General features: G+C 57.2%; 50 protein-coding genes (2 of these 50 running past the window's edge). 20 read left to right on the top strand and 30 right to left on the bottom strand.

The features are described from left to right. On the top strand, window positions 1-812 hold the 3' portion of the coding sequence (locus AC22LX_RS20155) for an ABC transporter substrate-binding protein (protein WP_047063867.1). It extends 499 nt beyond the left edge of the window; 812 of the gene's 1,311 nt are visible here — the last part of the coding sequence; its start codon lies off the left edge, out of view; its stop codon occupies window positions 810-812. 101 nt (window positions 813-913) lie between these two features. Here the strand turns inward: AC22LX_RS20155 and AC22LX_RS20150 are convergent, their stop codons facing one another. The 5 genes from AC22LX_RS20150 to iolD all read right to left on the bottom strand — a co-directional run bounded on the left by AC22LX_RS20150 (window position 914) and on the right by iolD (window position 7,414). After that, window positions 914-2,410 (bottom strand): sugar porter family MFS transporter, encoded by a 1,497-nt coding sequence (locus tag AC22LX_RS20150; RefSeq protein ID WP_015368530.1) that lies wholly within the window; start codon window positions 2,408-2,410, stop codon window positions 914-916. Window positions 2,411-2,563: 153 nt separating this feature from the next. Beyond that, window positions 2,564-3,463 (bottom strand): myo-inosose-2 dehydratase, encoded by a 900-nt coding sequence (gene iolE / locus AC22LX_RS20145; RefSeq protein ID WP_045394725.1) that lies wholly within the window; start codon window positions 3,461-3,463, stop codon window positions 2,564-2,566. Between the two features lie 23 nt (window positions 3,464-3,486). Then, window positions 3,487-4,371, bottom strand: coding sequence for a sugar phosphate isomerase/epimerase family protein (locus AC22LX_RS20140; RefSeq protein WP_315712410.1), 885 nt, complete (start codon window positions 4,369-4,371; stop codon window positions 3,487-3,489). Window positions 4,372-4,412: 41 nt separating this feature from the next. Further along, window positions 4,413-5,426 (bottom strand): bifunctional inositol 2-dehydrogenase/D-chiro-inositol 1-dehydrogenase, encoded by a 1,014-nt coding sequence (gene iolG / locus AC22LX_RS20135; protein ID WP_049060389.1) that lies wholly within the window; start codon window positions 5,424-5,426, stop codon window positions 4,413-4,415. 47 nt (window positions 5,427-5,473) lie between these two features. Next, entirely contained in the window at window positions 5,474-7,414 is a 1,941-nt protein-coding gene (gene iolD / locus AC22LX_RS20130) for a 3D-(3,5/4)-trihydroxycyclohexane-1,2-dione acylhydrolase (decyclizing) (protein ID WP_487334168.1), read from the bottom strand. 527 nt (window positions 7,415-7,941) lie between these two features. Between iolD and AC22LX_RS20125 the strand changes: the two genes are divergently transcribed. Both AC22LX_RS20125 and AC22LX_RS20120 read left to right on the top strand, forming a co-directional pair. Continuing rightward, window positions 7,942-9,855 carry a bifunctional 5-dehydro-2-deoxygluconokinase/5-dehydro-2-deoxyphosphogluconate aldolase gene (locus AC22LX_RS20125; RefSeq protein WP_045394717.1) on the top strand — a complete coding sequence of 638 codons (1,914 nt, stop codon included), beginning with the start codon at window positions 7,942-7,944 and terminating at the stop codon, window positions 9,853-9,855. Between the two features lie 148 nt (window positions 9,856-10,003). Continuing rightward, a complete protein-coding gene (locus AC22LX_RS20120; RefSeq protein ID WP_015368536.1) occupies window positions 10,004-10,858 on the top strand; it encodes a MurR/RpiR family transcriptional regulator in 855 nt (284 codons plus the stop codon). 85 nt (window positions 10,859-10,943) lie between these two features. Here AC22LX_RS20120 and iolB read toward each other — a convergent pair whose 3' ends face one another. Together iolB and AC22LX_RS20110 are read right to left on the bottom strand one after the other, a co-directional pair. Further along, window positions 10,944-11,744, bottom strand: a complete 801-nt coding sequence (gene iolB, locus AC22LX_RS20115) for a 5-deoxy-glucuronate isomerase (protein ID WP_015368537.1) — start codon at window positions 11,742-11,744, stop codon at window positions 10,944-10,946. 18 nt (window positions 11,745-11,762) lie between these two features. Next, window positions 11,763-13,268, bottom strand: a complete 1,506-nt coding sequence (locus AC22LX_RS20110) for a CoA-acylating methylmalonate-semialdehyde dehydrogenase (protein ID WP_015368538.1) — start codon at window positions 13,266-13,268, stop codon at window positions 11,763-11,765. A 355-nt stretch (window positions 13,269-13,623) separates the two neighbouring features. Here AC22LX_RS20110 and AC22LX_RS20105 point away from each other — a divergent pair, with 355 nt between their 5' ends. Together AC22LX_RS20105 and AC22LX_RS20100 are read left to right on the top strand one after the other, a co-directional pair. After that, a complete protein-coding gene (locus tag AC22LX_RS20105; RefSeq protein WP_487334167.1) occupies window positions 13,624-14,445 on the top strand; it encodes a TIM barrel protein in 822 nt (273 codons plus the stop codon). Window positions 14,446-14,532: 87 nt separating this feature from the next. After that, window positions 14,533-16,035, top strand: coding sequence for a helicase HerA-like C-terminal domain-containing protein (locus tag AC22LX_RS20100; protein ID WP_487334166.1), 1,503 nt, complete (start codon window positions 14,533-14,535; stop codon window positions 16,033-16,035). 142 nt (window positions 16,036-16,177) lie between these two features. On the opposite strand, the gene lptG is transcribed toward AC22LX_RS20100, so the two are convergent. After that, window positions 16,178-17,260 (bottom strand): LPS export ABC transporter permease LptG, encoded by a 1,083-nt coding sequence (gene lptG / locus AC22LX_RS20095; protein WP_045394714.1) that lies wholly within the window; start codon window positions 17,258-17,260, stop codon window positions 16,178-16,180. Then, a complete protein-coding gene (lptF, locus tag AC22LX_RS20090) occupies window positions 17,260-18,357 on the bottom strand; it encodes an LPS export ABC transporter permease LptF (protein WP_045394713.1) in 1,098 nt (365 codons plus the stop codon). The genes lptG and lptF overlap by 1 nt, the downstream gene beginning before the upstream one ends. A 390-nt stretch (window positions 18,358-18,747) precedes the next feature. On the opposite strand from lptF, the gene pepA reads away from it, so the two are divergent. The 3 genes from pepA (at window position 18,748) to AC22LX_RS20075 (ending at window position 23,679) form a co-directional block, all read left to right on the top strand. Then, on the top strand, window positions 18,748-20,259 hold the full coding sequence (gene pepA, locus AC22LX_RS20085) for a leucyl aminopeptidase (RefSeq protein ID WP_008807121.1): 1,512 nt from the start codon (window positions 18,748-18,750) through the stop codon (window positions 20,257-20,259). Between the two features lie 121 nt (window positions 20,260-20,380). Then, window positions 20,381-20,824: a DNA polymerase III subunit chi gene (gene holC / locus AC22LX_RS20080; RefSeq protein ID WP_020079783.1), complete on the top strand. Its 444-nt coding sequence runs from the start codon at window positions 20,381-20,383 to the stop codon at window positions 20,822-20,824. Further along, window positions 20,824-23,679, top strand: a complete 2,856-nt coding sequence (locus AC22LX_RS20075; protein ID WP_049060380.1) for a valine--tRNA ligase — start codon at window positions 20,824-20,826, stop codon at window positions 23,677-23,679. Before holC ends, AC22LX_RS20075 begins: the two co-directional genes overlap by 1 nt. Window positions 23,680-23,727: 48 nt before the next feature. Here the strand turns inward: AC22LX_RS20075 and AC22LX_RS20070 are convergent, their stop codons facing one another. Next, entirely contained in the window at window positions 23,728-24,924 is a 1,197-nt protein-coding gene (locus tag AC22LX_RS20070) for a YjgN family protein (protein WP_080986069.1), read from the bottom strand. A 184-nt stretch (window positions 24,925-25,108) separates the two neighbouring features. On the opposite strand from AC22LX_RS20070, the gene AC22LX_RS20065 reads away from it, so the two are divergent. Continuing rightward, window positions 25,109-25,612, top strand: a complete 504-nt coding sequence (locus AC22LX_RS20065; RefSeq protein ID WP_045394710.1) for a GNAT family N-acetyltransferase — start codon at window positions 25,109-25,111, stop codon at window positions 25,610-25,612. Between the two features lie 248 nt (window positions 25,613-25,860). Here the strand turns inward: AC22LX_RS20065 and miaE are convergent, their stop codons facing one another. Continuing rightward, entirely contained in the window at window positions 25,861-26,625 is a 765-nt protein-coding gene (gene miaE, locus AC22LX_RS20060; RefSeq protein ID WP_032709717.1) for a tRNA isopentenyl-2-thiomethyl-A-37 hydroxylase MiaE, read from the bottom strand. Window positions 26,626-26,696: 71 nt separating this feature from the next. Continuing rightward, window positions 26,697-27,122 (bottom strand): ribonuclease E inhibitor RraB, encoded by a 426-nt coding sequence (gene rraB / locus AC22LX_RS20055; RefSeq protein ID WP_015368550.1) that lies wholly within the window; start codon window positions 27,120-27,122, stop codon window positions 26,697-26,699. Window positions 27,123-27,285: 163 nt separating this feature from the next. Between rraB and argF the strand changes: the two genes are divergently transcribed. After that, window positions 27,286-28,290: an ornithine carbamoyltransferase gene (gene argF, locus AC22LX_RS20050; RefSeq protein WP_213292845.1), complete on the top strand. Its 1,005-nt coding sequence runs from the start codon at window positions 27,286-27,288 to the stop codon at window positions 28,288-28,290. A 54-nt stretch (window positions 28,291-28,344) separates the two neighbouring features. Here the strand turns inward: argF and AC22LX_RS20045 are convergent, their stop codons facing one another. Next, window positions 28,345-28,797 carry a YhcH/YjgK/YiaL family protein gene (locus AC22LX_RS20045; RefSeq protein ID WP_046883302.1) on the bottom strand — a complete coding sequence of 151 codons (453 nt, stop codon included), beginning with the start codon at window positions 28,795-28,797 and terminating at the stop codon, window positions 28,345-28,347. Window positions 28,798-28,961: 164 nt separating this feature from the next. Here AC22LX_RS20045 and AC22LX_RS20040 point away from each other — a divergent pair, with 164 nt between their 5' ends. From AC22LX_RS20040 to ridA, 4 genes are all read left to right on the top strand, one after another. Continuing rightward, window positions 28,962-29,096: a pyrBI operon leader peptide gene (locus AC22LX_RS20040; RefSeq protein ID WP_072201274.1), complete on the top strand. Its 135-nt coding sequence runs from the start codon at window positions 28,962-28,964 to the stop codon at window positions 29,094-29,096. A gap of 36 nt (window positions 29,097-29,132) precedes the next feature. Continuing rightward, window positions 29,133-30,068: an aspartate carbamoyltransferase gene (pyrB, locus tag AC22LX_RS20035; protein WP_045394707.1), complete on the top strand. Its 936-nt coding sequence runs from the start codon at window positions 29,133-29,135 to the stop codon at window positions 30,066-30,068. A 13-nt stretch (window positions 30,069-30,081) separates the two neighbouring features. After that, window positions 30,082-30,543 carry an aspartate carbamoyltransferase regulatory subunit gene (gene pyrI / locus AC22LX_RS20030; RefSeq protein ID WP_015368555.1) on the top strand — a complete coding sequence of 154 codons (462 nt, stop codon included), beginning with the start codon at window positions 30,082-30,084 and terminating at the stop codon, window positions 30,541-30,543. Between the two features lie 73 nt (window positions 30,544-30,616). Beyond that, window positions 30,617-31,003 carry a 2-iminobutanoate/2-iminopropanoate deaminase gene (gene ridA / locus AC22LX_RS20025; RefSeq protein WP_020079786.1) on the top strand — a complete coding sequence of 129 codons (387 nt, stop codon included), beginning with the start codon at window positions 30,617-30,619 and terminating at the stop codon, window positions 31,001-31,003. A gap of 57 nt (window positions 31,004-31,060) precedes the next feature. On the opposite strand, the gene AC22LX_RS20020 is transcribed toward ridA, so the two are convergent. From AC22LX_RS20020 to mgtL, 3 genes are all read right to left on the bottom strand, one after another. Continuing rightward, window positions 31,061-33,454, bottom strand: a complete 2,394-nt coding sequence (locus AC22LX_RS20020) for a beta-N-acetylhexosaminidase (protein ID WP_487334165.1) — start codon at window positions 33,452-33,454, stop codon at window positions 31,061-31,063. Between the two features lie 158 nt (window positions 33,455-33,612). Then, window positions 33,613-36,321, bottom strand: coding sequence for a magnesium-translocating P-type ATPase (gene mgtA, locus AC22LX_RS20015; RefSeq protein ID WP_487334164.1), 2,709 nt, complete (start codon window positions 36,319-36,321; stop codon window positions 33,613-33,615). Between the two features lie 146 nt (window positions 36,322-36,467). Next, window positions 36,468-36,521, bottom strand: coding sequence for a mgtA regulatory leader peptide MgtL (mgtL, locus tag AC22LX_RS20010; RefSeq protein ID WP_219340445.1), 54 nt, complete (start codon window positions 36,519-36,521; stop codon window positions 36,468-36,470). 181 nt (window positions 36,522-36,702) lie between these two features. Between mgtL and treR the strand changes: the two genes are divergently transcribed. The 3 genes from treR (at window position 36,703) to treC (ending at window position 40,906) form a co-directional block, all read left to right on the top strand. After that, a complete protein-coding gene (treR, locus tag AC22LX_RS20005; protein ID WP_045394704.1) occupies window positions 36,703-37,650 on the top strand; it encodes a trehalose operon repressor TreR in 948 nt (315 codons plus the stop codon). Window positions 37,651-37,780: 130 nt separating this feature from the next. Beyond that, the gene (gene treB / locus AC22LX_RS20000; protein WP_045378471.1) at window positions 37,781-39,199 is read left to right on the top strand and encodes a PTS trehalose transporter subunit IIBC; all 1,419 of its coding nucleotides are present in this window, start codon (window positions 37,781-37,783) and stop codon (window positions 39,197-39,199) included. 51 nt (window positions 39,200-39,250) lie between these two features. Next, the gene (gene treC, locus AC22LX_RS19995; RefSeq protein WP_045394702.1) at window positions 39,251-40,906 is read left to right on the top strand and encodes an alpha,alpha-phosphotrehalase; all 1,656 of its coding nucleotides are present in this window, start codon (window positions 39,251-39,253) and stop codon (window positions 40,904-40,906) included. 56 nt (window positions 40,907-40,962) lie between these two features. Here treC and celB read toward each other — a convergent pair whose 3' ends face one another. From celB to AC22LX_RS19980, 3 genes are all read right to left on the bottom strand, one after another. Beyond that, the gene (gene celB, locus AC22LX_RS19990; RefSeq protein ID WP_045378465.1) at window positions 40,963-42,315 is read right to left on the bottom strand and encodes a PTS cellobiose transporter subunit IIC; all 1,353 of its coding nucleotides are present in this window, start codon (window positions 42,313-42,315) and stop codon (window positions 40,963-40,965) included. 25 nt (window positions 42,316-42,340) lie between these two features. After that, on the bottom strand, window positions 42,341-43,648 hold the full coding sequence (locus AC22LX_RS19985; RefSeq protein ID WP_047046225.1) for a 6-phospho-beta-glucosidase: 1,308 nt from the start codon (window positions 43,646-43,648) through the stop codon (window positions 42,341-42,343). A gap of 91 nt (window positions 43,649-43,739) precedes the next feature. Then, entirely contained in the window at window positions 43,740-44,048 is a 309-nt protein-coding gene (locus tag AC22LX_RS19980) for a PTS sugar transporter subunit IIB (protein ID WP_020079792.1), read from the bottom strand. A 261-nt stretch (window positions 44,049-44,309) separates the two neighbouring features. On the opposite strand from AC22LX_RS19980, the gene AC22LX_RS19975 reads away from it, so the two are divergent. From AC22LX_RS19975 to nrdG, 3 genes are all read left to right on the top strand, one after another. Next, entirely contained in the window at window positions 44,310-45,053 is a 744-nt protein-coding gene (locus AC22LX_RS19975) for a MurR/RpiR family transcriptional regulator (RefSeq protein ID WP_045394700.1), read from the top strand. Window positions 45,054-45,409: 356 nt separating this feature from the next. Further along, the gene (nrdD, locus tag AC22LX_RS19970; protein ID WP_487334163.1) at window positions 45,410-47,548 is read left to right on the top strand and encodes an anaerobic ribonucleoside-triphosphate reductase; all 2,139 of its coding nucleotides are present in this window, start codon (window positions 45,410-45,412) and stop codon (window positions 47,546-47,548) included. Between the two features lie 422 nt (window positions 47,549-47,970). Beyond that, window positions 47,971-48,435, top strand: coding sequence for an anaerobic ribonucleoside-triphosphate reductase-activating protein (gene nrdG / locus AC22LX_RS19965; protein WP_045394699.1), 465 nt, complete (start codon window positions 47,971-47,973; stop codon window positions 48,433-48,435). 3 nt (window positions 48,436-48,438) lie between these two features. Here nrdG and AC22LX_RS19960 read toward each other — a convergent pair whose 3' ends face one another. From AC22LX_RS19960 to AC22LX_RS19910, 11 genes are all read right to left on the bottom strand, one after another. Further along, entirely contained in the window at window positions 48,439-48,723 is a 285-nt protein-coding gene (locus AC22LX_RS19960) for a type II toxin-antitoxin system RelE family toxin (protein ID WP_047046230.1), read from the bottom strand. After that, on the bottom strand, window positions 48,713-48,955 hold the full coding sequence (locus AC22LX_RS19955) for a type II toxin-antitoxin system RelB/DinJ family antitoxin (RefSeq protein ID WP_002886901.1): 243 nt from the start codon (window positions 48,953-48,955) through the stop codon (window positions 48,713-48,715). The genes AC22LX_RS19960 and AC22LX_RS19955 overlap by 11 nt, the downstream gene beginning before the upstream one ends. Window positions 48,956-49,032: 77 nt before the next feature. After that, entirely contained in the window at window positions 49,033-50,943 is a 1,911-nt protein-coding gene (locus AC22LX_RS19950) for a BglG family transcription antiterminator (RefSeq protein WP_045394695.1), read from the bottom strand. Window positions 50,944-50,965: 22 nt separating this feature from the next. Then, a complete protein-coding gene (locus AC22LX_RS19945) occupies window positions 50,966-52,117 on the bottom strand; it encodes a lactonase family protein (RefSeq protein WP_045394693.1) in 1,152 nt (383 codons plus the stop codon). A gap of 218 nt (window positions 52,118-52,335) precedes the next feature. Further along, window positions 52,336-53,076 carry a 2-dehydro-3-deoxy-phosphogluconate aldolase gene (dagF, locus tag AC22LX_RS19940; RefSeq protein WP_045394691.1) on the bottom strand — a complete coding sequence of 247 codons (741 nt, stop codon included), beginning with the start codon at window positions 53,074-53,076 and terminating at the stop codon, window positions 52,336-52,338. Then, complete coding sequence (locus AC22LX_RS19935; RefSeq protein WP_487334162.1) at window positions 53,073-54,191, bottom strand: DgaE family pyridoxal phosphate-dependent ammonia lyase; 1,119 nt, start codon at window positions 54,189-54,191, stop codon at window positions 53,073-53,075. The genes dagF and AC22LX_RS19935 overlap by 4 nt, the downstream gene beginning before the upstream one ends. Next, window positions 54,175-55,308 carry an amidohydrolase/deacetylase family metallohydrolase gene (locus AC22LX_RS19930; protein ID WP_487334161.1) on the bottom strand — a complete coding sequence of 378 codons (1,134 nt, stop codon included), beginning with the start codon at window positions 55,306-55,308 and terminating at the stop codon, window positions 54,175-54,177. Before AC22LX_RS19930 ends, AC22LX_RS19935 begins: the two co-directional genes overlap by 17 nt. A gap of 112 nt (window positions 55,309-55,420) precedes the next feature. Next, window positions 55,421-56,065, bottom strand: a complete 645-nt coding sequence (locus AC22LX_RS19925; protein WP_015368573.1) for a DUF4310 family protein — start codon at window positions 56,063-56,065, stop codon at window positions 55,421-55,423. 13 nt (window positions 56,066-56,078) lie between these two features. After that, a complete protein-coding gene (locus AC22LX_RS19920; protein WP_015368574.1) occupies window positions 56,079-56,855 on the bottom strand; it encodes a DUF4311 domain-containing protein in 777 nt (258 codons plus the stop codon). A gap of 21 nt (window positions 56,856-56,876) precedes the next feature. Continuing rightward, complete coding sequence (locus AC22LX_RS19915; RefSeq protein WP_015368575.1) at window positions 56,877-57,176, bottom strand: DUF4312 family protein; 300 nt, start codon at window positions 57,174-57,176, stop codon at window positions 56,877-56,879. A 2-nt stretch (window positions 57,177-57,178) separates the two neighbouring features. Beyond that, window positions 57,179-57,465: the 3' portion of an SFCGS family glycine-rich protein gene (locus AC22LX_RS19910; protein ID WP_015368576.1), read on the bottom strand. Its footprint extends 76 nt past the window's final position; the window shows 287 of its 363 coding nt (coding positions 77-363); its start codon lies beyond the right edge, outside the window; its stop codon occupies window positions 57,179-57,181.

The raw sequence follows: 57,465 nt of genomic DNA, 5'->3' as shown, positions 1-57,465 counted from the left end.
AGACCTGGGCCGAGCTGCTGGCCGATGCCAAAAAGCTGACCGACGAGAGCAAAGGCCAGTGGGGGATCATGCTGCCCTCGACCAACGACGACTACGGCGGCTGGATCTTCTCGGCGCTGGTGCGCGCCAACGGCGGTAAATATTTCAATGAAGACTATCCGGGTGAGGTTTATTACAACTCGCCGACCGCTATCGGCGCTCTGCGCTTCTGGCAGGATCTGATCTACAAAGACAAAGTGATGCCTTCCGGGGTACTGAATTCGAAGCAGATCAGCGCTTCATTCTTCTCCGGCAAACTTGGCATGGCGATGCTCAGCACCGGCGCACTGGGCTTTATGCGCGAGAACAGTAAAGATTTTGAACTCGGCGTCGCCATGCTACCAGCCAAGGAGCAGCGCGCGGTGCCGATCGGCGGCGCCAGCCTGGTAAGCTTTAAAGGCATCAACGACGCGCAGAAGAAAGCGGCCTACCAGTTCCTGACTTATCTGGTAAGCCCGCAGGTGAACGGGGCGTGGAGCCGCTTTACCGGCTACTTCTCGCCGCGCAAGGCTTCTTACGATACGCCGGAGATGAAAGCATATCTGCAGCAGGATCCGCGGGCGGCGATCGCCCTTGAACAGCTGAAGTACGCGCATCCGTGGTACTCCACCTGGGAGACCGTCGCCGTGCGTAAGGCGATGGAGAACCAGCTGGCGGCGGTGGTCAACGATGCCAAAGTAACGCCGGAAGCAGCGGTACAGGCGGCACAGAAGGAAGCTGACGCGCTAATGAAACCTTATGTTGATAAGACCGCGCTGGGAGAAGTGAAGTAGCGCAGGTCTGTAGCGGGGCGCCCGGCTTGCGGCGTAAACGCCCAGGCCGGGTGACCAACCGCCCCCAGCGTAGAATGCGCCGGGGAGATTTTGTCGAAGCCTTAGATTTTATCCGCCTGCGACGAAGCCCAGGATTTACGCGCGTAGGCTTTTCCCGCCGGGCTGGTATCCAGCTTCTCGCGCAGATAGTGCTCGATCTGCTCAAGGCTGCGGTTGCGCGTTTCCGGCACGCATTTGATCACGAAGATCGCGCCGAAGATACCGATTGCCGCAAAGATAAAGAAGGTTCCGGAGAGGCCGACCCACGACAATAGCATCGGGAAGAACAGCGAGATCAGGAAGTTGGCAATCCACATTGAGAACACCGCCCCGCCCATAAACATCCCGCGCATCCGGGTTGGGAAAATTTCCGACAACAGCAGCCAGGTCACCGGCGACAGCGCCCCCTGCTGGAAGCTCAGGAACAGCAGCATTCCCGCCAGTACCATATAGGCGCGCAGCGCATCCGGCTGACCATTGACCGTTTCCGGCAGCAGGTAGCTCACCGCGCCGATAAACACCAGGCAGGCGGTACAGCCGAACTGGCCGATCATGGTCATCGGGCGACGGCCTATCTTCCCCAGCATCCAGATGCCGACAAAGGTCATCAGTACCGAAACCACGCCGTTGGCAATGGTGGCGAACAGCGCGGCGTTATCGGTCATACCGACCGAGGTCAGCACCGTCGGCGCATAGTACATAATGGTATTGACGCCGGTAAGCTGCTGAATAACCGCCACGCCGATACCGATCATGAACAGCTTAAACAGCCACGGGGTCATGATTTCACGAATTTTTGGCTTACCGAGATTGCGCTGCTCGTCGAGAGTTTCCGTAATCTCCATTAGCTCCCATTCGACATCATCTTTACGCCGCGTACGCTCCAGCACCCGGCGCGCTTCCGCCAGCCGGCCTTTCATCGCGTACCAACGCGGGGTATCCGGCATAAACATCATGCCAAACCACAGCAGCACGGCAGGCAGCGTCGCCACCGCCAGCATCCAGCGCCAGGTGCTTTCTCCGCCCCACAGCTCATGGAAGGTGGCGTTAGAGATATAGGCCAGCAGTTGGCCGGAGACGATCATCAGTTCCTGCAGCGTGACCAGTTGCCCGCGTTTGTTGGCGGGCGCCATCTCAGCGATATATACCGGCACCGTTGCCGCCGCGCCGCCAACCGCTACGCCGAGAACCAGGCGGAAGAAAATCATCCAGTTGACGTCCGGCGCGAGGGCAGTACCCACCGCGCCGATAGCGAAGATCACCGCCAGCCAGAGGATGATTTTCTTTCTGCCTGCGGCGCTGGCCAGATGGCCAGAAAGCAGTGCGCCGAATGCGGCGCCGAACAGCAGCGAGCTGGTCACCAGCCCGGTGGTAAACGGCGTAAGGTGCAGTTCCTTACCCATAAACAGCAGGGCGCCGGAAATCACCCCGGTGTCGTAGCCAAAGAGTAAACCGCCTAAGGTCGCAATCAACGCAACGATCTTAACAAACGGCGTTGCCGGGGCGTCGCTATTCGGCCCCGACGCTTTATTGAGTGTGAGATATTGTTCCTGTGACATAGAAGACTCCAGTAACCTACCTTGTAGGGGGAAGATATGCTCTTGTCTGAATACAGAGGCCTCCTGCCTCACGGACGTGTCGTTCTCGTGTGGTTCTCTTGAGGTTTAGAAAAAGCAGGCCACGCAGCTGTGTGGCCCGAAATGCATCAACGATCAGATTCCTGCCGTTTCGCGGATGTACTTACGCGCCTTTACGGCGTATTCGAAGGGGTTCGCCAGCGCAGGGTCTTGTTCGGCTTCCACTACCATCCAACCCTTGTAGCCGTAGTCATCCAGCAACTGGAAGACCGGGCGGAAATCTATTTCGCCGTCTCCCGGTACGGTAAAGGTGCCTTTCTTGACGCCGTCGAGGAATGAGAGCCCTTCGCGGCGCACCTGCTCAATCACCGCGGGGCGGACGTCTTTCAGATGCACGTGGTTAATGCGCGGCAGATATTTTTTCAGGATCGCCAGCATCGGCGCCTCGCCGCCCTCTGAATACCAGGCGTGACCGGTGTCGTAGAGCAGGAAGACGCGTTCGTCCACCAGCGACATAAACTTGTCGATCTCCGCGGTAGTCTGAATGCCGGTGCCCATATGGTGATGCAGACAAACCTGCATCCCCTTCTCTGCCGCCAGTTTGCCAAGCGCGTTATAACCTTCGGCTACCCGCTGCCACTCTTCGTCGCTAAAGCACGGTTTTACATCGCCGAGGATCGGTTTATCGAGCCCCTGGATACTGCCGCTTTGTTCAGAGCAGCCAATCACCTTCGCGCCCATCGCATGGAGGAAATTCATGTGGTTAACGAATTCATCGATGGTTTTTTCTCTTTGGCCATCCGCGAAGAAGGTGCTGAACCAGGCGTTGCAAATTTGCATGCCGCGAATATCCAGCATCGGCTTCAGCACCGCCGGGTCGCGCGGATATTTGCTGCCGACTTCGCTGCCGGTAAACCCGGCCAGCGCCATTTCGCTGACCGTTTGCTGAAAGGTGTTTTCGCTCCCCAGCTCAGGCATATCGTCGTTAGTCCAACCGATAGGGGCGATAGCCAGTTTGACGTTGTCTTTGTTCATTTTGATGCTCCTGCCGCCGCGCCTTACCGGCGCAGCAGTTCACGTTCGATAAGTTCACGCGTTTCCACGGCCTGGTATTTCATCTTTTCCGGGTAACCAAACAGCGAGGTGCAGACGATCGGTTCACCGCCAACTTTGAAGGTCTGTTCAGCGAAGCGCATATCGCGCAGGGTGCTAAACAGAGCATTGAAATCGACATCCCCCTCGCCGACACCGACGTGCTGGTGTACGGCGGCATCAACGCCCGGCGGATTAACGATATAGCGGCAGTGTTTGGTGTGGTTGCGGGTATCGGCAATCAACACGTGCGACAGGTCCTGCCCGGCATAGCGCAGCATCTTCTCAACTTCACCTTTGCCTTTGTCGTAGAAAAAGGTGTGCGGCACGCTGTAGACATACTTCACGTTGTCGCTGCGGAATGACTTAACGATATCCACCGTCTCGTTGTTTTCTTCGCAGAAGTCCCACGGATGGGCCTGGATTTCGAGGCGGATACCTTCACGTTCGAATATCGGCAGCAGCTCTTCCATCGAGCGGTAGAACATCTCTTCGCAAATTTCCGGCTGGTTAGGATCGCCGGAAAATTCGGTGTTGATAACCTGCACGCCCATCTCCACCGCTACTTCGATTAGCCGCTTCCAGTTCTTCACCGCCGCCTGTCGGCGCAGCTCATCCGGGCCGGACCAGCGATAAACGCAGATGAACGAGGAGAGTTCAACGCCGTTGTCACGCAGCGCCTGCTTATATTCGGCCATGATCTCCCGGCTGGCGCGCGGATGCTTGTAGAACGGGTTAATCTGCGGGTGCGGAGACTGCTCAATGTATTTGTAGCCCCACTCCGCCACCTGCTGGACCATTCTGGTGATCCCGAGATCGCGAATCACATCGACATCAAAAGCAATTTTCATCGTCGTTACCTGTTTGAAACGTTACGTCGGTGAAGGATGATTTAGCGTTGGTAGAATGCCGGGCACTCAGGCAGCGACACTGCTACCGGTTCGTTACACTCTTGCGCCTTCAAACAGGCGTCGGCGGCAACCGATGCCGCATAGCCGTCCCAGGCGGAGGGGCCCTGCAGCTTGCCGGCTTTCACATCATTGATAAATGCCTGCAGTTCGACGTCGTAGGCTTTGATGAAACGGTCTTTCCAGTCGGTGAGGATGGCGGTAGACAGGCTGGCGGCTTTACGCATCTCCACCGCCGACGGTTCCGGCAGGCGCGCAATGCCCGTTTCGCCAACGACTTCGCACTGAATGTCGTAGCCGTACTGGCAATTCACGAAGACTTCGACGTCGATCAGGGTGCCCTTTTTCGTTTCAAACGAGACGATCTGTGGGTCTTTCAGCCGCGCATGGGTATGGGAGGTCGAGCGCGGGAAGCGTACCTGTACGGAGCGGTAATCGTCATTTAGCAGCCAGCGCAGCACGTCCAGTTCGTGGATCAGGGTGTTGGTGATCGCCATATCGGTGGTGTAGTTCTCACCGACAGACTGGTTGCGGTGGGCGCAGCGCAGCATCAGCGGCGCGCCGATATCACCGTCGTCGATGACCTTCTTCAACGCCAGATAGCCTTCATCGTACGGGCGCATAAAGCCGACCTGCACCAGGCGACGCCCGGCTTTCATTTCAGCATCAACGATGCGGCGGCAGCCTTCCGCGCTCATCGCCAGCGGTTTTTCGCAAAATACGGGCTTACCGGCCTCAATAGCCGCCAGGGTGTACTCTTCATGGGTTGGATCCCAGGAGGTCACCAGCACGGCGTCAACGTCGCTGGCCTTAATCACATCATGACCATCGGCGTAGACTTCCGCCTGCACGCCCGGCAGAGAAACTGCCGCACGGGCGTTATCGGCATTGATATCGGATACGGCGACCACGGTCGCCCCCTGTAAGACCTGGGTGCAGCGACGGATATGTTCTTTACCGATGGCGCCTGCGCCGATGACACCTAATTTGAGTGGCATGATGGTTCTCTCCGTAGTTCTGTAGGGTTCAGGGTTCGTGTTCTTTGTTAGTAATCCCGCGCCTGGGCGCGTTTTTCATTAATCATTTCAGCGACTTTACGGATACGTTCCGACAGCGCCGTCTGCGCCACGCCAACGTTCCACCAGCTACCGTATTTGTGGACCATGGTTTTCGGCAGTACTTTAATGTCGATAAGCGTGCTGACGGTTTCACGGCGAGCGGCATCCAGCGCGTGGCGAAGCTCATCGAGGGTGGTGACCCGCCAGGTCTTGCAGCCGTAGCCGGAAGCGATCGTGGCGAAATCCACCGGTACCAGCCCGCCCTGCAGCTGGCCGTTTTCCGCCGAGCGGTAGCGGAACTCGGTGCCAAAGCTATCCATACCGTGTTCCAGCTGCAGGTTGTTGATGCAGCCGTTAGCCATGTTGTCGAGCAGGATGACGTTGATCTTCGCCCGCTCCTGCAAGGAAGTGACCAGTTCAGAGTGCAGCATCATGAAGGAGCCATCGCCGACCAGCGAATAGACCTCGCTCTGCGGCTGCGCCAGCTTCACGCCGAGAGCGGCGTTGACTTCATAACCCATGCATGAGTAGCCGTACTCGACGTGATAGGTGTTCGGCGCCCGGTTGCGCCAGACGCGTTGTAAATCCCCCGGCAGGCTGCCCGCCGCCGCCACAATGACCGCATCCGCCGCCAGCGACTCGTTCAGCAGGCCAAGAACGCTGCTTTGCGTCAGGGTAGAATCCGTGATTTGACGGAATTCGCGATATACCGATTCACGGTCAATATGGTCATCAATTTCTGGTACGAAATCCGTTTCCTGCCAGACCGCCTGATAGACGCGCTGGGTCTCTTTCATCTGCCGGCTCTGCACGCTTGCAATCTGCGCGCCCCATTCTGCCTGCCAGGGCTCGTTCGACAGCGCAGCGCTGAGCGCGCTTAGCGCCTCGCGGGCGTCCGCCAGCATTGGGATGCCGTCCAGCTTCCAGGCATCAAAATTACTGACGTTAACGTTAAGAAAGCGCACGCCAGGGGATTGGAATATCCATTTCGAGGAGGTAGTGAAATCGCTAAAGCGTGTGCCGATACCGATGACCAAATCGGCCTCTTTCGCCAACAGGTTGGCAGCCAGACAGCCCGTTTCGCCAACGCCACCGACGTTCAGCGGATGCGATGAAACCACCGTGCCCTTACCGGCCTGCGTTTCCGCAAACGGAATGCCGTAACGTTCGGCGAAGCTCACCAGCGCATCGCCTGCCGCGGAATATTTCACGCCGCCGCCGCAGACGATGAGCGGTTTACGGCTGGCTTTAATTGCCGCTACCGCATCCGCCAACTGCGCCGCGCTTGGCGGACGGCGATCCAGACGGTGGACACGGCGGGCAAAAAAGGACTCGGGATAATCCCAGACTTCACCCTGCACGTCCTGCGGCAGACACAAGGTGACGGCGCCGGTTTCCGCCGGATCCGTCAGCACGCGCATGGCATTAATGCAGGCGCTCATGAGCTGTTCCGGGCGGATAATACGATCCCAGTACTTACTCACCGCGCGAAATGCGTCGTTAGTCGTGATACTCAGATCGTAGCTCTGTTCGATTTGCTGCAGTACCGGGTCCGGCTGGCGGGTGGCGAATACATCGCCCGGCAGTAATAACAACGGGATACGGTTGGCCGTTGCCGTCGCCGCGGCGGTGATCATGTTGGCCGCTCCCGGACCGATGGAAGAAGTGCAGGCAATGATCTGCCGGCGCAGTGACTGGCGGGCAAAGCCGGTGGCCGCATGGGCCATGCCTTGTTCATTACGCCCCTGGTAAACCCGCAGTTCGCCGCTGTTCTCTTCCAGCGCCTGGCCTAAGCCCAACACGTTGCCGTGACCAAAAATAGCGAAAATCCCTTTCACGAATTTCTGCGCTTCGCCGTCCACCTCCAGATACTGGTTATCAAGGAACTTCACCAGCGCCTGCGCCATTGTCAGTCTCAATTTGCCCATGTTGCCTAATCCTTATCGTTCAGTATTTGTCGTGTGAGTTAGCGCTTTGCTCGCCAAAGAAGATGGCGTAGGTGAGGGAAAGCCGTTAACGTCCACTGGAATATTTTTGGATTATAGGCAAACATTTTTTTCATTAAACACAAATACAGAAGAAATGTTTCATTTTGCGAGAAGGATCAAACTCTCTACCCATTTCACACGTTTCACTTACATCTCCTTCGCGAGCAGGTTTCCAAACAAAAGAGGAAAAACAAGATTATCTACATGAAAATTATGGATAATATTGATATTAAAAAAAGGGGGACATGGGTAAACGGGACGCAGACAGCATGTATGAGCAGGCAGCTGCTCAGCCGCGCAGAGTGGTAGATCCTTCACACTTTTGGTTTTTTAATTTCGATTAGATTTGAAAATGAAATATTTATTTCTCAAACTAGAGATAACTAATAACCATCAGGCTGTTCACGGCAGACTGTCACTCATGCGACCTTCTCCTGGCAGCAGATTTGCAAAAGGAAACCCTAGCGATGAATGCAGCAGTTAAGCGGCTCGACGTCATCTGTATTGGCCGGGTGGCCGTCGATCTCTACGCCCAGCAGATAGGGGCACGGTTGGAAGATGTGGCCAGTTTCGCCAAGTATCTCGGCGGCTCCTCGGGCAACGTCGCCTTTGGTACCGCCATTCAGGGATTAAAATCGGCAATGCTGGCGCGGGTGGGCGATGAGCACAACGGCCGGTTTCTGCGTGAAACCCTCCGCCGCGCAGGTGTCGATACCGAATATCTGATCACGGATAAAGAACGGCTGACCGCATTGGTGATGCTGGGCATTAAGGATCAGGATACCTTCCCGCTGATTTTCTACCGCGACAACTGCGCCGATATGGCGCTGACGCCTGACGATATCAATGAGGAGTACATCGCCTCTTCACGCGCTCTGGCGGTGACCGGCACCCACCTTTCACACGCCAATACCCGAGACGCGGTACTGAAGGCGCTGGAATACGCCCGCCGCCACGGCCTGCGTACCGCGCTGGATATCGATTACCGTCCGGTGCTGTGGGGGCTTACTTCGCTGGGCGACGGTGAAACGCGTTTCATTGAATCCGGACCGGTGACCCGCCAGCTGCAGGAAGTTCTGCATCTGTTCGATTTAGTCGTGGGCACCGAAGAGGAGTTTCATATTGCCGGCGGCAGTACCGACACCCTCACCGCGCTGAAAAACGTGCGCCACGCCACTAACGCGACGCTGGTCTGCAAGCGCGGGCCGATGGGTTGCGTGGTGCTGGAAGGCGCGATCCCGGATAGCTGGGATAGCGTCCCGCTGCAGCAGGGCGTTCGCGTCGAGGTGCTTAACGTGCTCGGCGCCGGCGACGCCTTTATGTCCGGCCTGCTGCGCGGCTGGCTGAATGATGAAGGCTGGGAACAGGCCTGCCGCTACGCCAACGCCTGCGGCGCGCTGGTGGTTTCGCGCCACGGCTGCGCGCCGGCGATGCCGACGAAAGTCGAACTTGATGATTATCTATCGCGGGCAGATGCCGTTCCGCGCCCGGATATCGATGCGCGGCTCAATCACTTGCACCGGGTGACCAGCCGCCGCCAGCCGTGGCCAGAGCTATGTATCTTCGCCTTTGACCACCGCAAACAACTGGCGGACCTGGCGTTAGAAACCGGCCGCGATCCGGCCTGCATTCCCCGGCTCAAGCTGCTACTGTTGGCAGCCGCCGAAGCCGCAGCCGCTGAGGCCGGGCTTGAACAGCGTAGCGGTATCCTGGCCGACGGCACCTACGGCCAGCGTGCGCTTAACGCCATTACCGGTAAAGGCTGGTGGATCGGCCGGCCGATCGAGCTCCCCAGTTCACGTCCGCTGCGCCTTGAGCATGGCAATATTGGCTCGCAGCTGATCGACTGGCCGCTGGAGCACGTCGTCAAATGTCTGGTCTTTTACCATCCGGACGATCCGGCGGCGCTGCGCGCCGAGCAGGACGCGCTGCTGCTGGAAGTATGGCAGGCCTGTAATAAGTCCGGACACGAGCTGCTATTGGAAGTGATCCTGCCGGAGAACGGACCGGACAAAGACGAACGCCACTACCACACTATGCTGGAGCACTTCTATCAGTTGGGGATCCAGCCGGACTGGTGGAAACTGCCGCCGCTGGCCAGCGCCCAGTGGGAGCGGATCTCAGCGCTTATCGAGCGCGAAGATCCATGGTGCCGGGGCATCCTGCTCCTGGGGCTGGATGCCCCATCGGATCGCCTGCGTTCAGGTTTCGCCGAAGCGGCCGGACACCCGATGATCAAGGGTTTTGCCGTCGGCCGCACCATCTTTGGCCAGCCTTCGCGCCGCTGGATGCAGGGCGAACTGGATGACGCCGCGCTAATCGATGAAGTGAAGCGTAACTATTTGCGGCTCATCGGCTACTGGCGCGAAGCGCGCGGCTAACCTCCTTCAGGCCCGCCTCTTCCTTGAAAATGGCGGGCCTGCGGTTTCTTCGTGAAATGAATCGCGTATTTCATCGCAAAAAATGAAAAATTCGCTTCATTTGGTACACTGGAAGCCATATTCCTTCCATTTTCTCAGAGCGCAACTTATGGCTAATAATCCGACCCAACTGACCATCCTGCAGGATGAAATCAGACGGCGCTACGACACGCTCAGCAAACGTCTGAAGCAGGTGGCGCGCTATATACTGGATAACAGTAATAGCGTTGCTTTCGATACCGTAGCCTCCATTGCGCAACAGGCTGACGTTCCGCCCTCAACGCTGATTCGCTTCGCTAACGCCTTTGGCTTCAGCGGCTTTAACGAAATGAAGCAGATGTTCAGGCAGCATCTGATGGAAGAGACCGCCAACTACACCGAGCGCGCGCGTCTGTTCCGCCAGACCACTAACGACGAAACGACGCCGCCGGAAACGCCGACGGAAATCCTCAACATGTTCAGCATGGTCAATACCCAGGCGCTGCAGCAACTGGCAATGCAGACCTCCGGCGAAGACCTCAACCGGGCGGTAGATTTACTGGCGGATGCGGAAAATATCTATGTTATCGGTCTGCGTCGTTCGTTCAGCGTCGCCTCTTACCTGACCTACGCGCTGCGCCATCTGGATCGCAAAGCCTTCCTGATCGACGGCCTCGGCGGGATGTTCACCGAGCAGCTCAGTCTGGTGGGGCCGAAGGATGTGGTTGTGGCGGTGAGTTTCTCGCCCTACGCCCGTGAAGTGGTGGAGCTGGTTGAGCTTGGCGCCCAGCGCAAGGCGCGACAAATCGCCATTACCGATAGCCAGGTAAGCCCGCTTGCCGCCTTCAGTGATGTGTGCTTTGTGGTGCGTGAAGCGCAGGTAGATGGTTTCCGTTCGCAGGTGGCCTCGCTGTGCCTGGCGCAGACGTTGGCGGTATCGCTGGCATTGAATAGCAGCAAAGAGCCGCAGCAGCACCGCGCCTGATTACCCGTTGCGCTACGCTGTAAACAACGGCAATCAACAGACAAAAAAGCCGGGGACATCCCCGGCTTTTCTCGTTTATCGCGCACTATGAATAGCGATCGCTGTTGATCCAGGCGTGATCGTCTTCCCAGGTAAATAGCCACTTACGATCCGGCCCCGCCATTACGTTCAGATAGTAGCTGTTGTAACCGGCGATCGCCGCTACCGGATGGTAGCCGCGCGGCACCATCACCACATCATGGTTATAGGGCGCCATACAGGCATCCAGGCTGCGGTCATCGGTGTACACTCGCTGAAAGGCAAAGCCTTGCGGCGGATCGAAGCGGTGGTAGTAGGTCTCTTCCAGCTGGGTTTCCTGCCCCGGCAGCGCGGTATCGTGCTTGTGCGATGGCCAGGAGCTGGTCGCCCCTTCTTCGGTGTAGACTTCCACCACCAGCAGGCAATCCGCCTGGGCGTTATCCGGCAGAATATTGTGCACCAGGCGCTGGTTGCGCCCTTTACCGCGATGCTCTACGCCGACATCCTCAGGCCGTATCACTCGCGCCGGGAAGCTGCCTTTGCCCGGCGCGCTGCAAACCGCCAGCTCAAGATCGGAATCTGCAGTGACCTCGACCTTATCGTGCGGCGGCACATAGACCGACCACGGCGGCGTACGCTCGAATGGCGACATGCGTTTACCGAGGTCGGGAAAATCGGCGTGCTGAGTTTTGATCGAGGCTAGCCCGGAAACCAGTACCAGACATAGCTCACGATCACCGCTCTCCAGGGTCACGGTTTGCCCCTGTTTTAACATCCAGACATCAAAGCCAATATAATGCCACCCCGCGCTCTGCGGGGTGATGTGCTGGATATGTCCCTCTTTTTGCGCTTTAGCCAATAACGACATAGCGTTCTCCTTCGCCGATTAACCTAACGTCGGCATACTGAATTCAGATACGGTTTGCTGCCCCTGCGGCCAGCGCACGGTGGCAGTTTTCATACGGGTATAGAAGCGAACGCCGTCAGGCCCGTGGACGTTCAGCGCGCCAAATACCGAGCGCTTCCAGCCGCCAAAGCTATGGAAGGCCATCGGCACCGGCACCGGTACGTTGACGCCAACCATGCCGGCCTGTACATCATGAACGAACTCGCGGGCGGTATGACCATTGCTGGTAAAGACGGCGCTGCCGTTACCAAATTCGTGGCTGTTAACCAGCGCCAGCGCGCTTTGGTAATCAGCGACGCGGACGATCCCCAGCACCGGGCCAAAAATCTCTTCACGCCAGATGGTCATTTCCGGAGTGACATGGTCAAACAGCGTACCGCCAACGTAATATCCGTCCTCATGCCCGGCCACGCGAAGCCTGCGGCCATCCACCACCAACGACGCCCCTTCGCTGACGCCCTTATCAATATAGCCAAGTACTTTTTTCTGATGCGCTTCGGATACCACCGGCCCCATTTCGTTTTCGTCTTTACCGCGCAGGCAGCCGGGACCGACTTTCAGCGACTCGACTAATGGTTTCAGGCGGGCGATTAACTTATCTGCGGTCTCGTCACCGACGGCCACCACTACCGGCAGGGCCATACAGCGCTCGCCTGCGGAACCATACGCGCCGCCCATGATGGCATTCACGGTCGCATCAAGATCGGCGTCCGGCATCACGATGGCATGGTTTTTCGCCGCGCCAAACGCCTGGACGCGTTTTCCGTGAGCGCTGGCGGTTTTATAGATATATTCCGCTACGCCAGATGAACCGACAAAGCTGACGGCGGCAATACGCGGGTCGGTATAAAGCTGTTCGGCATCTTCATTGCTGCAATGGATGACGTTAAAGACGCCATCCGGCAGACCGGCTTCTTTCAGTAACTCAGCCATGCGTACCGCCGCGGTCGGCGCCAGCGCCGGTGGTTTCAGCACGAAGCTGTTGCCGCAGGCCAGCGCGATGGGGAACATCCACATCGGCACCATCGCCGGGAAATTAAATGGCGTTATCCCCGCCACCACGCCCAGCGGCTGCATGAGCGAATAGCTGTCGACGCCGGTACCCACGTCGGAAGAAAACTCACCTTTAATGAGATGCGGAATACCGCAGGCAAACTCAACCACTTCCATGCCGCGGGTCAGCTCGCCCAACGCATCGGACCACACTTTGCCGTGCTCGCTAACGATAATTCCCGCCAGTTCATCGACGTGCTGTTCGAGCAGCATTTTAAAATTGAACAGCACGCGGGCGCGGCGCAACGGCGTGGTGCGGGACCAGCTGTCAAAAGCGTCGCGAGCGACCTGGATTGCGTCGGAAACCTCCTGCGCGGTGGAAAGCGTGACTTCGCGAACTACATCGCCAGTGGCCGGGTCGTACACCGGCATCGTTTCGCGGCTGCTGCTGGTTACCGTTTTCCCACCAATAAAGTTACCTGTGATAGTCATCTTCTCGCCTCATAGTGTAGAAGGCCGTTCAAGTTACGGCCCGTCGCTGATTGTGCTGTGCTATAACCGTAGTAAAATGAAATTTATATTTCAATAAACAGATAAAATGAAATTCCACTTTGGTGATAGCTGTCGCATTTTTCAGCAAGCCTGTCTCTATGTGATTTCATATCACAGCGGTAGAGATGGTGAGAATTTCTGCGGTTATTGTTGATGTAAACCATGAAATAGCGCAGCAACTATTTTGCGATCGTGCTCAAATAACCATCATTTCATCCATTGCCAATGATGAAATAAACATTTTAACTATCTGGCAATCGAACTAAACCAGTCAACATCTTGTCAGGAGTGTCAAATGGCCATTGCCCTGCAGCGTTTCTGTATCAATCGTAAAATTGCGCCGTCGCTCAGCATTGAGGCGTTTTTCCGTCTGGTGAGCGAACTCGGGCTGCATAAGGTCGAGCTGCGTAATGATTTACCCAGCGGTAAAGTCACCGACGCGCTTACCCACCAGCAGGTGCGCAGGCTGGCCGACCGTTACCAGCTTGAAATTCTGACGATCAACGCCGTCTATCCATTCAACCGCCGCAGCGCTGAAGTACGTCAGCTGACGGAGTCGCTGCTAAAAGAGGCGCAGGCTATTGGCGCCAAATCGCTGGTGATGTGCCCGTTAAATGATGGCACCGCTGTAGCGCCGCAAGAAACGCTTGCCGCTATGCGCGAGTTGGCGGCGCTGTTCGAACAATATGGCATTCAGGGCCTGGTCGAGCCGCTTGGGTTCCCACAAAGTTCTCTACGCTCTGCGGTTCAGGCTCAGGCACTCATTCGCGACGCCCAGGTGCCGTTTAAACTGTTAATTGATACTTTCCACCATCACCTCTATCCACAAGCTGAAGAGGAATTCAGCCAGCTGGACATTACTGATATAGGCCTGGTGCATCTCTCCGGCGTCGACGATCCCCGCCCGCGAGAACAGTTGACCGACGACGAGCGCATCATGCTGACACCACAAGATAGGCTGCTGACCTGCCAGCAGGTAAAACATCTCGAAGCCCGCGGATATCGTGGCGATTACGCCTTCGAGCCTTTCGCCCCGCAGCTGGCGTCATGGCGTGAAGAGGATATTCGCCGCGAGATTGAACAGAGCATTGCGCTGATTCAACGCCACTGCGCGTGAGATTAAACGTTGAGAGTTATCGATTTCCTCCCTCTTTTTGCTGTCAGGTTGCCTATAATCGACGCAGGATAAATGGAGGAATCGATCATGAGCTCACCCCTGCTAATTGCACGCACGCTGGACAAACAGCTCCATCTGCTGCCGGCAATGGCCAACCGTCACGGCTTAATTACCGGCGCCACCGGCACCGGTAAAACCGTTACTCTGCAAAAGCTGGCGGAGTCGTTTTCTGAGATCGGCGTGCCGGTCTTTATGGCCGATGTGAAAGGCGACCTGACCGGTATCGCGGAGGCAGGCCAGAGCTCTGAGAAACTTCAGGCGCGTCTGGAAAAAATCGGCGTTACCGACTGGGAGCCGCACGCCAATCCGGTGGTTGTTTGGGATATCTTTGGTGAAAAGGGCCACCCGGTGCGCGCCACGGTGTCTGACCTCGGCCCCCTGCTGCTCGCCCGCTTGCTCAACCTGAATGAAGTACAAAGCGGCGTGCTGAACATTATTTTCCGTATCGCTGACGATCGCGGTCTGCTGCTGCTCGACTTTAAAGATCTTCGCGCCATTACCCAGTTTATTGGCGATAACGCCAAAGCTTTCCAGAATCAGTACGGCAACATCAGCAGCGCGTCGGTAGGCGCTATCCAACGTGGTCTGTTGACCCTGGAGCAGCAAGGCGCAGAGCACTTCTTCGGCGAACCGATGCTGGATATTCAGGACTGGATGCGTGTCGATGCCAGCGGTAAAGGGGTGATTAATATCCTCAGCGCCGAAAAGCTCTATCAGATGCCAAAGCTTTACGCCGCCAGCCTGCTGTGGATGCTCTCCGAACTCTACGAGCGCCTGCCGGAAGCCGGCGACCTCGAAAAACCGAAGCTGGTGTTCTTCTTCGACGAAGCCCACCTGCTGTTTAACGATGCGCCGCAGGTACTGCTGGATAAAATCGAGCAGGTGATTCGCCTTATCCGTTCTAAAGGGGTCGGCGTCTATTTTGTCTCGCAGAATCCGTCGGATATCCCGGATGCCGTGCTCGGCCAGTTGGGCAACCGCGTGCAGCATGCCCTGCGAGCCTTTACCCCGAAGGATCAAAAAGCGGTGAAGACCGCCGCCCAGACCATGCGCGCCAATCCGGCGTTCAGTACCGAGCAGGCCATTCAGGAGCTCGGTACCGGCGAAGCGCTGATCTCCTTCCTCGACGAAAAAGGCAGTCCGTCGGTAGTTGAGCGTGCGATGGTCATCGCCCCATGTTCACGTATGGGGCCGGTCAGCGATGATGAGCGTAATGGCCTGATTAACCACTCGGCGCTGTACGGCAAGTATGAAGAAGAGATTGACCGCGAGTCGGCCTTCGAAATGCTGCAAAAAGGGGTGCAGGTCGCCACAGAGCAGCAGTCGGCGCCGCCGGCAAAAGGCCAACAAACCGGCGATGACGACGGGCTGCTCGGCAGACTGAAAGATATTCTGTTCGGCACGACCGGCCCGCGCGGCGGTAAACGAGACGGTATCGTACAGACCGCGGCCAAAAGCGCCGTACGTCAGGTCACCAACCAGATTGTCCGCGGCATGCTGGGCAGCCTGCTTGGCGGAAGGCGCCGTTAACGTCAGTGTCGAGCCCCGGATTGCGGCGCGCTGCGTCCGATCCGGGCGACAACAATACAGGGCATTACATTGCGGATAGCCACTCAAACGGCAGGCACAAAAAACCCGGCGTTGCTTGCGCTTGGCCGGGTCATTTATCGAACTACGCTTTTCTCATCATCAGCCAAAGGCTTATCAGGAAGAAGCTTGCGCTTGGCAGCAGCGCGCCGATGATTGGCGGTATGCCGTAAACCAGCGTCAGTGGGCCAAATATCTGATCGAGGACGTAGAAGATAAAGCCGAAGCTAATCCCGGTAACGACCCTCACGCCCATCGCCACGCTCCGCAATGGACCAAAAATAAACGACAGCGCCATCAGCATCATCACGGCCACCGACAGCGGCTGGAAGATTTTGCTCCACATGTTGAGCTGGTAACGGCCCGGATCCTGACCGCTGGACTTCAGATAGGTCACGTAGTTATGCAGGCCGCTGATTGACAGCGCATCCGGATCCAGCGCAACCACGCCGAGTTTGTCCGGCGTTAGTTTGGTCTTCCAGGTACCGCTGACCATCTGGGTGCCGGTTACCTGCTTCGGATCGGTCAGGTCGGACTCATCAACCTGCGACAGACGCCAAACCTTAGCTTCATTATCAAACTTAGCGGAAGCGGCATAGCGAACCGATTGCAGACGACGGTTGTCGTTAAACTGGTAGATGCTCACCCCGCCCAGCTCATCGTTGCCCTTCACCCGCTCAATGTAGACAAAATTATGCCCGTCTTTCGCCCACAAACCCTGCTGGGTCGACAGCAGCGAACCGCCGTACATCTGCTGCGCACGGTAGTTGCGCGCCATCTGTTCGCCCTGCGGCGCCACCCATTCACCCATCGCCATGGTCAACAACACCAGCGGGATCGCCGTTTTCATCACCGCCAGCGCCACCTGCATTCGGGTAAAGCCGGAAGCCTGCATCACCACCAGTTCGCTACGCTGCGCCAGCATCCCCAGCCCCAGCAAAGCCCCAAGCAGGGCCGCCATTGGGAAGAAGATTTGCACATCTTTTGGCACGCTGAGAATGGTATAGAGTCCTGCTCCCAGCGCATCATAGCTGCCCTGCCCGGCTTTTTTCAGCTGGTCGACAAACTTAATAATGCCGGAGAGCGACACCAGCATGAACAGCGTCATCATGATGGTGTTAAAAATGGTTTTACCGATATAGCGGTCAAGTACGCCAAACGCCTGCATCACACCGCTCCTTTATTAAACCGGGCACGGAAACGACGCATCGGCACCGTATCCCACAGGTTAAGCAGCACCGCCAGCGCGAAGTAGAGCAGGTTCACGCCCCACATCCAGATGGCGGGGTCCATTTTGCCTTTACCCGCGTTCGATTTGATCGACGTTTGCAGCAGGAAGAACACCAGATACAGCAGCATCGCCGGCAGCATAGACAGCACGCGGCCCTGACGCGGGTTCACCACGCTGAGCGGGACAACCATCAGCGCCATCATGAACACCGCCGCCACCAGCGTGAAGCGCCAGTGCAGTTCGGCGCGGGCGCGATCGGTGTCGGTACGCCACAGGGTGCGCATATTCATCTGTTCGGTGTCGCTGGGATCGGCCGCTACCGCCTGATGGCCAATAACCGCCTGGTAGTTTTTAAAGTCGGTAATACGGAAATCGCGCAGCATCGCCGTGCCTTCAAAACGCGTCCCCTGGGTCATGGTGACCACCTGGGAGCCGTCTTTTTTCTGCGACAGCTCGCCGGAGTCCGCCACCACCACGGAAGGACGCGCGTTGCCTTTAGGCCGCAGTTGCGCCAGGAACACGTCGTTGAAGCGGTTGCCGTTGACGTTTTCGATAAACAGCACCGCGCTGCCGTCGCTGGCCTGCTGGAACTGGCCCTGAGCCAGCGCCGCCATTCCAGGGTTAGCTTTGGCTTCCGCCAGTACTTCGTCCTGATGGCGCGACGACCACGGCCCCGCCCACATCACGTTGACCGCCGCGACGGCGCCGGTAAACAGGGCGAGGATCATCGCCGCCTTAATCAATACGGCTTTACTTAAGCCGCAGGCGTGCATCACCGTAATTTCACTTTCGGTATACAGTTTGCCGAGCGTCATCAACAGCCCGAGGAAAAGACTCAGGGGCAGAATGAGCTGCGCCATTTCCGGTACGCCCAGCCCTAACAGCGAGAGCACCAGGTTGGTCGGGATATCGCCATCTACCGCGGCGCCGAGGATCCTGACGAGTTTCTGACAGAAGAAAATCAGCAACAGGATGAATAGGATCGCCAACTGGCTTTTCAGCGTCTCACGAACCAGATATCTTATGATTATCACTATAAATACGCCCGTAAAAACCCGTCTTATTGCAGGAAAATTGCTTGTTTCATGGCTTAAACGTCATTTATTCTCTTTTGTCGTCGAAAACATCGCTAAGATTAAATGACTCATCGGTTCTGCGTATCAGGATCTTTTCTGACGAACCAAAGCCGTAATAACGTTAAGATTAACACGAAGTCACCGCAACAGCGGACATGAGTTACGAAAGCTTGCAATTATATACTCAATGGATTTCGAGTTGTAGAAAGGCGGCAGGACTGTGAAGCCCCGGTGCGGCATCAGCCAGCGTCAGGGGTAAGCAGGCGTAGCCAACGCATCTGCAACTGGAAAGGCGACGAGTATAGCCGTAGCCACCACTGTTGTCTTTAAGATTCAGGAGCATAGTGCATGGAGTTCAGTGTAAAAAGCGGTAGCCCGGAGAAGCAGCGGAGTGCCTGTATCGTGGTCGGCGTCTTCGAACCACGTCGCCTCTCCCCCATCGCCGAACAACTCGATAAAATCAGCGACGGTTACATCAGCGCCCTGCTGCGTCGCGGCGAGCTCGAAGGCAAGCCTGGCCAGACCTTGTTACTGCACCATGTGCCGAACATCCTGTCTGAGCGCATTCTGCTCATCGGCTGTGGTAAAGAGCGCGAACTGGATGAACGTCAGTATAAACAAGTTATTCAGAAAACCATTAATACTCTGAATGACACTGGTTCGATGGAAGCCGTCTGCTTCCTGACCGAACTGCACGTTAAAGGTCGCAACAACTACTGGAAAGTTCGCCAGGCCGTTGAAACCGCCAAAGAGACGCTTTACAGCTTCGATCAGTTGAAGACCAACAAAAGCGAGCCGCGTCGTCCGCTGCGTAAAATGGTCTTCAACGTGCCGACTCGCCGCGAGCTCACCAGCGGCGAACGCGCCATTCAACATGGCCTGGCGATCGCAGCCGGTATCAAAGCGGCGAAAGACCTCGGCAACATGCCGCCGAATATCTGTAACGCGGCTTACCTTGCTTCCCAGGCGCGCCAGCTGGCCGACACTTACAGCAAGAATGTTATCACCCGCGTGATCGGCGAACAGCAGATGCGCGAGCTGGGCATGAACTCCTATCTCGCCGTCGGTAACGGTTCGCAGAACGAGTCGCTGATGTCGGTCATCGAGTATAAAGGCAACCCGTCTGAAGACGCGCGCCCTATCGTGCTGGTCGGTAAAGGCCTGACCTTCGACTCCGGCGGTATCTCCATCAAGCCTGCCGAAGGCATGGACGAGATGAAGTACGACATGTGCGGCGCGGCGGCGGTTTACGGCGTAATGCGAATGGTTGCCGAGCTGCAGCTGCCGCTCAACGTCATCGGCGTGCTGGCGGGCTGTGAAAACATGCCTGGCGGCCGCGCGTATCGCCCGGGCGATGTTCTGACCACCATGTCCGGACAGACCGTTGAAGTGCTGAATACCGATGCCGAAGGCCGTCTGGTGCTGTGCGACGTGTTGACCTACGTTGAGCGCTTCGAACCGGAAGCGGTTATCGATGTCGCAACGCTGACCGGCGCCTGCGTGATTGCCCTCGGTCATCACATCACCGGCCTGATGTCGAACCATAACCCGCTGGCTCATGAGCTGATCGGCGCCTCCGAACTGGCCGGCGACCGCGCATGGCGTCTGCCGCTGGCCGACGAGTTCCAGGATCAGCTGGAGTCCAACTTTGCGGATATGGCCAACATCGGCGGCCGTCCTGGCGGCGCGATTACCGCTGGCTGCTTCCTGTCACGCTTCACCCGCAAGTACAACTGGGCACACCTCGACATCGCCGGTACCGCCTGGCGTTCCGGGAAGGCCAAAGGCGCAACCGGTCGTCCGGTGGCGCTGCTGTCTCAGTTCCTGCTCAATCGTGCGGGTTTTAACGGCGAAGAGTGATTGCCGTCTGATGCCCGGTGGCGCTACGCTTACCGGGCCTACGGAAAGATGCCGTTTGTAGGCCGGGTAAGCGTAGCGCCACCCGGCTTTGCATTTAAATCCACAACAAGAAGCCCCATATATGAAAAACGCAACGTTCTATCTTCTGGACAACGAAGACACCGTCGACGAGCTCAGCGCCGTCGAACAGCTGGTGTGTGAAATTGCCGCAGAACGTTGGCGCAACGGCAAGCGCGTACTGATCGCCTGTGAAGATGAACAGCAGGCTATTCGCCTCGACGAAGCGCTGTGGACGCGGCCGCCGGAGAGCTTTGTGCCGCATAACCTGGCGGGCGAAGGCCCGAGAGGCGGCGCGCCGGTAGAAATTGCCTGGCCGCAAAAGCGCAACAGCAGTCCGCGGGATATTCTTATCAGCCTGCGGCTAAACTTTGCAGATTTTGCCACCGCTTTCACAGAAGTGATAGACTTTGTCCCTTACGAAGATTCTCTGAAACAACTGGCGCGCGAACGCTATAAAGCGTACCGCATGGCTGGTTTCAACCTGAACACGGCAACCTGGAAATAATGGAAAAGACATACAACCCACAAGATATCGAACAGCCGCTTTACGAGCACTGGGAAAAGCAGGGCTATTTCAAACCGAATGGTGATGAAAGCCAGGAGAGCTTCTGCATCATGATCCCGCCGCCGAACGTCACCGGCAGTTTGCATATGGGTCATGCCTTCCAGCAAACCATCATGGATACCATGATTCGCTACCAGCGCATGCAGGGTAAAAACACCCTGTGGCAGGCCGGTACCGACCACGCGGGTATCGCCACCCAGATGGTGGTTGAGCGTAAGATTGCCGCTGAAGAAGGTAAAACCCGCCACGACTACGGTCGCGATGCCTTCATCGATAAAATCTGGCAGTGGAAAGCGGAATCCGGCGGCACCATTACTCGCCAGATGCGCCGCCTCGGCAACTCCGTAGACTGGGAGCGCGAGCGCTTCACGATGGACGAAGGCTTGTCCAACGCGGTGAAAGAGGTCTTCGTTCGCCTGTACAAAGAAGACCTGATTTATCGCGGCAAGCGCCTGGTGAACTGGGACCCGAAACTGCGCACCGCCATCTCTGACCTGGAAGTAGAGAACCGCGAATCGAAAGGTTCCATGTGGCACATCCGCTATCCGCTGGCCGATGGCGCGAAAACCGCTGACGGTAAAGATTACCTGGTGGTCGCCACCACTCGTCCGGAAACCCTGCTGGGCGATACCGGCGTGGCCGTAAACCCGGAAGACCCGCGCTACAAAGACCTGATTGGTAAATTCGTGGTGCTGCCGCTGGTTAACCGCCGCATTCCGATTGTTGGCGACGAACACGCCGACATGGAAAAAGGCACCGGCTGCGTGAAAATCACCCCGGCGCACGACTTTAACGACTACGAAGTTGGCCGCCGTCATCAGCTGCCGATGATTAATATTTTGACCTTTGATGGCGACATCCGCGAAAGCGCGGAAGTCTATGACACCAAAGGCAACGAATCCGACGTTTATTCCAACGAGATCCCGGCTGAATTCCAGAAGATGGAACGTTTTGCCGCGCGTAAAGCGATGGTTGCCGCTGTCGACGCGCTGGGCCTGCTGGAAGAAATCAAACCGCACGACCTGACCGTGCCTTACGGCGACCGCGGCGGCGTGGTTATCGAACCGATGCTGACCGACCAGTGGTATGTGCGTGCCGACGTGCTGGCCAAGCCGGCAGTTGAAGCCGTTGAGAATGGCGACATTCAGTTCGTGCCGAAGCAGTACGAAAACATGTACTTCTCCTGGATGCGCGATATTCAGGATTGGTGTATTTCCCGTCAGCTGTGGTGGGGTCACCGCATCCCGGCATGGTATGACAACGACGGCAACGTCTATGTTGGCCGTAGCGAAGACGAAGTGCGTCAGGAAAACAACCTGAGCGCCGACGTTGCCCTGCGTCAGGACGAAGATGTTCTGGATACCTGGTTCTCTTCCGCGCTGTGGACCTTCTCCACCCTCGGTTGGCCGGAAAACACCGACGCGCTGCGTCAGTTCCATCCGACCAGCGTGATGGTCTCCGGCTTCGACATCATCTTCTTCTGGATTGCCCGCATGATCATGATGACCATGCACTTCATCAAAGATGAAAACGGCAAGCCGCAGGTTCCGTTTAAGACCGTCTACATGACCGGCCTTATCCGCGACGACGAAGGCCAGAAGATGTCCAAATCCAAGGGTAACGTCATTGACCCGCTGGATATGGTTGACGGTATCACCCTGCCGGAGCTGCTGGAGAAACGTACCGGCAACATGATGCAGCCGCAACTGGCGGAAAAAATCCGCAAGCGTACCGAGAAACAGTTCCCGAACGGCATCGAGCCGCACGGCACTGACGCCCTGCGCTTTACCCTGGCGGCGCTGGCCTCTACCGGCCGCGACATCAACTGGGATATGAAGCGTCTGGAAGGTTACCGTAACTTCTGCAACAAGCTGTGGAACGCCAGCCGCTTCGTGCTGATGAATACCGAAGATCAGGATTGCGGTTTTAACGGCGGCGAGATGGTGCTGTCCCTGGCCGACCGCTGGATCCTGGCTGAATTCAACCAGACCGTGAAAGCGTACCGCGAAGCGCTGGATAACTTCCGCTTCGACATCGCCGCGGGCATCCTGTATGAGTTCACCTGGAACCAGTTCTGCGACTGGTACCTCGAACTGACCAAGCCGGTCATGAACGGCGGCAGCGAAGCGGAACTGCGCGGCACTCGCCATACGCTGGTGACCGTGCTGGAAGGTCTGCTGCGCCTGGCGCACCCGATTATTCCTTTCATCACCGAGACCATCTGGCAGCGCGTGAAGGTCATTTGCGGTATTAACGCTGACACCATCATGCTGCAGCCGTTCCCGCAGTATGAGGCTTCTCAGGTTGATGAAGCGGCGCTGGCGGATACCGAATGGCTGAAGCAGGCGATCGTTGCCGTACGTAACATCCGGGCGGAAATGAACATTGCTCCGGGCAAGCCGCTGGAACTGCTGCTGCGCGGCTGCAGCAGAGATGCCGAGCGCCGTGTTAACGACAACCGTAGCTTCCTGCTGAACCTGGCGCGTCTGGAAAGCATCACCGTGCTGCCTGCCGATGATAAAGGTCCGGTTTCCGTGACTAAGATTATCGACGGCGCCGAGCTGCTGATCCCGATGGCGGGCCTTATCGACAAAGAAGCCGAGCTGGCGCGTCTGGCGAAAGAAGTGGCGAAAGTCGAAGCGGAAATCGGCCGTATCGAAAGCAAGCTGTCCAATGAAGGTTTTGTGGCCCGCGCGCCGGAAGCGGTTATCGCCAAAGAGCGTGAGAAGCTGGAAGGCTATGCGGAAGCGAAAGCGAAACTGATTGAACAGCAGGCGGTGATCGCCGCGCTGTAATAGCTCGCCAAAGCATAAAAAGCCGGAGCTTGCTCCGGCTTTTTTACATTATAAGAACGGCAGGTTAGGTAAAAAACCGCTGAACAATTTGCCAGGTACTGGTGGTTTATGGGCCTCATCTTGCTGCAGGTCGAGCGTTTCAACGTCACCCATTACCTCGGTGTTGGCGGCAATATAGCGCATCAAATTAATCTTTAACCAGGGGTACGCCAGACCCAATGTCAGCAGAGAAAGAAACGTCAGAGCCAATAAACGCGGGGCAAGACCAAAAAACGTCAGAGTAGAACGAAAATGAATGCTGTCGCCAAGCACCAAATTATTCCACGCGTGATTACGTAAAGCTACCCGGATATACGTCATGGCTAACACGATGCCGATGGTGAGAAATAAATTTCCTCCTGCCACCGTTCCAAGATGCCGTAATGCCATAAACAGAACCGTATTTTCATTACACAAGCCGAACATACATCCTGTAATCATTTGCATGAATGCGGAAATGAAAAACCCGAAAAACAGTATAATAAATGGCAATATAATTACCATTGCCCATAAAAAAGCCACGACGCAACGCTTAGTGCTAATATAAATATTAAATTTATTTTTGCCTAAGCTTGCGCCTTTGCCGATCAGTTCAAGCCAGTGGCTGTAAACCACCCCGCTGGCGACGGCCATCACACACAGCGCCAGTAAAACCAGCGCAACGAAACCCACTAGCATGTCATTTATGCCTGAACCTAACCAGATACGACTTCCAGGAATAGCGAGGATCAACACCGTTAGTACGACTATCAGCAAAGGTAACCCAAGCATAATCCACCATGCGCGCAGCAGATTACATTTAAACCCGAAACGAATATTAGCGAATGAGGTCATATTCGCGTGGTAGCTTAACCCCTTCATTACCATGACTGGCAGCAGGATAAGATATGCTAACGTCACCCATTCTTCGCTGCCGTGAGAGAAAATGGCAAGCGCCAGACTGAGTAAAACCAGCACGATAAACATTAGCAGCCAGCTAAGTAAAATCGTGAAACCCTTCCCGTGGTAAGCAAAACGGTTACCGTTAACCTCCATATTTTCACAAAGGTAACGGCGACTACGTACCCATGCCCAGGGAATGAATATCCCTAAAGTAATTACTGACAGTATAATATTGACCAAACAAATAAAGAAATAGGCGCGAGCCCGTCCGTGAAAGACAAAATAATGACTAGCACGCGGCTTCTTCCCTAAAGTAATATCCATAACCCCGCCATCCTTGTACTTTAAATTATATATATAAATAATAAGTCAGAATAACCATCATTAAATATGCAGAATATATTATTTTGAAATTACTCGGCAATATATTTATGCACGCCTTGCGTCGGTTAAAGAATAATGGTATTAAAACAATGTATGGTTATTTAAGCTAAAATTGAGTGATTCTATGAATCTTGCTGCGCCACAGACCTTTACTTTACGCCGCATTACGGCGGCAGATAATGCCGCCATCGCCCAAGTTATCCGCCAGGTCTCCGCGGAATACGGCCTGACCGCCGATAAAGGCTATACGGTCGCTGATCCCAACCTGGATGAACTCTATGAACTTTATAGCCAACCGGGCTCCGCCTATTGGGTTGTGGAGCAAAATGGCGAAGTGGTTGGCGGCGGCGGCGTGGCGCCGCTCTCGTGTAGCGAGTCCGATATCTGTGAGCTGCAGAAAATGTACTTTATGACCGCGGCGCGCGGCAAAGGGCTGGCGAAAAAGCTGGCGCTGATGGCGATGGATCACGCCCGCGAGCAGGGTTTTAAACGCTGCTATCTGGAGACCACCGCTTTTTTGAAAGAGGCGATTGCCCTTTATGAACATCTCGGATTTGAACACATCGACGGGCCGCTGGGCTGCACCGGCCACGTCGATTGTGAAGTGCGGATGTTGAAAACGCTGTAACGCCTCGATATTGCAGGCGTCCGCGGTAGCGATACGCTTAGCGGGGCTACAGTTCGGTAGCCCGGCTAAGCGTAGCGCTAGCCGAGGGATGTCCCGGGCTCGCGGTGCCGTTTTTTTTGTCGGGTGGCGGCTAACGCCTGACCCGACCTACGGCCCGTACCATTACGAGCTGAAGCTCTCAACGCTATCTCTCCCCATGACTCCTGAAACTGCCAGTATTAGTGGCTACCGAGTCCAAAAATCGCTGGCTACGGCGCCGTCGGTACGCCGCTGTGGAAGCGGAACTCGGGCTCCGGGCGGAGAATCAATGCCGCTTCCGCCTCGCCAAGCTGGCGTACGCGCTCGCTGATATCTCCCCCCGCTATCTTCTGCGCCAGGTCCAGGTAATCCTGATAATGCCGGGCCTCGGAGCGCAGCAGCGACAGATAAAACTTCTGGAGATCATCATCCAGCCACGGCGCCAGCGCGGCAAAACGCTCGCAGGAGCGCGCTTCGATATAAGCGCCGCAAATTAGCTTATCGATCAGCATCACCGGCTCGTGCGATCGCACCTCCCGGCGCATACCGCGGGCATAGTTGCTAGCGGTGATTTTGACGTAAGGGATATCCCGCGCCAGCATGATCTCACGTACCTGCCAGAAGTGATGCAGCTCCTCTTTGATCAACAGAATCATGCTGTCGAGCAACTGGCTGCCCCACGGGTCGTTGGTTCGCGGCATAGCGCTTTTGTTGATCCGTTTATGCAGAGCGACAAAATCTGGCTCCGGCCCACGGCGATAGGTAAAGTCTTCGTACGGTTTCAGGCATTCCAGCAGCTCGTCGGCGCCGTCTTTATCGGCGACGTAGCGGCGTACCAGCAGCATGGCGTTTTGCGCCGCTTTCAGCTCGCATACCATATGGTCGGTCAGCAGCAGCGGCAGGTTTTCCGGTTTACGGGCTTCGTCAATCCACGCCTGCGGCGTAGGACAGTGAAGAAATGCTAAAATCGGGGAGAGTATTTGCGGGTAATCCATTAAAGCTCCAGGCTATACCCTAATCAGGACGGGTATATACGGCGGCAGACGCCGCCGTATCCGTTGACGACTTAGTGGCGTACGCCGTTGTCGTCTTCGTCAATTAAATCTTCGTCATCTTCGCCGTCATCGTCTTCACCGTTCGGGTCTTCGTAGTAGGTACCCCAACCGTCGTACTCAACGTTGAATTTTTCCGCCAGGTTCATCAGCTGTTCAACCTGGGCGTCGATCAGATCGGCGTTAAGCGCGCTTTCGCTCAGGATATCGCAGCAGATCACCACTTCGCCTTCTTCGACTTCCAGCTCTTCCGGCTCGGTGACTTCATAACCCATCTTGAAGGCCTCTACCGCCACTTTTTCCAACGTTTCGAAATCATCGGCAGAGAGATGATGCTCAATGGTATACAGCGCGTCCGGATCGCTGCCATCTTCCAGCAGCTCTTCGATAATCAGACGCGTTTCCTCACGCTGTTCTTCCAGTAGTTCCGGGTTTGCCATGGCTCGTTCCTCATAATGTGCGGCAGATACTCCTATTGTCACATACCGCCGTGATTGCCTCCACCTTCTGTGTAAAAGATTTCTAACTCGGGGTTGCAAATGAATATTCATACATATAAAGTGAATTTTAATTCAATAGTGGCGTTTGCCAGGTGAGGGAATTATGTCCGCGTTATATCAGAAGCATTTCTTGAGATTACTGGATTTTACTGCTGCAGAAATTACCGGCCTTGTCGACCTGGCCGCGCAATTAAAAGCCGATAAGAAAAACGGCATCGAGGCCCAGAAACTGAAGGGCAAAAACATCGCGCTCATCTTCGAAAAAGACTCAACCCGCACACGATGCTCTTTCGAAGTTGCCGCTTACGACCAGGGCGCCCGCGTGACCTATCTCGGTTCCAGCGGAAGCCAAATCGGCCACAAAGAATCCATGAAAGATACCGCCCGCGTGCTGGGCCGCATGTATGACGGTATTCAGTATCGCGGCTACGGCCAGGAGCTGGTGGAAACCCTGGCGGAGTATGCCGGCGTGCCGGTGTGGAACGGCCTGACCGATGAATTCCACCCGACGCAGCTCCTGGCCGACCTGCTGACCATGCAAGAGCACCTGCCGGGTAAGGCATTTAATGAAATGACGCTGGTCTACGCCGGCGACGCGCGTAACAACATGGGTAACTCCATGCTGGAAGCCGCCGCGCTGACCGGACTGGATCTGCGTCTGGTGGCGCCGAAAGCCTGCTGGCCGGATGAAGGTTTAGTGGCGGAATGCACTGCGCTGGCGAAAAAGCACGGCGGCAATATTACCCTGACGGAAGAAATCGCCGCGGGCGTAAAAGGCGCCGATTTCATTTATACCGACGTGTGGGTGTCGATGGGCGAGGCGAAAGAGAAATGGGCGGAGCGTATCGCCCTGCTGCGCGGTTACCAGGTGAATAAAGCCATGCTGCAATTGACCGGCAACCCGCAGGTGAAATTCCTGCATTGTCTGCCCGCGTTCCACGATGACCAGACCATTCTCGGCAAACAGATGGCGGCGGAGTATGGACTGCACGGCGGCATGGAAGTGACCGATGAAGTCTTTGAATCGCCGGCGAGCATCGTCTTCGATCAGGCGGAAAACCGTATGCACACCATCAAAGCGGTGATGGTGGCGACGCTTGGAAAATAGCCATTAACCAAGGTAGATTCCCGGATAGCGCCAGGCGTATCCGGGCTACCCGTTTTAAGCCATCAATACCTTCACCACCGCTTTACGCACCTTCGCCGGCGCCCCGACCGCACAGAGCGGTTTATGCACTTCGCCTGGATAAAACACCACAAAATCCCCCTCGTTAAGGATAACGGTTTTCTCCTGCGCTCCCTCGGCGAGGAAGGCGATGTCTTTGTCCGCCAGCCAGTCAGTCTGCGGCTCGCCTGCGGGTAAGGTGCTGAAGGTCATCCCTTCCTGACCACGCAGCACAATCTGGATATCCAGATAGCGGGCGTGATACTCGGCGCGACGTTCGGCCTGCGGTTCGGTGCTGTCTTCAGAAATCAGATAGAACAGATTGTTGCCGTCGATATCGTGCTTGCCGAGCGGCGTCGCCTCGTTGACGTGAGCCTTAACATGCTCAATCGCCTGACGCAGCGCGTCTGGCAGCCAGGATTGCAGATGATGAATGTTGCCGATAATCATAAGAGCCCTCAAATATAAAACAGCTTTTCATTTTTGTTTTATACGCCGCTTACCACTGCCAGACCACATTTTTATCGCGGTTTTTTGCGCTGGCGCAGCCTTCGCAGGCAAACGTTTCCCTGATTGTGGATTAATCGCTTGATTGCTCATCAAAGCTGCGTATAATGCCAGCCGTTTTGCCGGGAGGAAATATGGTCAATTGCGTACGACATTGCTGTGTCTTACCGCGTCTGAAAGCAGGCGCTGGCCTGGCGTTTTTCTTTCCGTTGCTCAATGAATTCTCGAAGCCCCTTATTTAAGGGGCTTTTTTTTTGCTCAGGCGTCAGGAGATAAGCATGGCTAACCCGCTATATCAAAAACATATCATTTCCATAAACGATCTCAGCCGCGAAGACCTCGAACTGGTGCTGGCGACGGCCGCAAAGCTGAAAGCCAATCCGCAACCCGAGCTGCTGAAGCATAAGGTTATCGCCAGCTGTTTCTTTGAAGCCTCCACTCGTACTCGTCTCTCTTTTGAAACCTCCATGCACCGCCTCGGCGCCAGCGTGGTCGGCTTCTCCGACAGCAGCAACACCTCGCTCGGTAAGAAAGGCGAAACCCTGGCCGACACCATTTCGGTTATCAGCACCTACGTCGATGCTATCGTGATGCGCCATCCGCAAGAAGGCGCCGCGCGTCTGGCAACCGAATTCTCCGGCGGCGTGCCGATTCTCAACGCCGGCGACGGCGCCAATCAGCATCCGACACAAACCCTGCTCGACCTGTTCACCATTCAGGAAACTCAGGGCCGCCTTGAGAATCTTAATGTCGCGATGGTCGGCGACCTGAAATATGGCCGTACCGTACACTCGCTGACCCAGGCGCTGGCCAAATTCAACGGCAACCGCTTTTACTTCATCGCCCCGGACGCGCTGGCGATGCCGCAATATATTCTCGATATGCTGGATGAAAAAGGCATCGCCTGGAGCCTGCATAGCGCCATCGACGAAGTGATGGCAGAGGTCGATATTCTGTATATGACGCGCGTGCAGAAAGAGCGCCTTGACCCATCGGAATACGCCAACGTGAAGGCGCAGTTCATACTGCGCGCCGCGGATCTCGAAGGCGCGCGCGCCAACATGAAAGTGCTGCACCCGCTGCCGCGCGTTGATGAAATCACCACCGATGTCGATAAAACGCCGCACGCCTGGTACTTCCAGCAGGCAGGCAACGGCATCTTCGCCCGCCAGGCGTTACTGGCACTGGTATTGAATAGCGAGCTGGCACAGTAAGGGGGAATGAGAGATGACACACGACAATAAACTGCAGGTAGAAGCCATTAAGCGCGGCACCGTGATCGACCATATCCCGGCCCAGGTCGGCTTCAAACTGTTGACCTTGTTCAAGCTGACCGAAACCGACCAGCGCATCACCATCGGCCTGAACCTGCCATCCGGTGAGATGGGCCGTAAAGATTTGATTAAAATCGAGAACACCTTTCTGACCGATGAGCAGGTCAATCAGCTGGCGCTGTATGCGCCGGACGCAACGGTTAACCGTATTGATGATTACGAAGTAGTGGGCAAATCCCGCCCGAGCCTGCCGGAGCGCATCAACAGCGTGCTGGTCTGCCCGAACAGCAACTGCATCAGTCACGCTGAGCCGGTTTCGTCGAGTTTCGCAGTGAAAAAACGCGCCGATGACATTGCACTCAAATGCAAATACTGTGAAAAAGAGTTTTCCCATTATGTGGTGCTGGCCAACTAATTGCGGTTGGTATTAATACCGGCCCTCCCTATAATGGCTACGACCTAATTACTGCAGTTCATCTGGAGATATTATGAGCAAAACTATTGCGACGGAAAAGGCACCAGCAGCTATCGGCCCATATGTACAAGGTGTTGATCTGGGTAGCATGATCATCACTTCCGGCCAGATCCCAGTAGACCCGAAAACCGGCAGCGTGCCGGAAGATGTCGCCGCGCAGGCGCGTCAGTCCCTGGACAACGTAAAAGCTATCGTTGAAGCCGCTGGCCTGAAAGTGGGCGATATCGTGAAAACCACCGTTTTCGTGAAAGATCTGAACGATTTCGCCACCGTGAATGCCGCGTATGAAGCGTTCTTCACCGAGCATAACGCCACTTTCCCGGCGCGTTCCTGCGTAGAAGTCGCGCGTCTGCCGAAAGACGTGAAGATTGAGATTGAAGCTATCGCGATCCGTCGCTAATCGCTTCTCTGCCCTCACCCCAGGCGCTTGCGCCATCCGCGGGGTGAGGGAAATGCCCTATTTTATCTTCGTTGCCCGCAGCAGTTTCTCCAGCGGATAGACCGCCGCAATCACCAGCTCATCCTGGGTTTTCGCCGCCGTATCCAGCTGCGCCTGGATTGAGGCGTACTCTTTATCGTCCAGCGTTCCCTGCCGCGCCACCAGATCGGTCAAGCGCAGCCCGAGGCTCGCCAGCTTATCAACCTGCTGCACCACCGGTTTAATCGCCGCCAGCTGATAGTTATTATCGGTCAGCGCTAGCGCATCGCCGCTGTTGTTCTGCCAGCGGGTAAAGACGTGGCGCAGCGCATCGGCGCTCTCGGTGTCTTCGGCATCGCTGATCAGCCGCTCCGCCCACTGGTTCAGGCTGCGTACGGTATCGCTCTCCGCCGGTAACGCATCGGCCAGCCGGTTAAGCGGTTCAAATTGATGGTAATTGTTCGCCTGGAACTTGAGATGCTGACGGGTGTAGTAATGCGCCGGCTCCAGCGCCTCGGCGAGGATCTGCAACGCCAGCGTATGGCTGCTGTTCGCCAGCCGGGTGAACTGCTCCAGCTGCTGAGTGTGCTGCTGCAGGCCCACGGAGACCGTTGACCAGCTGTCCATCGCCTGCAGGCGCTGATACATATTGTCGCTGTCTTTGACGTCCTCGGCCGACCACAGACGCTCCGCTACTGCAAAAGCGCGCGGCCACAGCTTGATATCGATGACCGGCGCGGCGACGTTTTCCGCCCACAGCGCCGCCTCACCGCCCAGCAGATTCTTCTGTTGCTGCGCGTCGGGCAGCGTCGGCTGAATGCCCTGCGGCACGGCATCCAGCCGCTTGCCGTCAATGGGATAACGGGTGTTGCCAAGCAGGAAGTAACCTGCGAGCTTGTCATCGTTAATGGTCAGTACCGGGCGGGTTTCGCCCATCCAGGTATCGACGCGGAACGTAACCTGATTGTCGCCGAGCCATTCAATCTCCTGCACGGCACGCCGTGATTTACCTTTAAAATCAATAAACCCTCGCCAGCCGCTATCGCCTTTTACCAGCGTAAAGCTGCCCTCAACCGCGCTGCCCTTCAGCCGCGGCATCGAAAACTGCCAGCTCTGGGCGCTGTCGCTATCGGTAATCGTATCCACGCCGTTAAGCCCCTGCGGGATAATTTCATTACGATAGTGATAGGCGGTGTACTGCGGCTGGTCGAGGTAAAAACCGGTGGAGAGAATACCGCGATAGCCGTGTTTGGCGACGTCGCCTAATGCGTCCTGCCCCTGCCAGGACTGGATCAGAATGCTCTTCGGTAAATCAGGGTGGTAGATCTCATCCCAGCCGACCATCTGCCGGTGATGTTTCTCGAGCAGCTTCTCCAGGCGCCGGTTGAAGTACGCCTGTAGCGCGTGGCTGTCCGCCAGCCCCTTCTCTTTGAGGAATTTCTGAATGGCCGGATTGGCGCGCCACTGGCTGTCATCGACTTCATCACCGCCGATATGCAGATACGGATCGGGGAAGATAGCCGCCAGTTCGCTGACCATCGCCTCGGCAAACGCGTAGGTGGCCTCTTTTGTTGGGTCGAGTACCGGTTTCAGCACGCCCCAGTGGCGCTCCATCGCGTAAGGCCCCGGCGCGCTCATCAGTTCCGGATAAGCCACGGCGATCGCCGAGGCGTGGCCCGGCATATCGATTTCCGGCACCACGCGAATACCGCGTTCAGCCGCGTAACGCACAATGTCTTTCATCTGCGCCTGGGTATAAAACAGGCCGTCGCTGGCCTGCTGCTGCAGCTTCGGATAGCGGCTGGAGGCGAAACGCCAGCCCTGATCGTCGGTCAGATGCCAGTGCAGTACGTTAAGCTTCGCCGCCGCCATACCGTCAATCTGCCGTCTGATCGCCGACAGCGGCATAAAGTGACGGGCGGAATCCAGCAGCAGTCCACGCCACGGGAAGCGCGGCGCATCGTCAATGGCGACATAAGGAATGGTGGTGCCGTCAGGACCGTTTTGTACCAGCTGTAGCAGCGTTTCCATGCCGCGCAGCGCGCCAAAACGCGTATTGGCTTTCAGGGTCGCGCCGTCTGCGTTAACGGTTAGCTGATAGCTTTCGTCGCTATCCGGCTGCGGCAGGAAAGGCACTTTTTTACTGACGATCACGTTAATGGTTGGGCTTTTCACCGGCGCCGTCTGCGGCTGGAGCGTCCAGCCGGTTTGCCGCGCAAGACGTTCGCGCCAGCGGTTCGCCGCCTCACCAAGATCGTCGCCGCTGACGTTGATCGTCAGCTGATTATTTAGCGCCAACGCCCCCTGCGCCTGCGGGCGCTCCACATGGGCGGGCCACGGCATCAGCGGCAGATCGCCCGCCGGGGCGGCAAGCGCCATGCTGCTCAGTAATATTCCGCTGGTCAGCAGACTGTAACGCACGGTGTTAATCATCAATGTTCCTTTTTATGACGGGCCAAAAAAAGCAAAACATTGGGTTAACATGCGCACAAAAGTGCGTCAATACATGGCGTTGACGGGCTTCACAACTTGATGAGATTTAAGAGAAATACCGGTAAGCCCCTCTGCCCGGTGGCAAAGGGGCGAAACCTCTACTGCCAGCCGTAACGACGGCTGTAGAAGCCTTTAACGGTCTGGGTCAACACCATGTAACCCGCCAGAATCGCCACCAGCCATGGGAAATAGCTGAGCGGCAGCGCCTGCAGCTGCAGGTAGCCCGCCAGCGGCGAGAACGGCAGCGCGATACCCACCGCCATCACCAGCAGCGTCATCGCGAACAGCGGCCACGCGGCGCGGCTCTGGACGAACGGAATGCGGCGGGTACGGATCATATGCACAATCAGCGTCTGCGACAGCAGCCCTTCAATAAACCAGCCGGACTGGAACAGGGTCTGCATCTCGACGCTGTTGGCGCGGAACACCCACCACATCAGGCTGAAGGTGAGGATATCGAAAATCGAGCTGATCGGCCCGAAGAAGACCATAAAACGCCCGAGATCGGCCGGGTTCCAGCGCTGCGGTTTACGGATCTGCTCATCATCGACGTTATCAAACGGAATCGCCACCTGGGAGACATCGTACAGCAGGTTCTGAATCAACAGGTGCAGCGGCAGCATCGGCAGGAACGGCAGGAAGGCGCTGGCCACCAGCACGCTGAAGACGTTGCCGAAGTTGGAGCTGGCGGTCATTTTGATGTACTTGAGCATGTTGGCGAAGGTGCGGCGGCCTTCGATAACCCCCTCTTCCAGTACCATCAGGCTTTTTTCCAGCAGAATGATATCCGCCGCCTCGCGGGCGATATCCACCGCGCCGTCAACGGAAATGCCAATATCCGCCGCGCGTAGCGCCGGGGCGTCGTTAATACCGTCACCCATAAAACCCACCACGTGACCTTCGCGTTTCAGCAGCGTCACGATGCGCTCTTTATGCAGCGGCGCCAGGCGCGCGAACAGCGTGGTGCGTTTCGCCAGCGCCGCCAGTTCGTCGTCGCTCATGGCTTCAATCTGGCTGCCAATCACCACTTCGCCCGCATCCAGACCCACTTCATGACACACTTTCGCCGCCACCAGTTCGCTGTCGCCGGTGAGGATTTTCACCGTAATGCCGCTGGCCTTCAGCGCTTTCAGCGCCGGGGCGGTAGTCTCTTTCGGCGGATCGAGAAAGGCGATGTAGCCTTCGAGGATCAGGTCGGATTCATCCGCACGCTGATAGTCGCCTTCCCGCGCCGGCAGGTATTTGGTCGCCACCGCCACCACTCGCAGCCCCTGACGGTTCAGGGTATCGGTCACCCGGCGAATACGGCGCAGCATGGTCTCGTCCAGTGGTACGATTTCGCCGTTGTAGCGCACCTGGGTCGAGACGTTGAGGATCTCCTGCAGCGCCCCTTTACAGATCAGCTGATGCGCGTCGTCCTGCTCTTTCACCACCACCGACATGCGGCGACGTTCAAAATCAAACGGGATCTCATCCACCTTCTGCCAGCGCTCCGCGAGACCGCGAGCGGCATCCAGCTCCACGCCTTCCAGCACCGCGGTGTCGAGCAGGTTTTTAAGCCCCGTCTGGTAATGGCTATTGAGCCAGGCGGTGTGCAGGACTCTCTCGCTGGATTTACCGGAAACATCGGTGTGGTTCTCCAGCACGATTTTGTCCTGGGTCAGGGTGCCGGTTTTATCGGTGCAGAGGATATCCATCGCGCCAAAGTTTTGAATGGCGTCGAGGTGTTTGACGATCACCTTTTGTTTTGACAGCTTCACCGCCCCGCGCGCCAGCGTCGAGGTGACGATCATCGGCAGCATCTCCGGCGTCAGGCCGACCGCCACCGACAGCGCGAACAGCGCCGCTTCCCACCAGTCGCCTTTGGTGTAGCCGTTGATCAACAGCACCACCGGCGCCATCACCAGCATAAAGCGGATCAGCAGCATGCTGACCCGGCTAATGCCTTTCTGAAAGGCGTTCGGTTCGCTTTCCTGCTCGCTGACGCGCCCGGCAAGCTGGCCGAACCAGGTGTTGCCGCCGGTGGCGTAGACGATGGCCTGCGCCGAGCCGCTTACCACGTTGGTCCCCATAAAGCACAGGGTGTCGCATTCCAGCGGATTGGTTTGTAGCGGATCGCGGGTGCGCGCGACTTTTTCAACCGGCAGCGATTCGCCGGTCAGCGAGGCCTGAGCGACAAACAGGTCGCGCGCCACAATGATGCGCAGGTCCGCCGGGATCATATCTCCCGCCGATAGCCTGACGATATCGCCCGGCACCAGTTGGTCGATGGGCAGTTCGAGCCAGCGGCTCTCGCCCTGCTCGTTGATAACCCGCAGCACCGTGGCGGTATTGCTGACCATCGCCTTCAGCGCATCCGCCGCTTTGGTCGAGCGCGCTTCCTGGATGAAGTTAAGCAGCGTCGAGATGCCGACCATCAGCGCGATAACGCCCGCGGCGAACAAATCTTCAGTGGAATAGGAGACGATGCCGAGCACCGTCAACAGCAGGTTGAACGGATTGCGATAGCAGGTCCACAGATGAACCCACCACGGCGACGGCTTCTGCGCCGGGATTTGGTTATCGCCGTGCAGGGCGATTTTCGCCGCCACTTCGACGTCGTTCAGACCTTCAGGGTGGCTGTCGAACGCGCGCCAGATTTCATGCTCATCCATGGCCGCCACGTCCAGGCAGCGCTTGCCGAGTGAATCCGGGATCGGCGCGCTGGCCAGGTTACGGGCGTCGGGCAGCGGATCGCGCTGGATCAAACGATGGGGTAAATGACGGCTAAGCTGCGCGAACAGCTGCCGGGTAAAATTTTTCAGCATAAACAGTCCCTCCGCGCTCGCGCGAGCGAACGCAGCGTTGCCAACAGGCGTGGCAAAGCCTTACCTGTCAGGCATTATTTTTATAGGGCAGGGACATCGTGGACGTCACTGCTTTACGCTTTCCGGTAAAGCAGTGCTAAACAGGCTTACCGGAAAGAAAGGTTGCTCCATCGAGGATGAGGAGTGGGATCGGGGTCCATAAAATTCTCCGGTAAGTAACTCAAGACGGCGCGGAGTATACCGCGACCAGGAAACTATTTGTGGCTATTATGGCTATCATACCGTCCGGCAACTAAACCGGACCTCAACCAGTCTTTGCTCATTGAGGATTCGTTGAGTAGCATTAGACTCACTCAAATCGGACGACGGCGAGAACCTCGTATGCAAAACCGGCTAACAATCAAAGATATCGCGCGTTTAAGCGGCGTCGGAAAATCGACGGTGTCGCGCGTGCTGAATAACGAAAGCGGCGTCAGCGAGCGCACCCGCGAACGGGTGGAAGCGGTGATGCAGCAGCACGGTTTCTCCCCTTCCCGCTCCGCCCGCGCCATGCGTGGTCAGAGCGATAAGGTGGTGGCGATTATCGTCACCCGTCTGGATTCGCTGTCGGAAAATTTAGCGGTGCAGACCATGCTGCCCGCCTTTTATCAGCAGGGCTACGATCCGATCATGATGGAGAGCCAGTTTTCTCCGGCGCTGGTGGAAGAACATCTGGGCATGCTCGCCCGCCGCAATATCGACGGCGTGGTACTGTTCGGCTTTACCGGTATTCGCGAGGAGATGCTCGCGCCGTGGCGCGAAACGCTGGTGCTGCTGGCGCGCGACGCTCCCGGCTTCGCTTCGGTGTGTTATGACGATCATGGCGCGATCAAGTTACTGATGCAGCGTCTCTATGAGCGCGGACACCGGCATATAAGCTTCCTCGGCGTGCCGCACAGCGACGTTACCACCGGGGAACGCCGTCATCAGGCTTATCTCGATTTCTGCGCGCAAAAGAAGCTCACGCCGACCGCTGCCCTGCCGGGACTGGCGATGAAGCAGGGTTATGAAAGCGTTGCCAGCGTACTGACGCCCGAGACCCGCGCGCTGGTCTGCGCCACCGATACTCTCGCTCTCGGCGCCAGTAAATATCTACAGGAACAGCGTATCGACACGCTACAACTCGCCAGCGTTGGCAGCACGCCGCTGATGAAGTTTCTGCATCCGGAGATCCTCACCGTCGATCCCGGCTACGCCGAAGCCGGACGCCAGGCGGCGCAGCAGTTGATCGACCAGATCGCTGGCCACGCCGAACCCCGCCAAATCGTCATTCCCGCTGCCCTGAATTAATCTCGTTCGGGCGATTTATGTGATCTTCGCCGAGTTTCGGGAACGTTCCCATTTTGCATTCCCAACGGAACGGTTAGGATGCATGCAAGGTAAAAACGGCATCTCTCCCCTCTGTTTTTGAGGCTTCATCATGAGCAAAGTAAACCAGCAGGACATCGATAAACTGATCGAACTGGTGGGCGGGCGCGGCAACATTGCCACCGTCAGCCACTGTATTACCCGTTTGCGCTTTGTGCTGAACGATCCGGCCATCGCCAAACCGAAAGATATTGAGCAGTTGCGCATGGTGAAGGGATGCTTCACTAACGCCGGGCAGTTCCAGGTGGTCATCGGCACCGAAGTCGGCGATTACTATAAGGCGCTGCTGGCCACCACCGGCCAGGCGTCCGCCGACAAAGAGCAGGCCAAACAGGCCGCGCGGCAAAACATGAAGTGGCACGAACGGTTGATCTCGCACTTTGCCGAGATCTTTTTCCCGCTCCTGCCGGCGCTGATCAGCGGCGGTCTGATCCTCGGTTTCCGTAACGTCATCGGCGATCTGCCGATGAGCAACGGCCAGACGCTGGCGCAAATGCACCCGTCGTTGAAAACGATTTATGACTTCTTGTGGCTGATTGGCGAGGCTATCTTCTTCTATCTGCCGGTGGGGATCTGCTGGTCAGCGGTGAAGAAAATGGGCGGCACGCCGATCCTCGGGATCGTGCTTGGCGTCACGCTGGTCTCTCCGCAGTTGATGAACGCTTACCTGCTCGGCCAGCAGGTGCCGGAAGTGTGGAACTTCGGCCTGTTTACCATTGCGAAAGTCGGCTATCAGGCGCAGGTGATCCCGGCTCTGCTGGCGGGGCTGGCGCTGGGCTTTATCGAAACGCGCCTCAAGCGTATCGTGCCTGACTACCTCTATCTGGTGGTGGTGCCGGTGTGCTCGTTGATTCTGGCGGTGTTCCTCGCTCACGCTTTTATCGGCCCGTTTGGTCGTCTGATTGGCGACGGCGTGGCCTTCGCGGTACGCCACTTGTTAACCGGCAGCTTCGCGCCGATCGGCGCCGCGCTGTTCGGCTTCCTCTATGCGCCGCTGGTGATAACCGGCGTACATCAGACCACCCTCGCTATCGATATGCAGATGATTCAAAGCATGGGCGGCACGCCGGTATGGCCGCTGATTGCGCTGTCGAATATTGCTCAGGCGTCGGCGGTGGTAGGCATTATTATTGCCAGCCGTAAACAGAATGAACGCGAAATCTCGGTACCCGCGGCGATCTCCGCCTATCTCGGGGTCACCGAACCGGCGATGTACGGCATCAACCTGAAGTACCGCTTCCCGATGCTGTGCGCGATGGTCGGATCCGGCCTTGCGGGCCTGCTCTGCGGCCTGAACGGCGTGCTGGCGAATGGCATCGGCGTCGGCGGCCTGCCGGGCATCCTGTCGATTCAGCCAAGCTACTGGCAGGTCTACGCCACGGCGATGGCCATCGCCGTGGTAGTGCCGATTATCCTCACCACCGTGGTTTATCAACGCAAGTACCGTCAGGGCACCTTGCAGATTATCTAACGTCTTCTTTCGGGGCGCCGCTTGCGCCCCCTTTATTCGCAGGAACGTAATATGAATACCCTTCCCCGCTGGTGGCAAAACGGCGTTATTTATCAAATCTACCCGAAGAGTTTTCAGGACACCACCGGCAGCGGTACCGGCGATTTACGCGGCGTCACCGCCCGTCTCGACTACTTGAAAAAGCTCGGCGTCGACGCTATCTGGCTGACGCCGTTCTACGTCTCACCGCAGGTGGACAACGGCTATGACGTGGCGAACTATACCGCTATCGATCCCTCATACGGCACGCTGGAAGATTTCGACCAACTGGTCGCCGGAGCGAAAGCGCGCGGTATCCGCATCGTGCTGGATATGGTGTTTAACCATACCTCGACGGAACACGAATGGTTCATCCAGTCGTTAAATAAGGTAAGCCCGTACCGCCAGTTCTATATCTGGCGCGACGGCGAGCCGGGAACATTGCCGAATAACTGGCGTTCGAAATTCGGCGGTAACGCCTGGCAGTGGCATGCGGAAAGCGAACAGTATTATTTGCATCTTTTCGCCACCGAGCAGGCGGATCTCAACTGGGAAAACCCGGCGGTACGCGCCGAGCTGAAAAAAGTCTGCGAGTTCTGGGCCGATCGCGGCGTTGATGGCCTGCGCCTCGATGTCATCAATCTTATCTCCAAGGATCAGAACTTCCCGTCCGATAGCGTTGGCGATGGACGTCGCTTCTACACCGATGGCCCGCGGGTTCACGAGTTCCTGCAGGAAATGAGCCGCGATGTCTTTACCCCTCGTGGCCTGATGACCGTCGGCGAAATGTCTTCCACTTCGCTTGAACACTGCCAGCAGTATGCCGCGCTGGACGGACGCGAACTGTCGATGACGTTTAATTTTCATCACTTAAAAGTCGATTATCCCGGCGGCGAAAAATGGACCCTCGCCCGTCCGGACTACGTGGCGCTGAAAGCACTATTCCGCCACTGGCAGCAAGGGATGCATAACCGGGCATGGAATGCGCTGTTCTGGTGTAACCACGATCAGCCGCGCATCGTGTCACGCTTCGGCGACGAGGGCGAGTACCGGGTGCCGGCGGCGAAGATGCTGGCGATGGTACTGCACGGCATGCAGGGCACGCCCTATATCTATCAGGGCGAAGAGATTGGCATGACCAACCCGCATTTCAGCAACATCAGCGATTATCGCGACGTGGAAAGCCATAACATGTTTATCGAGCGCGCGGCGCAGGGGCAAAGCCCGGATGAACTGCTGGCGATTCTGGCCAGCAAATCGCGCGATAATAGCCGCACACCGATGCCGTGGCACGACGGCGAGAACGGCGGCTTCAGCGATGGAGAACCCTGGATCGCGTTGGGTGATAACTATCGCGAGATTAACGTCGAGGCGGCGCTAGCGGATCCGGAATCGGTGTTTTACACCTATCAGCAGCTGATCGCGCTGCGAAAAACCACGCCGGTGCTGACCTGGGGGGATTATCAGGATCTGCTGCCGGACCATCCGTCGCTGTGGTGTTATCGCCGCCAGTGGCAGGGGCAGACGCTGGTGGTGGCCGCCAACCTGAGCCGTGAGTTCCAGCCGTGGCAGCCGCCGGAGATGTCCGGCGACTGGCGGGCGCTGATTGGCAACTATGCGGAAACGGCCAACCGTCCGGCGGCAATGACGCTGCGGCCGTTCGAAGCGGTATGGTGGGTGCAGGCGTAAAGCTTTTCCCCGGTGGCGCTACGCTCACCGGGGCTACCGGTTCGTGGCACTGGAGATTACGCGCGGTCAGCGTCAGGAAGGATAACGCTCTCCTGCGGCTGCGCTGAGGCATGCTCCTCTTTGGCCTTCAGCCGATCCCAGGCGCGGAAGAACGGATAGTAAACCACCAGCGAAATAGTTAAATTCACTACCTGCAGTACGGTGCCGGAAATATGGCCGCCGGTCGCCAGATAGCCGCTGATGAAAATCGGCGTGGTGAACGGCAGCGCGATTCCGGCCGGCGGCGCCACCAGCCCGGTCGCCATCGCGGTATAGGACACGATCACCAGCAGCACCGGCGTTAAAATAAACGGCAGGAAGAAGTAGGGGTTCATCACCAGCGGGATGCCAAACACCATCGGCTCGCTGATGTTAAACAACGCTCCCGGCGCGGCAATTTTCCCCAGCTGTTTCATCTGCTGACTACGGCTGCGCAGCAACATAAAAATCACCAGCCCCAGCAGCGCGCCGGTGCCGCCGGGCGCAATCCACAGGTCGTAAAATTGCTGGGTAATAATATGCGGGATCGGCTGGCCGTTCTGAAAGGCCGTCAGGTTCTCTGACATATTCGACAGCCACACCGGCTGGATAAATACCAGCACAATCGCGTCGCCGTGCAGGCCCAGCGTCCACAAAATACCGATCACAATCACCGAAATAATCATCCCCGGCAGCGTACCGCCGACGTGATGCATCGGAATACCGATCAGGGTGGCGATCATGCTGTTGATGTCGCCGAACGGCGAGGCCTCAACCGCCAGGCGCAGCGCCAGCACCACCGCCAGAACACAGAAGCCGGGGATCAGGGCGAGGAATGATTTCGCCACTGCCGGCGGCACGCCGTCCGGCATGCGGATAACGAGATTGCGGCTGGCGACCAAACGATAAATCTCCGTCGACAGCAGCGAAATAACAATAGCGACAAACAACCCCTGGCTGCCGACCATGCTCACCGGGATCACTCCTTTAATCACCTCCGCCGCGCCGTGTACCGGGGTAAACAGGGTGTTTTGCGGGATAGTCATCACAAAAGCCACCAACGACATCGCCCCGGCGCTCAGCGGGTCGATAGTGCGGTACTTCTCAGCCAGCCGATAGGCGATGCCGAAGCTGGAAATCAGCGCCATAATGTCGTAGGTCGCTTTCACCGGGTACAGCATTTTATCGCGCCAGACCTCGCCAAACAGGCCGCTCATCATGTCGGCATAGCCGGGGATCGGCAGGTAGGCGAAAATCAGGAAAAACGAGCCAATCAGCATAAACGGCATATTCAGAATGATGCCATCGCGTACCGACAGGACGTGCTTTTGCCCGGCGATTTTCAGCGCCGCCGGCATGACGTAACGTTCAATCCAGCTTGTATTCGACATGGTGTGCTCCCGAGGGAAATAGCGGTCAGTTAAATTGCGTCAGCCATTGACGGTTTATCGTTAACACTTCATCCAGCAGCGCCTGGGCATCGGTGACGTTACCGACCAGCGGGTTAGCCACCAGCGCCAGCAGCGCGCTCTCGCGGCAGCCGTGTACCGCGGCTTCAATCGTCAGCCGTTCAAAGGCTTTCACCTGCTGCGTCAGGCCGTTCATCGCCGGCGGCAGCGGGCCGAATGCCAGCGGCCGCGCCCCTTGCGCATCGATAATGCTGTTGGTTTCCACCACCGCATCATCATCCAGGCCGTGAATCGCGCCGTTGTTGCGGGTGTTTACCACCATCTCCGCGCCCAGGTTGTTGTGAATCGCGTTGATAAGCTCAACGGCCACTTCCGAGTAGTAAGCGCCGCCGCGAAAGCTCAGTTGCTCTGGTTTTTCTTCCAGCTGCGGGTCGGCGTACAGCGCAAACAGCTCCTGCTCGACCTTCATCACCTGCTCGGCGCGGGTGCCTTTGGTTTTCGCTGCGGCGATCTCTTCCGCCAGCATCGCCGGCGTCAGCCAGAAATAACGATGATAAGGGCACGGAATCGCCTTCAGCGCGCGGAGGAATTCCGCCGGCCACGGCAGTTCTTTAATGTTGTTCATCGACAGCGCCTTACCGTCGCACAGCATATCGATCACTTTACCGGTGACATCCTCGCGCCCCTGTAGCACCTTATGCACCCAGACCATATGGTTGAGCCCGGCAAAGCGCAGTTTCACTTCGGACTCCTGCGCGCCCAACATGCCGACGATCATGTGCTGCATGTTGATCGGTACGTTGCACAGGCCGATGATCTTCGCCTTGCTGTAGCGGCTGACCGCCTCGGTGACGATCCCCGCCGGGTTGGTAAAGTTAAGAATGAACGCTTCCGGCGCCAGTTGTTCCACTTTGCGCGCAACATCGAGGATCACCGGGATCGTCCGCAGCGCCTTGGCGAAACCGCCGACGCCGGTGGTCTCCTGGCCCAATAGATGATATTTGAGACCCAGCCGTTCATCGGCGGCGCGCGCCGCCAGTTGCCCGACGCGTAGCTGCGTCAGCACAAAGCTGGCGCCGCGGATCGCCTCATCGAGCGTAAAGTGGACGCTGACCGCCACCTGCTCCAGCCCTTTATGTTTCAACATCCGCCGGGCCAGCGCGGCAATGATCTCAACTTTTTCCCTGCCGGATTCGACATCCACCAGCGCCAGTTCGGTGACCGGAAGCTGCTCATAACGAACGATAATCCCTTCAATAAGCTCCGGCGTGTAGCTGCTGCCGCCGCCGATAACGGCGATTTTCAGTGCTTGCATAGTGACCTCTATTCGCATTTTTCGGCATGCAGATCGCCGCGCGCGATCGCCAGGACCGCACGTGAGGGTGATAAAAAACGGGATTAGTAAATTAGCGTTCGAGCAGGGCCAGCGCTTTATCCAGCACCGCGGCGCCGCGCATCATGCCGTAGTCGGCCATATCGATCACCGCTACCGCTTTGCCCTGCGGCGCCGCCAGCGCGGTTAGCCGTCCGGCTTCGTATTTGACCTGCGGTCCGAGGAGGATGACATCGGCGTTCGGCAGTTCACGTTCAAATTCCGCCACCGCCACCGCGTAGATTTCCAGCGCCAGCGCGCGCTGCTGGGCTTCCGCTTTCATTTTATTTACCAGCATGCTGGTCGACATGCCTGCGGCACAACAGAGTACGATTCGTGGCATTGCGCTTCCCCTTTGCATGTTTATCGCTTCAGCCTTCACGACCTGTGCGACTATATTGTTAATATTGTGTGATAGTGAAGGCTATATGAAAATAATTTTCACCGATGTGATCGAGGCTCAATTTTTGCGCATTATTTCCTCATGTCATTGCCAAACATCGACGCCAGATATAGGAAATCGCCTGCGCAGATGCTATAAAAACGGCTATTCACTAAGTGAAAAATATTTTCAATTCCGGGTACTGCCAAAGGGAACATCAGGATGGATATCGTAGGTCAGCTACAGGAAGGATTGATCCGCTTTAGCGCTCAGGAGTCGCGCGTCGCCGCCTTTATTCTGGAAAATCTTAGCTTTACCGCCAGCGCCTCCATTGACGAACTGGCCGCCAGCGCGGGGGTCAGCCCGGCCACCATCACCCGCTTCGCCCGTTCAGTGGGCTGTGATGATATTCGTGATTTACGTAAACAGCTGGCGCAGGCTAGTGAACGGCGCGCCAGCTGGCTCACGCCGGATAGCGCCGCCCTGCCCGTCGCCTGGCGCGACAAACTTAGCAGCCTCGGCGATACGCTAACCCGCCAGCTCGGGCACACCGCCGAAGCGGCGGTGGAAAAGTGCAAATCGCGCCTGCTGAGCGCTCGCGCGGTGCATTGCTTCGCCCTCGGCGCCCAGGACGTGGCGCTGGCGGCGCTGCTGCAGCACCAGCTGCTGCCATCCGGCATCGCGATTAATCTCTGTCAGGAGGCGGCGCTGATGCGAATGACCGCCAGTACCCTCAACGACGATCATCTACTGCTGGTGCTGGCCACCGCCGAAGCCAGTACGGTATTACAGAGCGCGACGCTGCAGGCGCGTACGCAGGGAGTGACGATTATCGCACTGACCCCGGAACAGCATGCGCTGGCCGATATGGCCAGCGCCGTGCTTCCGCTGCCCGCCAACCCGCAACATGCCCGCTACGCCCTGCTACTGCTGGTCGATCTGCTTAACGATACATTGATAGCCTGAATGTTTTGCCCGTTCCTTTAGTGTTCGGGCCCAATTTTTGCTTATATTTTAAGCGCCTAAATTTACATTTACGCCAGCGCCCATCATCCGTACTCTCACCTTTTTACCTTGTTCTGGGTCAATAAAATCGCAAACATCTTTGATGCAAATCACTACATATAGAACTTAAAATGCGCCCCGGCCCTACATATTGTATTAATCGTCTATTATGTCACCATATCTTGTCGTTGTTGGGCGGTGATGAGATGTGGATAAAAAGGGCCGGATCCGAAGGCAAACGCCGCTAGTCGTAGCGTGGCGCGCTTTTGGGAGACCTTCCGCCTCTGTGGATAACCTGTTCTATATATGGAGTGATCATGACACCGCATGTGATGAAACGTGATGGCTGTAAAGTGCCGTTCAAGTCAGAGCGCATTAAAGAAGCAATTCTGCGTGCAGCTAAAGCAGCGGGAGTCGATGACGCAGACTATTGCGCCACCGTCGCAGAAGTCGTTAGCCAGCAAATGCAGGGCCGCGCGCAGGTCGATATCAACGATATCCAGACCGCCGTGGAAAACCAGTTGATGTCCGGCCCGTGGAAACAGCTGGCACGCGCCTATATCGAATATCGCCACGATCGCGATATCGAGCGTGAAAAGCGCGGCCGCCTGAACCAGGAAATTCGTGGTCTGGTCGAGCAAACCAACTCATCGCTGCTCAACGAGAACGCCAACAAAGACAGTAAAGTGATCCCGACCCAGCGCGATCTGCTGGCCGGTATCGTGGCCAAACACTATGCCCGTCAGCATCTGCTGCCGCGCGATGTCGTACAGGCGCACGAGCGCGGCGAGATCCACTACCACGATCTCGACTATTCGCCGTTCTTCCCGATGTTCAACTGCATGCTGATCGACCTGAAAGGCATGCTGACGCACGGCTTTAAAATGGGCAATGCCGAAATTGAGCCGCCGAAGTCTATCTCTACCGCCACCGCGGTCACGGCGCAGATTATCGCCCAGGTCGCCAGCCATATTTACGGCGGCACCACCATTAACCGGATCGATGAAGTGCTGGCGCCGTTCGTCACCGAGAGCTTCAAAAAGCATCGTAAAATTGCCGAAGAGTGGCAGATCCCGGATGCCGAAGGCTATGCCCGTACGCGGACCGAAAAAGAGTGCTACGACGCGTTCCAGTCGCTGGAATATGAGGTCAACACGCTGCATACCGCCAACGGCCAGACGCCATTCGTCACCTTTGGTTTTGGCCTCGGCACCAGTTGGGAGTCGCGCCTGATCCAGCAGTCGATTCTGCGCAACCGCATCGCCGGTCTCGGCAAAAACCGCAAAACGGCGGTATTCCCGAAACTGGTCTTCGCCATTCGCGACGGTCTGAACCATAAATTCGGCGATGCGAACTATGACATCAAACAGCTGGCGTTAGAGTGCGCCAGCAAGCGTATGTACCCGGATATTCTCAACTACGATCAGGTCGTGAAAGTTACCGGGTCGTTTAAAACGCCGATGGGCTGCCGCAGTTTCCTCGGCGTGTGGGAAAACGAGAACGGCGAACAGGTACACGATGGGCGCAACAACCTCGGCGTTATCAGCCTGAACCTGCCGCGTATCGCGCTGGAAGCGAAAGGCGACGAAGCCGCCTTCTGGACGCTGCTGGACGAGCGCCTGCTGCTGGCGCGCAAAGCGCTGATGACCCGTATCGCTCGCCTGGAAGGGGTGAAAGCCCGCGTCGCGCCGATTCTGTATATGGAAGGCGCCTGCGGCGTGCGTCTGAAAGCCGACGACGACGTCGCGGAAATTTTCAAAAACGGCCGCGCGTCCATCTCCCTGGGCTACATCGGGGTTCACGAGACCATCAACGCGCTGTACAACAATCAGCATATGTACGATAGCGAAGCGCTGCGTGAAAAAGGCATCGCCATCGTGCAGCGTCTGCGCGACGCCGTTGAACAGTGGAAGGAAGAGACCGGCTACGGCTTCAGCCTGTACAGCACGCCGAGCGAAAACCTGTGCGATCGCTTCTGCCGCCTCGATACCGCCGAATTCGGCGTGGTACCGGGCGTGACCGAGAAAGGCTACTACACCAACAGCTTCCATCTCGACGTCGAGAAGAAGGTGAACCCGTACGACAAGATCGATTTTGAAGCGCCGTATCCGCCGCTGGCCAACGGCGGCTTCATTTGCTACGGCGAATATCCGAATATCCAGCATAACCTCAAGGCGCTGGAAGACGTGTGGGATTACAGCTATCAGCACGTACCGTATTACGGCACCAATACGCCGATCGATGAATGCTACGAGTGCGGGTATACCGGCGAGTTCGAGTGCACCAGCAAAGGCTTTACCTGCCCGAAATGCGGCAACCACGACGCCGCCCGCGTATCGGTGACCCGCCGGGTATGCGGTTATCTCGGCAGCCCGGACGCGCGTCCGTTCAACGCTGGCAAGCAGGAAGAAGTGAAGCGCCGCGTGAAGCACCTGGGCAATGGGCAGATCGGTTAAGTTCTGCACAGGGTTCTCACCCTCACCCTAACCCTCTCCCTCAAGGGAGAGGGAACCGTTCGAGCCCGGCATTAAGCCCGGCGCTGGTTTTCCCCTCTCCCCTTGGGAGTGGGAACCGTTCAAGCCCGGCGTTGAGCCCGGCGCTGGTTTCCCCCCTCTCCCCTTGGGAGTGGGAACCGTTCAAGCACGGCGCTGGTTTCCCCCCTCTCCCCTTGGGAGAGGGCCGGGGTGAGGGTATCAGCCCCTGGTAGCCCGGCCGAGCGCAGCGACGCCGGGAAATGGCCGCACGCCTGCGTTTTCGCAAAGCAATTAACGTCAGAGCAAGGCGGCAAACGAAGGAATCTCCAGGAGCGTACATTCAGTACGTGACTAGGGTGAGTGAGCGCAGCCAACGCCGCTATGACGTTAATTGAGAAGCGAAAATGAATTATCACCAATACTACCCCGTCGACATCGTCAACGGCCCCGGCACCCGCTGCACCCTGTTTGTCTCCGGCTGCGTCCACGAGTGCCCCGGCTGCTACAACAAAAGCACCTGGCGGGTGAATTCCGGCATGCCGTTCACGATCGGGATGGCCGACCGCATCATTGCCGACCTCAACGATACCCGCATCAAACGCCAGGGGCTTTCACTCTCCGGTGGCGATCCGCTGCATCCGCAAAACGTCGCGGAGATCCTCAAACTGGTGCAGCGCGTACGCGCCGAATGCCCCGGTAAAGATATCTGGGTCTGGACCGGCTATAAGATTGATGAACTGAACGCAGAGCAGATGGAAGTCGTGAACCTGATTAACGTGCTGGTCGACGGTAAGTTTGTGCAGGATTTAAAAGACCCGGCGCTTATCTGGCGCGGCAGCAGCAACCAGGTCGTGCATCATTTGCGATAGCGTTTAGAGCCGTTTATTCGCCTGATGATAAACGGCCGCTTTCTCTCTTTTGCCAATGGCAATAACGTAAACCACCACCACACTATCTCGTACTTGATACACCAGCCGATAACCTGACGCCTTAAGCTTGATTTTGTAGCAATCCGGCAAATCGCTCAGCCTGGCCGACTCAATTCGCGGATTCTGCACAACCTGCTGGAGCTTATTTTTGAACTGTTTTTTGACCGTCTCGCCAAGCTTCTGCCATTCGCGCAAGGCTCGTGGATCAAACTCCAGTTCATAGGTCATCCAGACTCACCTTAACCCCCGGCCGTGGGTTCTCCAGCCGCTCGCGAACGGTGCGTAACAACGCCGCTTCGCCATCGCTGATGGTCATACTTTTCACCGGCATGCGGCCATTTTCCGCAATGTATTGAAACAGCAAGCGTACCGCCTCCGTTGGCGTCATATCGAGTTTCTCCAGCACGGCATAAGCCTCTTTTTTGAGTTTATCGTCCAGTCGAACATTGAGCGTGGCCATTATGCCTCCAGAAAGGGGAATTTTGTAATGCAGTATAGCATTACATTTGAATTACATTCGAATCTGGAAAACACCTCTCAAAACCGACTGACGCACTCCATCGCCACCGTTTTAAACTCATCGAAGCTGCGGGTCGCGGCGAGGCGGCTCATGGCCCGCTCGCGCAGGAACGTCACGAAAATATCGTAGATCGCCATCGCCTCTTCATACTCGCTCTTGCTGATAGCGAGCAGGAAGATGATATGGGCGATTTCGTCGCCCCAGGCGATGCCCTGCGGAGCAATAACGGTATAGACCACCGTCTTTTTCGCTAACAGACCGAGGGCGTGCGGCAGCGCAATGCCATCGCCCAGCATGGTACTGACGATCGCTTCACGCTCGACCACCGAATCATGAAACTCCGCATCGACAAAACCCTCCTGCTGCAGCTGCTGACACAGCTCGGCGAACAGCGTTTGCTGATCTATCGGCTTATCGATCACCCGGAAGTGGGCGGCATCGAAGTACTTATTCAACATCCACGGACGGGTGCGATCCACCAGCACCAGCTTGCCAATCTGATCTAACTGGTAATCGGTGGGGAACGGCGCGATGGTCACCACCGGTTTGTCTTTTTCGCCGATCCGCACCGTTGAGATAACAAAATCCTCATCGATCGCTTCTCGCTGTTCGTACTCGCGCTGGGAAATGGTGGCGGCGATCTCCAGTTGCGGATATTTACGCTGCAGGATCGCTTCGATCATCCGCACCATCGCATTGCTGGTATCGCACACCAGCAGCACGTGCGGCTGGCGCTGGTAGCCGATGTTGTAGTGGCGTTCCAGCCCGACGCCGATATGCAGCACCAGAAAGCCGATTTCGTTTTCGCTGATGGTATAAGGCGTGTATTTGCCCCAGCTCGATACCGCGGCGAGGGTCATATCCCATGCCATCGGATAGTGCTGTTTGATGTTATCGAGCAGCGGATTGGGGATCATTATCTGATAGCGCACGCGGGTGATCATGGTCTTAATGTGGGTCAGCAGATCGGCGTGCAGCTGGGCGTCTTCCAGCAGGTTATAGTTATATTGGCTGTTAATGTAACGCAGAATGTAATTGACCAGCGCTTCGTCATCGTCGGCGCTGATGGTTTCTGGATCGACATCCTGTACCTGGCGGGCGGCGATATGCACGCACAGCCACTCTTCCTCGGCGGGCGAGAAGGGTTTTCCGGCCAACCGCTGTAGCTCTCCCGCCAAGTCGCGCGCGGCGTCGCGGACGTTTTGCGCCACATCTTCAGCGCTAAAATCGGCCAGCGGATAGCCTTCGCTAACGCGGCGTACCACGACCGCGCCGTACAGGCAGATAAAACGCTCGCCGACATCGGTGAGGCGAATATGATGCCGCGTGAGCGTCTCCTGCAGCACCGGCTCCAGTTGCGCCGGGACATCCGCTTCCAGCGCCTCGGCGCTAATCAACGGATTAATGCCGCCCTGCAGCGTCAGCTCCCACAGTAGATCGGTCAGGCAGGCGCGAATCGATACCTCGCTGCCGAACAGCTTCATGCCGTGGCGCGGGCGGGTTTCGAGGGTAAGCTGATAGCGCTGGAAGCGCTCGCGCACCTCGACCATATCATTCTGCAGCGTGGCGCGGCTGATGAACCATTCATCGGCCAGATCTTCCAGCTTGATAGAGAATGCCGAGGTCAGGAAACGCACCAGCAAAAAGTGGATGCGCTCCTGGGCGGTACGCGGCACGTGCTGCGTCTTCGGCGCCGTCTCCTCCAGCGCCTGAAAACGCGATCGGTCGTCAATCTTCAGCTGATAACCGCTACCGCGGTTGAGCGTAAACTGCGCGCCATACTGCGCCAGCAGCGCATTCAGCGCGGTAATATCGGCGCGCACGGTACGGGTAGAAACCGACAGCCGCTGCGCCAGTTCATCCTGCGGCAGCGTTTCATTTCGCAGCAGGGTGAAGAGTTGCGCTAAGCGTTGGTTGGGAAATCGCATGTCAGTTCCTTGTTGTTACGGCTCAGGGTTGGGCGGATATCACCATCTGCGATGGGCTACCGACCGGCGTGTAGTCTGAGGCAAAGGTTAATTTGCCATCCTTCGGCGCCACGCTAAAACGGGTAATATTATCGCTACGCTGGTTCATGACGTACAGCCACTGCCCCTGATTATCCAGGGTCAGCGTACGGGGGTAATCCCCGCGCGTCCAGATATCCTCCTGGTGGCTCAGGCTGCCGTCAGCCAGCACGCTAAAGTGGGCAATGCTGTTATGCAAGCGGTTGGCGACGTATAGCTGTTTGCCATCGTTGCTCAGCACAAGGCCGGCGGCAAAGCTGGTGCCCTTATACTCTTTTGGCAGCGCAGAGACGGTTTTGCCTTCGCGCAGCAGGCCGCTTTGCTTATCAAGATGATAGAAGGTTAGCGTCGACGCTTCTTCGTTAATCAGCCACAGGCCGTCGCCCTTTGGCGTAAAGACGAAGTGCCGCGGGCCGGCGCCCGGCGACGAGGCGGCGATAAACGGCGGATCGTTTGGCGTCAGTTTGCCGCTGGCGCTATCCAGACGGTACTGATAGATCCGATCCAGCCCCAGATCGGTGGAGTAAACAAACTTCCCGCTGGGATCGGCGGCGATCATATGGGCGTGCGGGCCATTGTGATCGCTAATGGCAAAGCTGCCCTCGACGGCCGCCGCCGGACGTTCGGCGCCGGCCGGACCTTCATCCTGATGCACATCTACCGCCTCGCCCAGGCTACCATCTTCTTTCACCGGTAGCACGGCGGTGCTGCCGCTAACGTAGTTGGCCACCAACAGATATTTACCATCCGGCGTCAGGGAGAGATACACCGGCCCGGCGCCGCCAGAGGCAACCTGGTTGAGTTCCGCCAGCTCGCCGTTCTTGTCAATTCGCCACGCCTGCACCACGCCTTTTTCGACTTCACTGGCGGCATACAGCGTTTTGCCATCGCGCGACACGGTCAGCTGCGCGACGTTCGGCAACGAGCTCACCAGCGCCTTATCGCGCAGGGCGCCGGTTTTGGCATCGACGGTAAAGCGATACAGACCTTCGCCATTAGGATTATAGGTGCCAATCCAGGCGTAGTGGGTTTGCGCGGCGGCGCCGGCGGCAAGCAGAGACAGTGAAGCAACAAGCAGGTGACGAGCGGTTGGCATGGTAACTCCTTGATGGTTCGGTGGGATAAGTTTCCCCTCACCCCGGCCCTCTCCCAAAGGGAGAGGGAGAACACCAGACGGTCCCCTCTCCCTGAGGGAGAAAACCAGACGGTCCCCTCTCCCTGAGGGAGAAAACCAGATGGTCCCCTCTTCCTGAGGGAGAAAACCGGACGGTTCCCTCTCCCCTTGGGAGAGGGTTAGGGTGAGGGACAATGGCACTACTTCACTAACTGTTTGGTCATCTCCAGCAACTGGCGAACATCGGCCGGGCGGGTGTTGCCGCTGGCTTTATCGATAATCGAGCTGTAAATATGCGGGATGATTTTACTCACGCCGGCATCCAGCGCGATTTTCAGGATCTCGCTGTAGTTTTCCAGATCGATACCGCCGGTCGGCTCCAGCCAGAAATCGTGTTCAGCGCAGGCTTTGGCGACGGCTTCAAATTCGGCGCGGTGCTTCAGGCCGCCCATCGGGAAGTATTTGATAGAGCTGCCGCCCATATCTTTCAACAGCGCGATGGCGGTTTCCAGCGGAACAATCCCATCCGCCGCGCCGCTGCTCAGCGGGCCGGTTGAGATCTTCACCATTCCCGGCGTACCGGTCGGCGAGACCAGACCATTCACCACGGTCTCGTTCTGCCCGAGCAGCGCGCGGCTGGTAGCCACGCCGGTGAAGACCTGGTTGACGTGCTGCGGCTGCACCTGGCGAGAAATCTCGCTCACCATCGCCGACTGGTTTGGATCGCCTGCGCCCAGCCCGACGGAGAGCGCGTTATCAATCAGCTTCGCGTATTCACGCATATCGGCCACCGCGCTGGCGACGTCCGGATAGTTTTTGGAGAGCACGCCGACCAGTACGTGACCTTCCGCCGCGTCGTAAATTTCACGGGCGTTGTCTTTGCTGCCCGCCAGTACGTTCAGGCACACGCGGTCACGGTAAAAATTTGGGGTCAGTTTCATGCTTTTTTCTCCTTATTCAGAACTTCTGCGATGCGGCGGGAGACCACCTCCAGCTGCTGCGCGTTCACGCTGCGGACATCGGCTTCAATAATGCCTTCATTCGCTTTATAGCCGCGGAAGTAAATGGCGTATTCGCCCTGCTTCAGCGCGTTAACCAGATCGCCGGTATTCACGCCAGTGGTCGCTTCATCAAATTTAATTTCGGCGCGGGCGATATCGCGGCCCGCGCTATCCCACACCACCCGCGCGGTCACGCCGTTGAGAGTGTTGAGCTGTTCGATAAACGGCGTCATCTTGTCCACCATCTGCTGACCGCTCTCTTTGGTCGCCGTCAGGTAGTGTTCAATCGCGCAGGTCAGACCGAGAATGCCCTCTTTGCCCACTTTCATCGCCCGGCCAATCCCCATCGACTGGCGCTTAACCCACTCAACGTACTGCGTTTTGCCGATGACCAGCCCGCTGGTCGGCCCTTCAATCGCTTTCGCGCCGCTGTAGATAACCAAATCGGCGCCCATGCGGTAGTAGCACTGCAGATCTTCTTCCGCCGCCGCATCGACGATCAGCGGTAAGTTATGCTGGCGCGCTACTTCCGCGGCCTGCGCGACGTTGAGCATGCTTTTCTGCACGCAGTGGTGGGATTTGATGTACAGAATCGCCGCGGTGCGCGGAGTGATCGCCGCCGCCAGCTGTTGGGCAGAACATTCGTTGGCGTAGCCCGCTTCCACCAGCTTACCGCCGCCCAACGCCACCATGGTGCCTACCGGCGCGCCAAAGTTGACGTTGTGGCCCTTCGGCAACACGATTTCGTTATTTTCAATCGGGGTAACGTGCAGGTTCTCCAGCAGCCAGTCGCTGTCTTTCACCAGCACCGCCGCTACCGACTGGGCAATCCCCGCCGACGCGCAGGAGACAACGGTCGCCCCTTCCACATCCAGCAGTTTGGCGATGTACTCGCCGGTTTTATTCACCAGGTCTTTCATTTCAAAGTACTGGTTCATACCGGCCATCGCGGCTTCAACCACTTCCGGGCGCGGCGTGGAGACGCCCAGCGCCGTCATCCGGCCAGAAGTGTTAATAACTTGTTTTAAATGGTATTTCTCAAAAATCGAAGACATGTTCCGCGCTCCCTTGTTCGGTCAGATAGCCCTTGCCCGCGCGAATCGCGGCCAGCGGCACCAGAATATTGTCAGCCTGCAGGCCCTCTTTTTCGGCATCTACCAGCAACGTGGGCTGATGCTGCAGGCTAAATAGCGTTAAATCGGCATCGAAGCCCTCTTCGAGGCGCCCTTTACGCGTCAGACGCAGCCCCTCGGCGGCGCTGACGGTCACGCAGTCAATCACCTGCGGCAGGGTCATGCCGATGGCGAGGAATTTCGACATCACCAGCGCCAGCGAGCGTACTGGGCCGTCGATACGGTTACGGCAGTAAATATCGGAGCTAATGGTGTGCGGCAGAATGCCCATCGCAATCGCCCGCCGCGCCACTTCAAAGCTGAAACTGGCGGTACCGTGGCCGACATCGAGGCGCACGCCGCGCTGCAGCGCGCGAGTAATGGAGCTGCGCAGCTCGCCGGCAGGATTAAGAATGCGGTTCGGCTTGCCGTTATAGCAGTGGGTAATGATGTCGCCGTTGCTCAGCAGATCGGCGATTTCATCGAGGTTCGGCGGGTTATTGCCGATGTGCACCATCAGCGGCAGATCGCCGTTTTCCTGCTGAATGGCCTTGGCGCGCGCCAGCGGCGTGATGCCGTTTTCGCCGACGACGCTGCTGCTCATCCGCGCCTTCAGGCCAACGATAAAGTCAGGATGACGCTGCACCGCCTGCTTCACCGCGGCGGCGTCGATATTGGCCATATTCGCCAGCTCATTCTGCGCAATCAGCCCGACGCGGGAGATGTTGAGCAACGCATAAACTTCCGTCGCCGCTTTACGGGTCAGTTGATAGAAGTCATCGACGTCGTCGGCGCCGGTGCTGCCGGCATCGATCACGGTGGTGACGCCGGTGGCGATGCCGACGCTATCCGGCTCATCATGATAAATCGGTGAATTCGGGTAGCAGTGAACGTGAGAGTCAATCCAGCCAGCGCTGACGTAAACCTTGCCGTTCAGTTCGATGGTCTTACGGGAGGGCGCGCTAATCTCGCCCAGCGCCGCGATTTTCCCGTCCTGGATGGCGATATCAGTCAGGGTATCGTCGACGAGGCGCGCACGGCGCAGGAGTAAATCAAACATAGCTATCTCCTGATGAAAGAGTGAATCTGTTGCCGGATGGCGGCGTACCGCCTTATCCGGCCTACAAATCGCGCTGACTTGTAGGCCCGATAAACGCAGCGCCATCGGGCGATTAGCTAATCGCAATCGGGAAGATGGAACCGAGGATCATCGCGCCGAGGATGGCGCCGCCGGTGATCGGTTTCTGCCAGATGTAGAACAGCAGTGCGCCAACCAAAGAACCAATCCCGATAGGAATAGACGCCGTCATCGCGCTGAGGATGATCAATGGACCGAGGAAGCGGCCGGAGGCGTTACCGGCCCCCATCATCACGTCGGCGCCGTAGGTGGAGTCGCTCTGGTTGATGGTGAACTTACGCGCCAGAATGATGATGTAGCCGACCGCCAGGCCGAGGATCAGGCCGGTTGCCAGCGACGCGGCGAAGTTCGCCACCGGGAAGACAAAGCCCGCGCCAAGCAGTAGCGCCGGCACGCCGAGGCCGATACCGGTCTGGATGGCGCCGCCGATATCCAGAATCCCCACCAGCGAACCTTCGATGATGCGGGCGAACAGGAAGCTCGCGCCGAATGCCGCCACCGCGCCGTACGCGCCGGTATCAATCCCTGCCTTCAACATCGCCACGAAGGCCACTTCGTTAAATGCGCCGATGCCGTACAGGTAGTACATGTGCGTCCCGGCGAAGACGCCGGAGGAGAGCAGGCCAACAAAGATCGGGAACGACCAGTCGGCATACCAAAAACCTTTATTCTGTTCCATTATCAGGCTCCCGTTACTTGCCGCTGAGTGAGTTGTGGATCATGTCCAGCCAGTTCGGCACGGTCAGATGGAAGGATTCGAGCATCTTCATGTCGAAGCCGCGGAAGAAGCCGCTGAGGACGAACAGCGCGACAATGGCGATCATCATCACTTTGGTTACCCGGTTCCAGCCGCTCTCTTCTACGCCTTTACCGATCAGGATCCCCAGTACCAGACCCGGTACGGCGTTACCCATAATCAGCTGCGCCGCGCCGCCGAAAATCGTCGCCCAGAAGCCTGATTTCTTACCGGCATCGATAGCCGCCAGCCAGAAAATCACCGGCATCACGGTATTCACCAGCAGGTTTGCCGCCGGAACCAGTACCTTAACGGCGGTGACCTGCAGCGCTTCCGGCACGGAAGAGGCGGTCAGGTTAAGGAAGGCGACGACGATCATGCCGATGATGCCGCAGGCAATGGCCATTTTTTTCGGATCGTGTAGCGTTTCGCCAACGTTACGATTTTTCACCATCAGCGCCGCCGCACCCCAGTTCGGGATAATGCGGTGGTCAACGTCCTGGGTGAAGGAGCCTGCTGCAACGGAAGAGGCCCAGGCGTTAAAGAAGAAGCCGAGGCCAAAAGAGAAGTGAGAAGCCGGATCGCCTTCGCAGGAATTCAGCTCGCCCAAGGTACGAAACGCCCCCATCCCTTGCGTGGTGGGCGCGTGAAACATGCGTGCCGCTCCGGCGCCCACGCCGACGCCGACCAGGCCGCCGATGATGAGCGATTTTATTAAAATTATCAGGAACATAGTCTGACCCTTTGGTAACAATCAGGTTTGCGTGACGAAATCCACTTTATCGAGATCGATGGCGGTCACGTTGACGGTGACGTCCAGCTCCACGCTGTAGGTCCGTCGTTCACGGCGCAAAAAGATGAACAGAAACGCCTCTTTTCGTACCGCTTCGCGCGCATGAACAACCGTCACGTCCTGTGGCTCAATACGCAGTAGGATGCGCGATGATGATTTCATCACCGCAGCCTGCACATGGTTAAGGGCATCGGCGAAGGCCCGTGATTTGCTTTCGCCTTTGCCTGCAACCCTCACCGTGGTGGTGAATTGCTCTTTCATACTTATGCGCCGTATTTCTTTTTCCAGGCTTCAACCAGGCGCTCGCCCAGCTCTTCTTTATCCATGAAGCCGAAGCCCAGCACGTTGCAACCTTCGTTGATGGCGGTGACGCCCTCTTCAATAGAACGCATGCCGTATTTTGCTTTGTAGCCGTACTTGGTCTGCGCGGTGATAGCGCCTGCGCCGCCGCTGCCGCAGAAGGAGATGCCGAAAGAGGCGTTTTCCGCTTTCATCATGTCGCCAAGTTTCATATCGGCAGCAACGCCAGGGACGACCACTGCACGTGCGC

This window comes from Klebsiella sp. PK01 (genome assembly GCF_057624675.1).
Note: the sequence above shows the minus strand (reverse complement) of the source record. Positions and strands in the feature narration are given on the sequence as shown.

Excerpts from the sequence above, each read along its gene's own strand:
- AC22LX_RS20150 (WP_015368530.1), bottom strand. The coding sequence starts at position 2,410 with ATGTCACAGGAACAATATCTCACACTCAATAAAGCGTCGGGGCCGAAT.
- iolE (WP_045394725.1), bottom strand. The coding sequence starts at position 3,463 with ATGAACAAAGACAACGTCAAACTGGCTATCGCCCCTATCGGTTGGACT.
- AC22LX_RS20140 (WP_315712410.1), bottom strand. The coding sequence starts at position 4,371 with ATGAAAATTGCTTTTGATGTCGATGTGATTCGCGATCTCGGGATCACC.
- iolG (WP_049060389.1), bottom strand. The coding sequence starts at position 5,426 with ATGCCACTCAAATTAGGTGTCATCGGCGCAGGCGCCATCGGTAAAGAA.
- iolD (WP_487334168.1), bottom strand. The coding sequence starts at position 7,414 with ATGGGCAAATTGAGACTGACAATGGCGCAGGCGCTGGTGAAGTTCCTT.
- AC22LX_RS20125 (WP_045394717.1), top strand. The coding sequence starts at position 7,942 with ATGAATGCAGCAGTTAAGCGGCTCGACGTCATCTGTATTGGCCGGGTG.
- AC22LX_RS20120 (WP_015368536.1), top strand. The coding sequence starts at position 10,004 with ATGGCTAATAATCCGACCCAACTGACCATCCTGCAGGATGAAATCAGA.
- iolB (WP_015368537.1), bottom strand. The coding sequence starts at position 11,744 with ATGTCGTTATTGGCTAAAGCGCAAAAAGAGGGACATATCCAGCACATC.
- AC22LX_RS20110 (WP_015368538.1), bottom strand. The coding sequence starts at position 13,268 with ATGACTATCACAGGTAACTTTATTGGTGGGAAAACGGTAACCAGCAGC.
- AC22LX_RS20105 (WP_487334167.1), top strand. The coding sequence starts at position 13,624 with ATGGCCATTGCCCTGCAGCGTTTCTGTATCAATCGTAAAATTGCGCCG.
- AC22LX_RS20100 (WP_487334166.1), top strand. The coding sequence starts at position 14,533 with ATGAGCTCACCCCTGCTAATTGCACGCACGCTGGACAAACAGCTCCAT.
- lptG (WP_045394714.1), bottom strand. The coding sequence starts at position 17,260 with ATGCAGGCGTTTGGCGTACTTGACCGCTATATCGGTAAAACCATTTTT.
- pepA (WP_008807121.1), top strand. The coding sequence starts at position 18,748 with ATGGAGTTCAGTGTAAAAAGCGGTAGCCCGGAGAAGCAGCGGAGTGCC.
- holC (WP_020079783.1), top strand. The coding sequence starts at position 20,381 with ATGAAAAACGCAACGTTCTATCTTCTGGACAACGAAGACACCGTCGAC.
- AC22LX_RS20075 (WP_049060380.1), top strand. The coding sequence starts at position 20,824 with ATGGAAAAGACATACAACCCACAAGATATCGAACAGCCGCTTTACGAG.
- AC22LX_RS20070 (WP_080986069.1), bottom strand. The coding sequence starts at position 24,924 with ATGGATATTACTTTAGGGAAGAAGCCGCGTGCTAGTCATTATTTTGTC.
- AC22LX_RS20065 (WP_045394710.1), top strand. The coding sequence starts at position 25,109 with ATGAATCTTGCTGCGCCACAGACCTTTACTTTACGCCGCATTACGGCG.
- miaE (WP_032709717.1), bottom strand. The coding sequence starts at position 26,625 with ATGGATTACCCGCAAATACTCTCCCCGATTTTAGCATTTCTTCACTGT.
- rraB (WP_015368550.1), bottom strand. The coding sequence starts at position 27,122 with ATGGCAAACCCGGAACTACTGGAAGAACAGCGTGAGGAAACGCGTCTG.
- argF (WP_213292845.1), top strand. The coding sequence starts at position 27,286 with ATGTCCGCGTTATATCAGAAGCATTTCTTGAGATTACTGGATTTTACT.
- AC22LX_RS20045 (WP_046883302.1), bottom strand. The coding sequence starts at position 28,797 with ATGATTATCGGCAACATTCATCATCTGCAATCCTGGCTGCCAGACGCG.
- AC22LX_RS20040 (WP_072201274.1), top strand. The coding sequence starts at position 28,962 with ATGCCAGCCGTTTTGCCGGGAGGAAATATGGTCAATTGCGTACGACAT.
- pyrB (WP_045394707.1), top strand. The coding sequence starts at position 29,133 with ATGGCTAACCCGCTATATCAAAAACATATCATTTCCATAAACGATCTC.
- pyrI (WP_015368555.1), top strand. The coding sequence starts at position 30,082 with ATGACACACGACAATAAACTGCAGGTAGAAGCCATTAAGCGCGGCACC.
- ridA (WP_020079786.1), top strand. The coding sequence starts at position 30,617 with ATGAGCAAAACTATTGCGACGGAAAAGGCACCAGCAGCTATCGGCCCA.
- AC22LX_RS20020 (WP_487334165.1), bottom strand. The coding sequence starts at position 33,454 with ATGATTAACACCGTGCGTTACAGTCTGCTGACCAGCGGAATATTACTG.
- mgtA (WP_487334164.1), bottom strand. The coding sequence starts at position 36,321 with ATGCTGAAAAATTTTACCCGGCAGCTGTTCGCGCAGCTTAGCCGTCAT.
- treR (WP_045394704.1), top strand. The coding sequence starts at position 36,703 with ATGCAAAACCGGCTAACAATCAAAGATATCGCGCGTTTAAGCGGCGTC.
- treB (WP_045378471.1), top strand. The coding sequence starts at position 37,781 with ATGAGCAAAGTAAACCAGCAGGACATCGATAAACTGATCGAACTGGTG.
- treC (WP_045394702.1), top strand. The coding sequence starts at position 39,251 with ATGAATACCCTTCCCCGCTGGTGGCAAAACGGCGTTATTTATCAAATC.
- celB (WP_045378465.1), bottom strand. The coding sequence starts at position 42,315 with ATGTCGAATACAAGCTGGATTGAACGTTACGTCATGCCGGCGGCGCTG.
- AC22LX_RS19985 (WP_047046225.1), bottom strand. The coding sequence starts at position 43,648 with ATGCAAGCACTGAAAATCGCCGTTATCGGCGGCGGCAGCAGCTACACG.
- AC22LX_RS19980 (WP_020079792.1), bottom strand. The coding sequence starts at position 44,048 with ATGCCACGAATCGTACTCTGTTGTGCCGCAGGCATGTCGACCAGCATG.
- AC22LX_RS19975 (WP_045394700.1), top strand. The coding sequence starts at position 44,310 with ATGGATATCGTAGGTCAGCTACAGGAAGGATTGATCCGCTTTAGCGCT.
- nrdD (WP_487334163.1), top strand. The coding sequence starts at position 45,410 with ATGACACCGCATGTGATGAAACGTGATGGCTGTAAAGTGCCGTTCAAG.
- nrdG (WP_045394699.1), top strand. The coding sequence starts at position 47,971 with ATGAATTATCACCAATACTACCCCGTCGACATCGTCAACGGCCCCGGC.
- AC22LX_RS19960 (WP_047046230.1), bottom strand. The coding sequence starts at position 48,723 with ATGACCTATGAACTGGAGTTTGATCCACGAGCCTTGCGCGAATGGCAG.
- AC22LX_RS19955 (WP_002886901.1), bottom strand. The coding sequence starts at position 48,955 with ATGGCCACGCTCAATGTTCGACTGGACGATAAACTCAAAAAAGAGGCT.
- AC22LX_RS19950 (WP_045394695.1), bottom strand. The coding sequence starts at position 50,943 with ATGCGATTTCCCAACCAACGCTTAGCGCAACTCTTCACCCTGCTGCGA.
- AC22LX_RS19945 (WP_045394693.1), bottom strand. The coding sequence starts at position 52,117 with ATGCCAACCGCTCGTCACCTGCTTGTTGCTTCACTGTCTCTGCTTGCC.
- dagF (WP_045394691.1), bottom strand. The coding sequence starts at position 53,076 with ATGAAACTGACCCCAAATTTTTACCGTGACCGCGTGTGCCTGAACGTA.
- AC22LX_RS19935 (WP_487334162.1), bottom strand. The coding sequence starts at position 54,191 with ATGTCTTCGATTTTTGAGAAATACCATTTAAAACAAGTTATTAACACT.
- AC22LX_RS19930 (WP_487334161.1), bottom strand. The coding sequence starts at position 55,308 with ATGTTTGATTTACTCCTGCGCCGTGCGCGCCTCGTCGACGATACCCTG.
- AC22LX_RS19925 (WP_015368573.1), bottom strand. The coding sequence starts at position 56,065 with ATGGAACAGAATAAAGGTTTTTGGTATGCCGACTGGTCGTTCCCGATC.
- AC22LX_RS19920 (WP_015368574.1), bottom strand. The coding sequence starts at position 56,855 with ATGTTCCTGATAATTTTAATAAAATCGCTCATCATCGGCGGCCTGGTC.
- AC22LX_RS19915 (WP_015368575.1), bottom strand. The coding sequence starts at position 57,176 with ATGAAAGAGCAATTCACCACCACGGTGAGGGTTGCAGGCAAAGGCGAA.